General features: G+C 63.0%; 52 protein-coding genes and 2 tRNA genes (2 of these 54 running past the window's edge). 18 read left to right on the top strand and 36 right to left on the bottom strand.

The features are described 5' to 3' along the window. The 4 genes in view from siaA to siaD are tightly spaced (at most 29 nt apart) and all read left to right on the top strand, a layout consistent with a single transcriptional unit that may run on beyond the window. Window positions 1–1,102: the 3' portion of a biofilm regulation protein phosphatase SiaA gene (gene siaA / locus BLT16_RS06260; RefSeq protein WP_089657843.1), read on the top strand. 941 nt of this gene lie to the left of the window's left edge; the window shows 1,102 of its 2,043 coding nt (coding positions 942–2,043); its start codon lies off the left edge, out of view; its stop codon occupies window positions 1,100–1,102. A gap of 29 nt (window positions 1,103–1,131) precedes the next feature. After that, window positions 1,132–1,665 carry a biofilm regulation protein kinase SiaB gene (gene siaB / locus BLT16_RS06255; RefSeq protein WP_089657681.1) on the top strand — a complete coding sequence of 178 codons (534 nt, stop codon included), beginning with the start codon at window positions 1,132–1,134 and terminating at the stop codon, window positions 1,663–1,665. Between the two features lie 8 nt (window positions 1,666–1,673). Next, window positions 1,674–2,072, top strand: a complete 399-nt coding sequence (gene siaC / locus BLT16_RS06250) for a biofilm regulation phosphoprotein SiaC (RefSeq protein WP_281243292.1) — start codon at window positions 1,674–1,676, stop codon at window positions 2,070–2,072. Beyond that, window positions 2,069–2,851 (top strand): biofilm regulation diguanylate cyclase SiaD, encoded by a 783-nt coding sequence (gene siaD / locus BLT16_RS06245; RefSeq protein WP_089657680.1) that lies wholly within the window; start codon window positions 2,069–2,071, stop codon window positions 2,849–2,851. Before siaC ends, siaD begins: the two co-directional genes overlap by 4 nt. A 2-nt stretch (window positions 2,852–2,853) precedes the next feature. Here the strand turns inward: siaD and BLT16_RS06240 are convergent, their stop codons facing one another. The 11 genes from BLT16_RS06240 to sdhC form a co-directional block, all read right to left on the bottom strand. Further along, window positions 2,854–3,729, bottom strand: coding sequence for an urea carboxylase-associated family protein (locus BLT16_RS06240; protein ID WP_089657679.1), 876 nt, complete (start codon window positions 3,727–3,729; stop codon window positions 2,854–2,856). 29 nt (window positions 3,730–3,758) lie between these two features. Continuing rightward, a complete protein-coding gene (locus BLT16_RS06235; RefSeq protein WP_089657678.1) occupies window positions 3,759–5,369 on the bottom strand; it encodes a BCCT family transporter in 1,611 nt (536 codons plus the stop codon). Window positions 5,370–5,542: 173 nt separating this feature from the next. Next, a complete protein-coding gene (gene sucD, locus BLT16_RS06230; protein WP_089657677.1) occupies window positions 5,543–6,415 on the bottom strand; it encodes a succinate--CoA ligase subunit alpha in 873 nt (290 codons plus the stop codon). Next, entirely contained in the window at window positions 6,415–7,581 is a 1,167-nt protein-coding gene (gene sucC, locus BLT16_RS06225) for an ADP-forming succinate--CoA ligase subunit beta (protein WP_089657676.1), read from the bottom strand. Before sucC ends, sucD begins: the two co-directional genes overlap by 1 nt. A gap of 140 nt (window positions 7,582–7,721) precedes the next feature. After that, window positions 7,722–9,155: a dihydrolipoyl dehydrogenase gene (lpdA, locus tag BLT16_RS06220; protein WP_089657675.1), complete on the bottom strand. Its 1,434-nt coding sequence runs from the start codon at window positions 9,153–9,155 to the stop codon at window positions 7,722–7,724. A 46-nt stretch (window positions 9,156–9,201) separates the two neighbouring features. Then, window positions 9,202–10,752 (bottom strand): 2-oxoglutarate dehydrogenase complex dihydrolipoyllysine-residue succinyltransferase, encoded by a 1,551-nt coding sequence (gene odhB, locus BLT16_RS06215; protein ID WP_089657674.1) that lies wholly within the window; start codon window positions 10,750–10,752, stop codon window positions 9,202–9,204. A gap of 40 nt (window positions 10,753–10,792) precedes the next feature. Continuing rightward, the gene (locus BLT16_RS06210; protein ID WP_089657673.1) at window positions 10,793–13,627 is read right to left on the bottom strand and encodes a 2-oxoglutarate dehydrogenase E1 component; all 2,835 of its coding nucleotides are present in this window, start codon (window positions 13,625–13,627) and stop codon (window positions 10,793–10,795) included. Window positions 13,628–13,890: 263 nt separating this feature from the next. After that, window positions 13,891–14,601, bottom strand: a complete 711-nt coding sequence (locus tag BLT16_RS06205) for a succinate dehydrogenase iron-sulfur subunit (protein ID WP_089657672.1) — start codon at window positions 14,599–14,601, stop codon at window positions 13,891–13,893. Between the two features lie 10 nt (window positions 14,602–14,611). After that, window positions 14,612–16,384, bottom strand: coding sequence for a succinate dehydrogenase flavoprotein subunit (sdhA, locus tag BLT16_RS06200; protein WP_089657671.1), 1,773 nt, complete (start codon window positions 16,382–16,384; stop codon window positions 14,612–14,614). A gap of 3 nt (window positions 16,385–16,387) precedes the next feature. Further along, window positions 16,388–16,735, bottom strand: coding sequence for a succinate dehydrogenase, hydrophobic membrane anchor protein (sdhD, locus tag BLT16_RS06195; protein WP_089657670.1), 348 nt, complete (start codon window positions 16,733–16,735; stop codon window positions 16,388–16,390). Further along, window positions 16,729–17,106 (bottom strand): succinate dehydrogenase, cytochrome b556 subunit, encoded by a 378-nt coding sequence (gene sdhC / locus BLT16_RS06190; RefSeq protein WP_218124419.1) that lies wholly within the window; start codon window positions 17,104–17,106, stop codon window positions 16,729–16,731. Before sdhC ends, sdhD begins: the two co-directional genes overlap by 7 nt. 405 nt (window positions 17,107–17,511) lie before the next feature. On the opposite strand from sdhC, the gene gltA reads away from it, so the two are divergent. After that, complete coding sequence (gene gltA / locus BLT16_RS06185) at window positions 17,512–18,798, top strand: citrate synthase (RefSeq protein ID WP_089657668.1); 1,287 nt, start codon at window positions 17,512–17,514, stop codon at window positions 18,796–18,798. Window positions 18,799–19,400: 602 nt separating this feature from the next. Here gltA and BLT16_RS06180 read toward each other — a convergent pair. The 3 genes from BLT16_RS06180 to gltX all read right to left on the bottom strand — a co-directional run bounded on the left by BLT16_RS06180 (window position 19,401) and on the right by gltX (window position 21,113). Further along, window positions 19,401–19,476: transfer RNA gene (locus BLT16_RS06180), tRNA-Glu, on the bottom strand. Between the two features lie 14 nt (window positions 19,477–19,490). Then, window positions 19,491–19,566 (bottom strand) — tRNA-Ala (locus BLT16_RS06175). A gap of 68 nt (window positions 19,567–19,634) precedes the next feature. Then, window positions 19,635–21,113: a glutamate--tRNA ligase gene (gene gltX, locus BLT16_RS06170; RefSeq protein ID WP_089657667.1), complete on the bottom strand. Its 1,479-nt coding sequence runs from the start codon at window positions 21,111–21,113 to the stop codon at window positions 19,635–19,637. A 123-nt stretch (window positions 21,114–21,236) separates the two neighbouring features. On the opposite strand from gltX, the gene BLT16_RS06165 reads away from it, so the two are divergent. Further along, window positions 21,237–21,989, top strand: coding sequence for an SDR family NAD(P)-dependent oxidoreductase (locus tag BLT16_RS06165; RefSeq protein ID WP_089657666.1), 753 nt, complete (start codon window positions 21,237–21,239; stop codon window positions 21,987–21,989). A 7-nt stretch (window positions 21,990–21,996) separates the two neighbouring features. Here the strand turns inward: BLT16_RS06165 and BLT16_RS06160 are convergent, their stop codons facing one another. From BLT16_RS06160 to zwf, 4 genes are all read right to left on the bottom strand, one after another. Then, window positions 21,997–22,893, bottom strand: coding sequence for a LysR family transcriptional regulator (locus tag BLT16_RS06160; RefSeq protein ID WP_089657665.1), 897 nt, complete (start codon window positions 22,891–22,893; stop codon window positions 21,997–21,999). Between the two features lie 360 nt (window positions 22,894–23,253). Further along, window positions 23,254–23,916, bottom strand: a complete 663-nt coding sequence (locus BLT16_RS06155) for a bifunctional 4-hydroxy-2-oxoglutarate aldolase/2-dehydro-3-deoxy-phosphogluconate aldolase (protein WP_089657664.1) — start codon at window positions 23,914–23,916, stop codon at window positions 23,254–23,256. A 21-nt stretch (window positions 23,917–23,937) separates the two neighbouring features. Next, window positions 23,938–24,603, bottom strand: coding sequence for a 6-phosphogluconolactonase (gene pgl / locus BLT16_RS06150; RefSeq protein ID WP_089657663.1), 666 nt, complete (start codon window positions 24,601–24,603; stop codon window positions 23,938–23,940). 1 nt (window position 24,604) lies between these two features. After that, complete coding sequence (zwf, locus tag BLT16_RS06145; RefSeq protein ID WP_089657662.1) at window positions 24,605–26,098, bottom strand: glucose-6-phosphate dehydrogenase; 1,494 nt, start codon at window positions 26,096–26,098, stop codon at window positions 24,605–24,607. 246 nt (window positions 26,099–26,344) lie between these two features. Between zwf and BLT16_RS06140 the strand changes: the two genes are divergently transcribed. The 3 genes from BLT16_RS06140 (at window position 26,345) to BLT16_RS06130 (ending at window position 28,742) form a co-directional block, all read left to right on the top strand. Next, window positions 26,345–27,202 carry a MurR/RpiR family transcriptional regulator gene (locus BLT16_RS06140; RefSeq protein ID WP_089657661.1) on the top strand — a complete coding sequence of 286 codons (858 nt, stop codon included), beginning with the start codon at window positions 26,345–26,347 and terminating at the stop codon, window positions 27,200–27,202. A 78-nt stretch (window positions 27,203–27,280) separates the two neighbouring features. Continuing rightward, window positions 27,281–28,024 carry a LolA family protein gene (locus BLT16_RS06135; RefSeq protein ID WP_089657660.1) on the top strand — a complete coding sequence of 248 codons (744 nt, stop codon included), beginning with the start codon at window positions 27,281–27,283 and terminating at the stop codon, window positions 28,022–28,024. A gap of 85 nt (window positions 28,025–28,109) precedes the next feature. Further along, window positions 28,110–28,742, top strand: coding sequence for a hypothetical protein (locus BLT16_RS06130; protein ID WP_089657659.1), 633 nt, complete (start codon window positions 28,110–28,112; stop codon window positions 28,740–28,742). Here the strand turns inward: BLT16_RS06130 and BLT16_RS06125 are convergent. From BLT16_RS06125 to BLT16_RS06105, 5 genes are all read right to left on the bottom strand, one after another. Next, complete coding sequence (locus tag BLT16_RS06125) at window positions 28,739–29,104, bottom strand: RidA family protein (protein ID WP_089657658.1); 366 nt, start codon at window positions 29,102–29,104, stop codon at window positions 28,739–28,741. The two genes, BLT16_RS06130 and BLT16_RS06125, sit on opposite strands and share 4 nt — an antisense overlap. 50 nt (window positions 29,105–29,154) lie before the next feature. Further along, window positions 29,155–30,009, bottom strand: a complete 855-nt coding sequence (locus tag BLT16_RS06120; protein ID WP_089657657.1) for a universal stress protein — start codon at window positions 30,007–30,009, stop codon at window positions 29,155–29,157. Window positions 30,010–30,022: 13 nt separating this feature from the next. After that, entirely contained in the window at window positions 30,023–31,513 is a 1,491-nt protein-coding gene (locus tag BLT16_RS06115) for a SulP family inorganic anion transporter (RefSeq protein ID WP_089657656.1), read from the bottom strand. 563 nt (window positions 31,514–32,076) lie between these two features. Continuing rightward, window positions 32,077–32,868, bottom strand: coding sequence for a slipin family protein (locus BLT16_RS06110; RefSeq protein WP_089657655.1), 792 nt, complete (start codon window positions 32,866–32,868; stop codon window positions 32,077–32,079). Window positions 32,869–32,906: 38 nt separating this feature from the next. Continuing rightward, window positions 32,907–34,373, bottom strand: coding sequence for an NfeD family protein (locus BLT16_RS06105; RefSeq protein ID WP_089657654.1), 1,467 nt, complete (start codon window positions 34,371–34,373; stop codon window positions 32,907–32,909). 238 nt (window positions 34,374–34,611) lie between these two features. Here BLT16_RS06105 and BLT16_RS06100 point away from each other — a divergent pair, with 238 nt between their 5' ends. Genes BLT16_RS06100 through BLT16_RS06080 form a run of 5 tightly spaced genes read left to right on the top strand, consistent with a single transcriptional unit; the run spans window position 34,612 to window position 39,954 of the window. Then, window positions 34,612–35,289: a DUF3047 domain-containing protein gene (locus tag BLT16_RS06100; protein ID WP_089657653.1), complete on the top strand. Its 678-nt coding sequence runs from the start codon at window positions 34,612–34,614 to the stop codon at window positions 35,287–35,289. Further along, window positions 35,280–36,392, top strand: a complete 1,113-nt coding sequence (locus BLT16_RS06095) for an aminoglycoside phosphotransferase family protein (protein ID WP_089657652.1) — start codon at window positions 35,280–35,282, stop codon at window positions 36,390–36,392. The genes BLT16_RS06100 and BLT16_RS06095 overlap by 10 nt, the downstream gene beginning before the upstream one ends. Then, entirely contained in the window at window positions 36,392–37,618 is a 1,227-nt protein-coding gene (locus tag BLT16_RS06090; RefSeq protein WP_089657651.1) for an ABC transporter substrate-binding protein, read from the top strand. Before BLT16_RS06095 ends, BLT16_RS06090 begins: the two co-directional genes overlap by 1 nt. Before the next feature lie 15 nt (window positions 37,619–37,633). Beyond that, entirely contained in the window at window positions 37,634–39,328 is a 1,695-nt protein-coding gene (locus BLT16_RS06085; RefSeq protein WP_089657650.1) for an ABC transporter permease, read from the top strand. Continuing rightward, window positions 39,325–39,954, top strand: a complete 630-nt coding sequence (locus BLT16_RS06080) for an ATP-binding cassette domain-containing protein (protein ID WP_089657649.1) — start codon at window positions 39,325–39,327, stop codon at window positions 39,952–39,954. Before BLT16_RS06085 ends, BLT16_RS06080 begins: the two co-directional genes overlap by 4 nt. Here the strand turns inward: BLT16_RS06080 and BLT16_RS06075 are convergent. After that, entirely contained in the window at window positions 39,949–40,722 is a 774-nt protein-coding gene (locus BLT16_RS06075) for a YiiX/YebB-like N1pC/P60 family cysteine hydrolase (protein ID WP_245701512.1), read from the bottom strand. The genes BLT16_RS06080 and BLT16_RS06075 overlap by 6 nt on opposite strands. 184 nt (window positions 40,723–40,906) lie before the next feature. Then, entirely contained in the window at window positions 40,907–41,359 is a 453-nt protein-coding gene (locus BLT16_RS06070; protein WP_089657648.1) for a DoxX family protein, read from the bottom strand. Window positions 41,360–41,540: 181 nt separating this feature from the next. Here BLT16_RS06070 and BLT16_RS06065 point away from each other — a divergent pair, with 181 nt between their 5' ends. Then, complete coding sequence (locus BLT16_RS06065) at window positions 41,541–42,245, top strand: TIGR04283 family arsenosugar biosynthesis glycosyltransferase (RefSeq protein ID WP_089657647.1); 705 nt, start codon at window positions 41,541–41,543, stop codon at window positions 42,243–42,245. Further along, the gene (locus BLT16_RS06060) at window positions 42,235–42,873 is read left to right on the top strand and encodes a TIGR04282 family arsenosugar biosynthesis glycosyltransferase (RefSeq protein ID WP_089657646.1); all 639 of its coding nucleotides are present in this window, start codon (window positions 42,235–42,237) and stop codon (window positions 42,871–42,873) included. Before BLT16_RS06065 ends, BLT16_RS06060 begins: the two co-directional genes overlap by 11 nt. Before the next feature lie 121 nt (window positions 42,874–42,994). Here BLT16_RS06060 and BLT16_RS06055 read toward each other — a convergent pair whose 3' ends face one another. Both BLT16_RS06055 and BLT16_RS06050 read right to left on the bottom strand, forming a co-directional pair. Beyond that, window positions 42,995–43,363, bottom strand: coding sequence for a hypothetical protein (locus tag BLT16_RS06055; RefSeq protein ID WP_089657645.1), 369 nt, complete (start codon window positions 43,361–43,363; stop codon window positions 42,995–42,997). Between the two features lie 328 nt (window positions 43,364–43,691). Beyond that, on the bottom strand, window positions 43,692–44,048 hold the full coding sequence (locus BLT16_RS06050) for a hypothetical protein (protein WP_089657644.1): 357 nt from the start codon (window positions 44,046–44,048) through the stop codon (window positions 43,692–43,694). Window positions 44,049–44,297: 249 nt separating this feature from the next. Between BLT16_RS06050 and BLT16_RS06045 the strand changes: the two genes are divergently transcribed. Both BLT16_RS06045 and BLT16_RS06040 read left to right on the top strand, forming a co-directional pair. After that, window positions 44,298–44,912, top strand: coding sequence for a sigma-70 family RNA polymerase sigma factor (locus BLT16_RS06045; RefSeq protein WP_245701510.1), 615 nt, complete (start codon window positions 44,298–44,300; stop codon window positions 44,910–44,912). Beyond that, the gene (locus BLT16_RS06040) at window positions 44,909–45,145 is read left to right on the top strand and encodes a zf-HC2 domain-containing protein (protein WP_245701508.1); all 237 of its coding nucleotides are present in this window, start codon (window positions 44,909–44,911) and stop codon (window positions 45,143–45,145) included. The genes BLT16_RS06045 and BLT16_RS06040 overlap by 4 nt, the downstream gene beginning before the upstream one ends. 14 nt (window positions 45,146–45,159) lie before the next feature. Here BLT16_RS06040 and BLT16_RS06035 read toward each other — a convergent pair whose 3' ends face one another. The 9 genes from BLT16_RS06035 to BLT16_RS05990 all read right to left on the bottom strand — a co-directional run. Then, a complete protein-coding gene (locus tag BLT16_RS06035; RefSeq protein WP_245701506.1) occupies window positions 45,160–45,624 on the bottom strand; it encodes a DUF302 domain-containing protein in 465 nt (154 codons plus the stop codon). A 740-nt stretch (window positions 45,625–46,364) separates the two neighbouring features. Beyond that, a complete protein-coding gene (locus tag BLT16_RS06025; RefSeq protein WP_089657640.1) occupies window positions 46,365–47,417 on the bottom strand; it encodes a DUF3179 domain-containing protein in 1,053 nt (350 codons plus the stop codon). Beyond that, window positions 47,418–47,732, bottom strand: a complete 315-nt coding sequence (locus BLT16_RS06020; RefSeq protein ID WP_089657639.1) for an EthD family reductase — start codon at window positions 47,730–47,732, stop codon at window positions 47,418–47,420. Between the two features lie 293 nt (window positions 47,733–48,025). After that, window positions 48,026–48,694: a haloacid dehalogenase type II gene (locus tag BLT16_RS06015; RefSeq protein WP_089657638.1), complete on the bottom strand. Its 669-nt coding sequence runs from the start codon at window positions 48,692–48,694 to the stop codon at window positions 48,026–48,028. 421 nt (window positions 48,695–49,115) lie between these two features. Next, window positions 49,116–50,519 carry an aspartate aminotransferase family protein gene (locus BLT16_RS06010; RefSeq protein WP_089657637.1) on the bottom strand — a complete coding sequence of 468 codons (1,404 nt, stop codon included), beginning with the start codon at window positions 50,517–50,519 and terminating at the stop codon, window positions 49,116–49,118. A gap of 198 nt (window positions 50,520–50,717) precedes the next feature. Then, complete coding sequence (locus BLT16_RS06005; protein WP_089657636.1) at window positions 50,718–52,199, bottom strand: NAD-dependent succinate-semialdehyde dehydrogenase; 1,482 nt, start codon at window positions 52,197–52,199, stop codon at window positions 50,718–50,720. Between the two features lie 192 nt (window positions 52,200–52,391). Further along, complete coding sequence (locus tag BLT16_RS06000) at window positions 52,392–55,175, bottom strand: aminotransferase class I/II-fold pyridoxal phosphate-dependent enzyme (RefSeq protein WP_089657635.1); 2,784 nt, start codon at window positions 55,173–55,175, stop codon at window positions 52,392–52,394. Next, on the bottom strand, window positions 55,168–56,196 hold the full coding sequence (locus BLT16_RS05995; protein WP_089657634.1) for a C45 family autoproteolytic acyltransferase/hydrolase: 1,029 nt from the start codon (window positions 56,194–56,196) through the stop codon (window positions 55,168–55,170). The genes BLT16_RS06000 and BLT16_RS05995 overlap by 8 nt, the downstream gene beginning before the upstream one ends. Before the next feature lie 5 nt (window positions 56,197–56,201). Beyond that, window positions 56,202–56,538 carry the 3' portion of a biotin carboxylase gene (locus BLT16_RS05990; protein ID WP_089657633.1) on the bottom strand. The gene runs 1,130 nt beyond the window's last position, so only the last 337 of its 1,467 coding nucleotides appear in the window; the start codon falls outside the window, past its right edge — the gene reads right to left on this strand; its stop codon occupies window positions 56,202–56,204.

Genomic DNA, 56,538 nt, shown 5'->3' with positions numbered 1-56,538 from the left:
CTGGCCGCTGCTTGGCGCCCTTTTGCTGACCCTGGCCATCCTGACGGGGGCCTTCGCCTATGCAGCCCACCGTTTGATTCTATCCCCCTTGAAGCGCCTCACACTTTCGGCACAGGCTATCACCCACGGTGACTATAGCTTGCCGTTACCTGCAGAACGCCACGACGAGATTGGCGAACTGTCACAGGCCTTCTCGCACATGGCCCGCCAGGTGGAGGATCACACTCGCAATCTGGCGTCACAGGTTCGTGAACGCACCCACGAGCTGGAGACAGCTCATACTGCCATGGCGGTGGCGCACAAACAGCTCGGCGACTCCATCCAGTATGCCAGCATAATCCAGCGCGCGATCCTGCCCGACGCTCAGTTACGCCAACATCTGGGTGCCGACCATGCCATACTATGGAAGCCCCGCGACACCGTGGGCGGCGACTTCTACGTCTTCCGGGCAACTCCCAGCGGCTATCTGATCGGCGTGATTGATTGTGCCGGCCACGGTGTCCCCGGAGCGCTGATGACCATGCTGGCTCGCGCCATCATCGACAATGCCATCGCGCACGAGGGAGCCGACGACCCCGCTGCCATTCTCAACGAGATTGACCACCAGTCGCGGCAACTGCTGCCCGAAGCGCAACTGCCCTCCTCGATCGCCACCAACATGGATATCGGCTTGGCATGGGTCGAGCCCAACGCGGGACGCCTGACCTACGCTGGCGCCAAGCTCGACCTGTATGCCAGTGATGGGCATCACGTCGACTGCATCAAGGGCAGTAAGCGCGCGCTTGGCCATCGTCGCCCCATCCGCTATAGCAACCGGCATGTGCCGATCCACCCGGGATGGAGCTATTATCTGTGCAGTGACGGTTTCCTTGACCAGGCAGGTGGAGAGCATGGCTTCGGCTTCGGCAACCGGCGTTTCGAGAGATTACTGACAACCCTGGCGGCAGAGGCGCTAGACGACCAGATCAAGGCGTTCGGATCAGCGTTGGACGACTATCGCGGCGACCATCCTCAACGAGACGACATCACCTTGCTGATATTCTGTGTCACAAGCGCGGGTGACGAGCCGCCCTCTTCTCCCCTGTCACCCAGCCAGACCTAGGAACCTGCCATGCAAGCTGAGGAATCGCCATGGATCTATTGAGCATGCGGGAGAGTTATCAGCATGAGCGCATCATGCTGTGTTTCAATGGCCCCATATCACGCAGCCTGATCGAAGAGATCGGCAAGGCGCTACGCAACTACCTGGATACCCAGCAAGCTGCTCCATCTGCCGCGATGGATGTCTTCGCCGTGTACATCGAGATGACCCAGAACATCCGCCACTATGCGCGCCGCCAAGGCTACAGTGATGAGCTGGCTGCCGCCACGGTAGCAGTGGCGCGCAGTGACCAGGGACACTACCAGGTGAGTGCAGGCAACCTGGTCGAGCACGCCGATGGCAAGCGTCTGGTGGCCGCTGTAGACGCGCTCGCCCTGCTCGATAAGTCGGCGCTCAAGCAGGCCTACAAGCAGCAGCTAAGGCGGCCACGCGATGCCGAGGCACCCAGCGGAGCGGGCCTTGGCCTTCTCGATATGGCACGCAAGTCCAGCTTTCCGCTACAAGCATCTCTGCAGACGCTGCCCAATCACCGAAGTTTTTTCAGCCTAACCGCTACGATTTGACGCTTGCCATGACAAACATGATTTCTGACCTCGACATTCCCGGCAACCAGTCCTCGCCGGCCATCCAAAGCGACTGGCAGGCGGGGCGACTTGCCATGCAGGGTGACTCCTATCCGGAGAATTCCTATGAGCTTTTTGACCAGGTCATTCACTGGGTACGCCACTTCCTCTCTACCGAGCAGCGGCCGCTACACTTGGAACTCGCATTGGTCTATCTCAACACCAGCTCGGTGAAGGCCATGATGGACATCTTCGACCTGCTGGAGGAGGCCTTCGCCACCGGCCGGGAGGTATCGGTCGACTGGCACTACGATGCGCGTAATGAGCGTATCGCCGAACTGGCCGATGAGTTTCGCGAGGATTGCAGCTATCCTTTTGCGATCACCCCGGTCAAAGGCGAGCCATGAAAACGCGCGATGAAGAGGCACTATTGAGCCATATCGCCACCCTGCTCGGATCACCTGAGCATGCCGGCAACCCGCTTCGTGACGCTCTTCAGGACCTCTATCAACAGCATTGCGAGCAGCGTGAGCAGGTCCAGCGCCTGATCAACATCTCTGATCGTTATCAGTTGCTGGCCATGGAAGCCCGACAGGTGACCCAGGCGCGTTACGAAGACAGCCTGCGTCGCCAACGCAAACTCTCTCGCATTTCGGATGGCTATCAGGCGTTGATGCGTGATCGCAACCGAGCCCTGCACCAGGCCTCAACCCACGACCCACTGACCGATCTGCCAAACCGCCGAATGATCAGCGAGCGCCTTGAAGCGCTAGTCAACGAGCGGCGTGGCTTCACTCTGGCACTGTTGGATATCGACCATTTCAAGCTCATCAACGATTGCCATGGCCACGATGTCGGCGACCGCCTGCTGGTCGCCATCACCCGGACGCTGAGCACAACCCTGCGCGACTACGACTTATGCGCCAGGTGGGGCGGTGAGGAGTTCCTGCTACTACTGGCCAACACGGATTTGGACGAAGCTCAACCCATCGTGGAGCGCTTACGCGCCTGCCTTGCCGACGTCACGATCTGCACCGGCGACCAGAAGCTTTCCGTCACGATAAGTGCAGGGTTGAGTCAGCATCGTTTCGGCGAACCCCATCAAGCCACCATCAAACGAGCCGACCAGGCACTGCTGGATGCGAAAAGGGCGGGCCGCAACCGCTGCCTGAGCAATATCTCTTAACATCATCTGCCCCCTGGCGACCCGCGACGCTTTTCCTCCGCCCAGTCAACCGCTGGCCCGCGCATGCCATGACCGCCTCGATAGGGCGCGTAGCCTGGCGATTCCCAGCCCGACAGCCGCTCGGGCGACAAACGAAACACCTCGACCCCGATCGGCTGGCACGTAGACAGCGGATCCTGCGCGTCGGGCCCCCACAGGTCCATCGACAGATCGCCCCCGGGGCAGCACGACAGTGCGCAGAGCAGGTCGATCTCGGCGAAGAATTCGATATAGTCGCCTTCGCGAGCCGGGCAGGCCTTCATGAAGTACTGGTCATCATCGTTTAGCCCGGTGCACTGGAAGACATTAAGCACATCGTGGACATCGAACTCGGTAAGACCGAAGGGCGCCACTGCGCGCACCAGGTTCGAGTGGCAGTGATGATCGAAATCCTCGCCGGTGAGCAGCTTGTTGACGTAGGGGTCGCAGCGCGTGCCGAGCAGGTCGTGCACGCGACCGCCGTCGTCATCGACGCCGTAGCCCTCGAGGGTGTCGGCGATGATGGTCGCCATCGGCCGCAGATAAGGCAGCGTCGACCACAGCCGGTCGAAGGTCGAGACGTGGGCGCGCTGCAGCTGACGCGTCCGCGAGGCCCAGAAGCGTTCGCGGGGATTGTGCCGGTGCCAGAGGTTGAAATCGCCCACCTGAGGGCCGTGCAGCGTCGACAGCCGCAGCACGTGCCCCGCCGGCACCGACCAGGCCAGCCCGTCGCGCAGCGGTACCACATGCTGCGCGATGCGCTCACGGTCGGCGGGATCACGCAGCCGTGAATAGAAGTCGCGATCGACATCGAGCACTGACCCCTGGTTTGCCTGATAGGCGGCGGGCACCTTGGTCATCTACCTCTCTCCTCTGTGCGATGATGTGGCTACATCTGATCGGGGTGCGGAGGCGTGCCAACCTTGATCTTGCTGATGCGTTCGGCCGCGAGCCCACGGAACAGCGCGAAAATCATCGCGAAGACCATGATGAAGATCGGCAGACCGATCACCGTGATCACCTGCTGCAGCGCCTCGAGCCCCGCTTCGCCGGCGAGCACGATTAGCATGGCCGCCACCGCGCCTTCGGAAATCCCCCAGAAGACCCGCTGGCGAACCGGTCCCTGTCCCGCGTCGCCGGTACATAGCATATCGACCACCAGGGATGCCGAATCCGACGAGGTCGCAAAGAAGATCGCCACGATCACCACCGCCAGCCCCTGGATCAGGGTAGTGGCGGGAAAGTGCTCGAAGAAGGCGAACATCGCCAGCGGTACGCTCTCGGCCACCGCCGCCGACATCGTCCCGGCCTGATCGCCCAGCGCCTCACGAGCCACGCTGCCGATACCATCGATCTCCATTGCCGACCAGCCAAAGATTGCAAACCACACCAGCGTGAACAGCGACGGGGCGAACAGCACCCCCAGCACGAACTCGCGAATCGTGCGCCCTCGCGAGATACGCGCCACGAAGATGCCGATGAACGGTGACCAGGTTACCGTCCAGGCCCAGTAGAATACCGTCCAGTTACCCTGCCAGCCCCAGCTGCCGCCCTCTCGGGTATATTGCGCCAAGGTGTCGTTCCAGAATGCCATGGGTACGATGTTGGAGACGTAGATCCCCAGGGTCTCGACGATCCCGCGCAGCAGGAATACCGTCGAGCCGGTGATCAACACGAACAGCATCAGGCCGGTAGCCATGCCGATATTGATGTTGGAGAGCACCTTCACCCCCTTGTCGAGCCCCGCCACGATCGACGCCACGGCCACCGCGGTCAGCGCGAGGATGATCAACACCTTGACGGTGACGTTGTCGGGCACCCCCATCAGCTCGGACAGGCCGGCGTTGATCTGCGAGGTGCCAAGGCCAATCGACACCGCCACGCCAAACAGGGTGCCGAGCACCGCAAAGATATCGATGGTCTTGCCGATCGGCCCGTAGACCCGCTCCTTGAGCAGCGGGTAGAACACCGAGCTAACCCGCATCGGCAGACCATGGCGATGGATGAAGTAGGCGAAGGCCAGCCCCGGCAGGGTGAAGATGGTCCAGGTATGCAGGCCGAGGTGGTAGAGCGAGAAACCGATCGCCTCCTGGGAGGCCTCCACCGAATGTGGGTCGATATCGCCATGCGGGGGATTGGAGAAGTGGAAGATCGGCTCCGCCACACCCCAGAACATCAGCACCGTGCCGATCCCGCCGGCAAACAGCATGGTGAACCAGGAGACGTTGCCGTATTCGGGCTCTTCATCCTCGCGGCCGAGGCGAATCTGCCCATAGCGGCTGATCGCCACCCACAGCAGAAACAGCAGCCAGGCGTTGACCCCCATGATGAAGAACCAGCCGAGGTTGGTAACCACCCACTCGCGGCCGTCGGCGAATACGTCCCTGATCGTTTCCGGGGCGATCAGCAGCGTTAGAAGAAACGCCACCATCAAGCCTGCCGAGGTAAAGAAGATGGTCGGTTCGGTGCGCAACCCCAGTCGTCTGGCCAGTTCGTCCATGTCGCCCCCTGCTCCCTGCTGTAGCGGGATGACATGCATCCCGATGGCTTGTCGCTATTCAGCCTAGCAGTTCCTGAGCGTCTCGCAGTGGGTGAACATGGTGGGCCATCAACGGCCAACAAAAAAAGGCACCCGAAGGTGCCTTTTTTCATGCCGATGAGGCAGCAACTGATTTACCAGCCGGTTACCTGCTTCAGGGCATCGCCGATCTCGGCCAGCGAACGCACGGTCTTGACGCCGGCGTCCTCCAGGGCGGAGAACTTCTCGTCCGCGGTGCCCTTGCCACCTGAGATGATGGCGCCCGCATGGCCCATGCGCTTGCCCGGAGGGGCCGTCACGCCGGCGATGTAGGAGACCACCGGCTTGGAGACGTTGGCCTTGATATAGGCGGCCGCTTCTTCCTCGGCGGTGCCGCCGATCTCACCGATCATCACGATCGCTTCGGTCTGCGGATCCTTCTCGAACATCGCCAGGATGTCGATGAAGTTGGAGCCTGGGATCGGGTCGCCGCCGATGCCCACGCAGGTCGACTGGCCGAAGCCGTGGTCGGTGGTCTGCTTGACGGCTTCATAGGTCAGCGTGCCGGAGCGAGACACGATGCCCACCTTGCCCGGCTTGTGGATATGCCCCGGCATGATGCCGATCTTGCACTCGCCCGGGGTGATCACGCCGGGGCAGTTCGGGCCAATCAACCGCACGCCCAGCTCGTCGCACTTGACCTTGGCGTCGAGCATGTCGAGGGTCGCGATGCCCTCGGTGATGCACACGATCAGCTTGATGCCGGCGTTAGCGGCTTCGAGGATCGAGTCCTTGCAGAACGGAGCCGGCACGTAGATCACGCTGGCCTCGGCACCGGTCTCCTTGACCGCTTCCTTGACGGTATTGAACACCGGCAGGCCGAGGTGCTCCTGGCCGCCCTTGCCCGGGGTCACGCCGCCGACCATCTGGGTGCCGTAGGCGATCGCCTGTTCGGAGTGGAAGGTCCCCTGGCCGCCAGTGAAGCCCTGGCAGATGACCTTGGTGTTCTTGTCGATCAGGATGCTCATTACTTGCCCTCCGCCGCTTTGACGACCTGCTGAGCCGCGTCGGTCAGACTGGTAGCAGCGATGATGTTGAGACCGCTGGAGGCCAGCTTCTCGGCGCCCAGCTCGGCGTTGTTACCCTCGAGACGCACCACCACCGGTACGTTGACGCCGACCTGCTCGACCGCGCCGATGATGCCTTCGGCAATCATGTCGCAGCGCACGATGCCGCCGAAGATGTTGACCAGCACTGCCTTAACGTTGTCGTCGGAGAGGATGATCTTGAACGCTTCGGCCACGCGCTCCTTGGTGGCGCCACCGCCGACGTCCAGGAAGTTGGCCGGACTGCCGCCGTTGAGGTTGACGATGTCCATGGTGCCCATGGCCAGGCCGGCACCGTTGACCATGCAGCCAATGTTGCCGTCCAGCGCCACGTAGTTGAGCTCCCACTTGGCCGCGTCGGCCTCGCGCTCATCTTCCTGAGACGGATCGCGCATCGCCTGCAGGTCCGGATGGCGATAGAGGGCGTTGCTGTCCAGGCCGAGCTTGGCGTCGAGGCAGTGCAGATTGCCTTCGTCGGTGATCACCAGCGGGTTGATTTCGAGCAGCGCCAGATCCTTTTCATGGAACAGCTTGGAGAGGCCCAGGAAAATCTTGGTGAACTGCTTGATCTGGTCGCCCTTGAGCCCCAGCGCGAAGGCCAGCTCGCGGGCCTGGTACGGCTGCGCGCCGACCAGCGGGTCGATTTCGGCCTTGAGGATCTTCTCGGGCGTCTCCTCGGCGACCTTCTCGATCTCCACGCCGCCTTCGGTGGAGGCCATGAAGACCACGCGACGGGTAGTACGATCGACCACGGCGCCCAGGTAGAGCTCTGAGGCGATATCGGTGCAGTTCTCGACCAGGATCTTGGCGACCGGCTGGCCGTGCTCGTCGGTCTGGAAGGTGACCAGGTTCTTGCCCAGCCACTGCTCGGCGAAGGCCTTGGCCTCGGCCGGGTCCTTGATCAGCTTGACGCCGCCAGCCTTGCCGCGGCCACCGGCGTGAACCTGGGCCTTGACCACCCACATGTCGCCGCCGATCTTCTTGCAGGCTTCCACCGCCTCTTCGGGTGTGTCCACGGCGAAACCCTTGGACACCGGCAGACCATAGTCGGCAAACAGCTGCTTGCCTTGATACTCGTGAAGGTTCATCGATTCATGCCATTGGTTGCATGTGACTCGAACGATGACCGCGGACACTCAGACTAGTGGAGTGTGTTCCCGGGCCACCCCCGTCTGTTTCCGGTACGTCGCCGGAAACACTGCGCCGCCCGAAGGCGGCGCTTGTTGTCTTACTTGCGCTTGCGATTGGCCATATGGATGGCATGCCCTTCCACGGCGAGCGCCGCTTCGTGGACCGCTTCCGACATGGTCGGATGCGCATAGCAGGTCAGCGCCAGATCCTCGGCGCTGGAACCAAACTCCATGGCGATCACGCCCTGGGCGATAAGTTCGCCGGCGTGCTGGCCGACGATATGCATGCCCAAGATGCGATCAGTCTCGGCGTCGGTGATCACCTTGGCCATGCCCTCGGTGGCATTGTTGGCCATGGCGCGACCGCTGGCAGCGAACGGGAAGGCACCGGTCTTGACCTCGATGCCGGCCGCCTTGGCGTCCTGTTCGGTCATGCCGACCCAAGCCACCTCGGGGAAAGTGTAGATCACACTGGGAATGGCGTCGTAGTTCATCTCGGCCTTATGGCCGGCGATGATATCGGCCACCATGATGCCCTCTTCCGACGCCTTGTGCGCCAGCATCGGGCCACGCACGCAGTCGCCGATGGCATATACGCCCGGCACGCTGGTACGGCAATGGTCATCGACGAAGATGAAGCCGCGCTCATCGAGCTTGACGCCGGCGTCATCACCCAGCAGCCCCTGGGTGTAGGGGCGGCGACCGACGCAAACGATCAGCTTGTCGAACACCTGCTCCTGCTCGCCCTTGGCGTCGGTGTACTTGACGGTGACTTCCTTGCCGTTGGTCTCGGAGCCGGTGACGCGGGCCCCAAGCTTGATGTCCAGGCCCTGCTTCTTGAGCAGTTTCTGGGTCTCCTTGGCGATGGCCGAGTCGACCATCGGCAGGAAGGAGTCCATGGCCTCGAGCACGGTCACGTCGGAGCCCAGGCGACTCCATACGCTGCCCAGCTCCAGGCCGATGACGCCGGCGCCGATAACGCCGAGGCGCTTGGGCGTCTCATCGAATTCCAGCGCGCCGGTGGAGTCGACGATCAGGCCTTCGGTGAGCGGGGTCGGCGGGATCTCGACCGGCACCGAGCCGGAGGCGATGACGATGTTGTCGGCCTCATAGACAGCCTTGTCGCCATCCTTGCTGACCTCGACCTGCTTGCTGGAGAGCACCTTGCCAGCGCCTTCCAGGGCGGTCACACCGTTGGCCTTGAACAACCCGGCGATGCCGCCGGTGAGGTTCTTCACGATCTTATCCTTGCGGGCCATCATCTTGGTAACGTCCATCTTGACGTCACCGGTCTGGATGCCTATGTCATCGAAGTCGTGCTGCGCCTCGACGAACTTGTGAGAGGCCTCGAGCAGGGCCTTGGACGGGATACAACCCACGTTGAGGCAGGTGCCACCGTGCACGACATTGCCTTCCTTGCCGATCCACTTCTCGACACAGGCGGTCTTCAGGCCCAGCTGGGCGGCACGGATGGCGGCCACGTAGCCGCCGGGGCCCGCACCAATCACGATCACATCGAATTTATCGGCCATGAATACGTTTCCTGTATAAATTGCGCGTTAGTCGTTGGCAGTCGCGTTACACGTCCAGCAGCAGGCGTGCCGGATCCTCGAGCAGCTCCTTGATGGTCACCAGGAACTGCACCGCGTCCTTGCCATCGATCATGCGGTGGTCATAGGAGACCGCCAGATACATCATCGGGCGGATCTCGACCTTGCCGTTGACCGCCATGGGTCGTTCCTGGATCTTGTGCATGCCCAGGATGGCGGTCTGCGGCGGATTCAGAATCGGCGTCGACATCAGCGAGCCGAAGATGCCCCCGTTGGTAATCGTGAAGGTGCCGCCCTGCATCTCGTCGATGCCCAGCTTGCCGTCGCGGGCACGCTTGCCGAAGTCGACGATGGTCTTCTCGACGTCGGCGATCTTCATGCTGTCGGTGTCACGCAGCACCGGGACCACCAGGCCGCGGTCGGTGGATACCGCCACACCGATGTCCTGATAGCCGTGGTAGACGATATCAGTGCCGTCAATGGAGGCGTTGACGTCGGGGAAGCGCTTGAGCGCCTCGGAGGCCGCCTTGACGAAGAAGCCCATGAAGCCGAGCTTGGTGTCGTGGGCCTTGAGGAAGGTGTCCTTGTACTGGGCGCGCAGATCCATCACTGCGCCCATGTCCACCTCGTTGTAGGTGGTCAGCATGGCGGCGGTCTGCTGGGCCTGGACCAGGCGCTTGGCGATGGTCTGGCGCAGGCGGCTCATCGGCACGCGCTTCTCGGGGCGCTCGCCTTCGACGACCGGCGCGGCGGCAGCGGCTTGCTTGGGCGCGCTGGCCGGCTTGGAGGCCTGCTTCGCGGAGCCATCCTTGACCGCCTTCTGCACGTCCTCTTTGAGGATACGGCCGCCCTTACCGGTGCCCTCGATCTTGCTGACGTCGAGGTCGTGCTCGGCGACCAGCTTGCGCGCCGCCGGGGCGAGGATCTTGCCGCCGACCTTCTCGTCGCTGCCGTCCTCGGAGGCGGCAGTCTCTGCTGGCGCCGCCTCGCTGCTGCCGTTGTCGCCACCGGCGCCTTCGGCAAACACCGCCAGGACTTCCTCAGAGGCGACCTGACTGCCCTCTTCGGCCTTGATCTCGGTCAGCGCGCCGTCCGCGGGAGCCACCACTTCCAGCACCACCTTGTCGGTCTCGATCTCGGCCAGCACTTCATCGCGCTTGACCGCCTCGCCGACCTGCTTGTTCCAGCTCGCCACGGTGCCTTCCTGGATCGACTCGGGAAAAGTCGGCGCCTTGACGTCGTGCTGCTTGCCACCCGCGGCCGGCTTAGCGTCAGACGTGGGAGCCTCACCCTTGTTGTCATCGGCCTTTGCGGCTTTGTCAGACGCCTTGGCCTTGTCGCCGGCGGCACCGAGAATGCCCAGCACCTGCTCGGACTGCACGGTGTCGCCTTCTTCGGCGTTGATCTCGCTCAGGGTGCCGGCTTCCGGCGCCACTACTTCGAGCACCACCTTGTCGGTCTCGATTTCGACGATCAATTCGTCGCGCTCAACGCTGTCCCCGGGCTGCTTGTGCCAGGCCGCCACGCTGCCTTCGGCAACGGACTCTGGAAAGGTTGGCGCTTTGATCTCGGTAGCCATGTCGTTTCCTTGTGTGTTCTCTCTCGTCCGGCAGGACGCCTCATGCATTGAAGGCGTCGTCTACCAGTTGGCGCTGCTGTTCGACGTGTACGGACATGTAGCCCGCGGCGGGGGCGGCCGATGCCGGGCGGCCGGCGAACTTGAGCTCGCGACCGAGACCATTGTCCAGCATATCGGCGACGACCCGCATATGGTGTTGGCTCTGGTACCAGGCGCCCTGGTTGAGCGGCTCTTCCTGACACCACACCACCTGCTCGAGGTTGGTGTAGTCCTTGAGCGCTTCGAAGAGCTCCTCCTTGGGGAAGGGATAGAGCTGCTCAAGGCGCAGGATGGCGGTGTCATCACGCTCGTTCTCGGTACGGTAGGCCGCCAGGTCGTAGTAAACCTTGCCGGCGCACAATACCACCCGCTTGACCTTCTCGGCGTCGAGCTTGCCCTGGTCGGGCAGCACCATCTGGAACTTGCCATGGGCCAGCTCTTCCAGGGTCGAGGTGGCCTCCTTGTGACGCAACAGGCTCTTGGGCGACATCACCACCAGCGGCTTGCGCAGCGGCCGTATCACCTGGCGACGCAGCAGATGGAAGATCTGTGCCGGCGTGGTCGGCACGCAAACCTGCATATTGTGCTCGGCGCACAGCTGCAGGAAGCGCTCGAGACGCGCCGAGGAGTGCTCGGGGCCCTGACCTTCATAGCCGTGGGGCAGCAGCATGGTCAGGCCACACAGCCGGCCCCACTTGGTCTCGCCGGAGGAGATGAACTGGTCGACCACCACCTGGGCGCCGTTGAAGAAGTCGCCGAACTGCGCCTCCCAGACGATCAGCGCATTGGGCATGGTGGTCGCATAGCCGTACTCGAACGCCAGCACCGCCTCTTCCGAGAGGTAGGAGTCATGAATGGTGAAGCGCGGCTGCCCCTCCTTGATGTTCTCCAGTGGCACATAGGTGCTGCCATCTTTCTGGTTGTGCACCACTGCGTGGCGGTGGGAGAAGGTGCCGCGGCCCGAATCCTGGCCAGTGATACGTACCGGATGGCCCTGATCGAGGAGCGTGGCGTAGGCCAGGGTCTCGGCGAAGCCCCAGTTGAGCCCCATCCCGCCGGCCTGCATCTTGCGGCGGTCTTCGTAGATCTTGGCCACCTGACGCTGCACTTGAACGCCATCCGGCACCTCGCACATCTTGGCGGCCAACTGCTGCATGCGCTTCATGTCGAAGGTAGTATCGGCGTCGCCGGTCCACTCGTGGCCAAGATAGGGCCCCCAGTCGACGAACAGCTCGGTGTTGGGCTGCTTGACCAGGGCGTTGGCGACATGATTGCCGGCCATCAGGTCGTCGCGGTAAGTCTCGCCCATCGCCTTGGCGTCGTCCTCGGAGAGCACCCCTTCCTCGACCAGCCGCTTGGCATACAGCGCCCGCGCAGAGGGGTGGTTCTTGATCTTCGAGTACATCATCGGCTGGGTACCGGAGGGCTCGTCGGCCTCGTTATGGCCGCGGCGGCGATAGCACACCAGGTCGATGACCACGTCACGCTTGAACTGCTGGCGATAATCGATGGCCACCTGAGTGGCGTGCAGTACCGCATCCGGGTCGTCGCCGTTGACGTGAAAAATCGGCGCCTGGACCATCTTGGCGATGTCGGTACAGTACTCGGTAGAGCGGGTATCGTCGGGATGTGAGGTGGTGAAGCCGACCTGGTTGTTGATCACGATATGCACCGTGCCGCCGGTCTTGTAGGCACGGGTCTGGGACATCTGGAAGGTCTCCATGACCACGCCCTGACCGGCGAAAGCGGCATCGCCGTGAACGTTGATCGGCAACACTTTGTCACCCGCCGGGTCGTCGCGCCGATCCTGACGGGCGCGTACCGAGCCCTCCACTACCGGTGCCACGATCTCCAGGTGCGACGGATTGAAGGCCAGCGCCAGGTGGACTTCGCCTCCCGGGGTCATGACGTTGGAGCTGAAGCCCTGGTGGTACTTGACGTCGCCGGAGCCGCGCTCGATGACCTTCTTGCCGTCGAACTCCTCGATCAACTCCGAGGGGCTCTTGCCGAGGATATTGACCAGCAGGTTGAGGCGGCCGCGGTGGGCCATGCCAATCACGACTTCCTTGGTGCCGTAGCCACCGGCCCGCTGGATGATCTCATCCATCATCGGGACGAAGGTCTCACCGCCCTCCAGACCGAAGCGCTTGGTCCCCGGATACTTCGAGGCCAGGTAGTTCTCGAGCCCTTCCGCGGCGCTGAGCCGCTCCAGCACGTGCTTACGCACTTCAGGACTGAACTTGGGCTTAGAACGCACCGATTCGAAACGCTGCTGCAACCAGCGCTTCTCCTCAGTATCGACGATATGCATGATCTCGCAGCCGATCGACCGGCAGTAGGTCTCATCCAGCGCCTGGACGATCTCCTTGAGCGGTGCCTTGTCCTTGCCCAGGAAGAACGAGCCGGTCTGGAATTCGGTGTCCAGGTCGGCGTTGGTCAACTGGTGGAAGGAGAGGTCGAGGTCGGGAACCGGCACCGGGCTGCGCAGATCGAGCGGGTCGATATCGGCCTTCTGGTGCCCGCGGAAGCGGTAGGCGTTGATCAGCTGAAGCACCTTGACCTGTTTCTTGTTCTCGCCGCTGTCGGCGGCGCTGGCGGTCTGGGCGCGGCGGCGTGACTTGCCGAGCTGATAGAACTGATCGCGAATCGGGCTTAGCGGAACATCGTGGGAGGAACTGCCTTCGGGACGCGGCAACTGGTCGAAGTAGTTGCGCCACTCGTCGGGGACAGCATTGGGATCAACGAGGTACTGCTCGTAGAGCGCTTCCACATAGTGGGCGTTGCCGCCACTCACGTGAGAAGTGCGCCACATCAACTCCATTATGCCTTCTTGCATCTCTCGGTCACCCTGCACTGATGGGGTGTTGTCGGCGCCTGATACGACGTCGCCGCATCGGCGTTTCTGGTGCCCTGCCGGTGGGGCTATCCTGCTAATCCGGCATGCCTGGCAGGCAGCGTTGCCTTAGCCTCGGCCGTGCCAATGATCGTCGAAAGCCGGTGCTCGAGGCACCGGCTCTCTGCGATCAAGGCCGTGATGGGCTGCGACACTCGGCCACAGCGCAAAACCGGGCTACATGATAGCAAGCCTGCGGCCACGATTTAAGTGGCATTGGCCAGCAGCATCTCGCGAATCTTGCCAATCGCGCGAGTCGGGTTGAGCCCCTTTGGGCACACCGCTACGCAGTTCATGATGCCGCGGCAGCGGAATACGCTGAACGGGTCCTCCAGCTCGGCCAGACGCTCGCTGGTCGCCTCATCACGAGAATCGGCCAAGAAGCGGTAGGACTGCAGCAGGCCGGCAGGGCCGACGAACTTGTCCGGGTTCCACCAAAACGACGGGCACGAGGTCGAGCAGCAAGCGCACAGGATGCACTCGTAGAGTCCGTCGAGCTTGTCGCGGTCCTCCGGCGACTGCAGGCGCTCGATGGCCGGTGCCGGGGTGTCATTCTGCAGGTACGGCTGAATGCGCTCGTACTGCTTGTAGAAGATCCCCATGTCGACCACCAGGTCGCGGATCACTGGCAGACCAGGCAGCGGACGCAGCACCAGCTTGTTGTTCTTGACCACCTCGGAGAGCGGCGTGATACAGGCCAGGCCGTTCTTGCCGTTCATGTTCATGCCGTCGGAGCCACACACCCCTTCACGGCAGCTGCGCCGATACGCCATGGAGCTGTCCTGCTCCTTGGTCAGATGCAGCACATCGAGCACCATCAGGTCGCGCCCCTTGGTGTCGACCTGGAACTCCTGCATGTAGGGTGCGGAGTCGGTCTCCGGATTGTAGCGGTATACGGATACCTGAAGCGTGGACATCGTGACCCCCTTAATAAGTACGGACTTTCGGCTCGAAGGTATCGACGGTCTTCGGCGTGAAGTTGACGTCGCGCTTGCCCAGCACCTTCTCGGCCGGGAAGTACAGCGAATGCTTCAGCCAGTTGACGTCGTCACGATCCGGATAGTCGTAGCGGGAGTGCGCGCCGCGGCTCTCCTTGCGCTCCAGCGCCGAAATCGCGGTGGCCTCGGCCACTTCCATCAGGTTGTCGAGCTCCAGGGCTTCGACGCGCGCGGTGTTAAAGGCATTCGACTTGTCACCCAGATGGGCATTGGCGATCCGCTCACGCAGCTCAGCGAGCTTCTTGACGCCTTCCTGCATATTGTCTTCCTGGCGGAACACGCCGAAGGCATTCTGCATGATGTCCTGCAGCTCGGCCTTGAGATCCGGCACGCTCTCACCGCCATTCGACTCGTTCCAGCGGCTCATACGCTTCATTGCCGCATCGACGTCGGAGTCGGTGGCCTCAAGGTAGTCGATGCCTTCGTTCAACGCACCCTCGATGAACATGCCGGCGGCGCGGCCAAACACCACCAGGTCGAGCAGCGAGTTGCCACCCAGGCGGTTGGCGCCGTGCACCGAGACACAGGCCGCTTCGCCACAGGCGAACAGCCCGTTGACGATCTGGTCGTTGCCGTCGGCGTCCTGCATGACCGCCTGGCCGTGCACATTGGTCGGGATCCCGCCCATCATGTAGTGGCAGGTCGGCACCACCGGGATCGGCTCCTTGGCCGGATCGACATGGGCAAAGGTCTTGGAGAGCTCGACAATGCCCGGCAGGCGCTTGCCCAGCACTTCTTCGCCAAGGTGATCGAGCTTGAGGAAGACGTGGTCGGCCTTGTCGCCGCAGCCGCGTCCCTCGAGGATCTCCATGACCATCGAGCGCGCCACCACGTCGCGGCCGGCGAGGTCCTTGGCGTTGGGCGCATAGCGCTCCATGAACCGCTCACCGTCCTTGTTGACCAGGTAGCCACCCTCACCGCGGCAGCCCTCGGTGACCAGAGTCCCGGCGCCGTAGATGCCGGTGGGGTGGAACTGCCACATCTCCATGTCCTGCATCGGGAAGCCGGCGCGCAGCGCCATGCCGATACCGTCACCGGTGTTGATCAGGGCGTTGGTGGTGGAGGCATAGATGCGCCCGGCACCACCGGTGGCCAGCACCGTGGCCTTGGACTTGACGTGAACCACTTCGCCGGTCTCGATATCCAGCGCGATGCAGCCGACCACATCGCCGTTGGCATTCTTGACCAGATCCACCGCATACCACTCATTCAGGAAGGTGGTATTGTTCTTCAGGTTGTTCTGGTAAAGCGTGTGCAGCAGGGCGTGGCCGGTACGGTCGGCCGCGGCACAGGTACGCGCCGCCTGGCCGCCCTCGCCGAAGTTCTTGGACTGGCCGCCGAACGGGCGCTGATAGATGCGGCCGTTGTCGAAGCGCGAGAACGGCAGCCCCATGTGCTCGAGTTCGAAGACCGCCTTGGGGCCCTCGGAGCACATGTATTCGGCGGCGTCCTGGTCGGCGATATAGTCGCCGCCCTTGACGGTGTCGTACATGTGCCAGCGCCAGTCGTCGTTGGGATCCGCCGAGGCGATGGCACAGGTGATACCCCCCTGGGCCGAGACGGTGTGCGAGCGGGTGGGGAAGACCTTGGACAGCACCGCGGTCTTCTTGCCGGATTTGGCCAGCTCGAGCGCGGCACGCAGGCCGGAGCCACCCCCGCCGATGATGATGGCGTCAAAGGACAGGCTACGCATGTTGGACATGGATCAGGCTCCCCACAGAATTTGAATGCCCCAGACCAGGAACACGAAGATGGCCAGGATGATGGCGCTCTGCACCGCCAGACGGATACCGGTCGGCTTGAGATAGTCGGTGGTCACGGTCCACAGCCCGATCCACGCATGAGCAGCGATGGAGACGAACGCCAGCAGTGAGAAGATGCGCATCCAGGTCTGGGCGAACAGGCCGCTCCAGGTGGCATAGTCGAGGCCCGGGTTGAGCAACAGGTAGGCAACGATGAAGAGCGTATAGAGCGCCAGGATGACCGCCGAGAAGCGCTGGATCAGCCAGTCGGATAGGCCGCTGCGACCGAAGTTCGTAATATTGGTTACCATACCCAGACTCCTGCGAGAATCACCAGAACCGCACTGACCACTACCGTGATCTGTGCCTTGCGCACGCCGCTTTCGAGGGTCACGCCGATGTTGAGATCCATCAGCAGGTGCTTGATGCCAGCCACGAAGTGGAAGGCCAATGCCGACAGCAGCCCCCAAGCAACCAGCTTGGCCAGCAGGCTATTGGCCAGGGCGTCCTGCACCGCATAGAAGCCCGCCGGGGACGATAGCGACTTGTCCAGCGCCCAGAAGGCGAAAATCAGGCCAATGAACAGGATAATGCCGGTGATACGGTGAGTGATCGACGTCAGTGCGGGTAAGGGTAGCTTGATGGTGGAGATATCGAGATTAACGGGTCGTTTGCTATTCACGGCTCTATACACACTCTCTTGGCCCGCTCTGTGCTTCGGGCATAGCCCGAGCGGGCGGTGGTTTTGAGGAAGGGCTCGGCCGTCTGCCAAGTCGGCACGACCTCCAGTTCCTGCCAGTCGCGCGGAGAAGGATTATAGGGACTGGGGCTCACCATGACAAATTGTCGACGACCACGTGCCACCATGGTGTAGTTCTTGACCCACCGCCCCCAGCGCGGACAATGGTGCACAGCACCATTTATTATACAGGACCTGTATAAATATCGAAAGTTCGCATAACAGTGCGCCGCTATGGGCTAATTGACAATCCCCGGCACGCTTCTATAGTGGGCGGACCTTTTTCGCCGGCTTGGCAAGCGGGACAACGACTTATCGTCTGACGACAGAACTGTAGAGGAGGCCGACATGGCTGACAGAAAAGCACAATTGACCGTAGACGGGCTCGACAAGACGATCGAATTCCCGGTCTATTCTGGCAGCATGGGCCCGGACGTCATCGATGTCCGCACCCTGGGCGCCGAGGGACTGTTCACCCACGACCCCGGCTTCATGGCCACCTCCTCCACCGAATCGGCGATCACCTTCATCGACGGTGGCAAAGGGGTGCTGCTGCACCGCGGTTACCCGATCGGCCAGCTGGCCGAGCACTCCAATTTCGTTGAACTGAGCTACGCTCTGCTGTTCGGCGAGCTGCCCAGCGACGAAGAGTTCACCAAATTCGAGAGCACCATCCGCAATCACACCATGGTGCATGAACAGCTGGCCAATTTTTACAAGGGCTTCCGCCGTGACGCCCACCCCATGTCGATTCTCTGCGGCGTGGTCGGAGGCCTGGCAGCCTTCTATCACGACCATCTCGACATCACCCAGGAAGAGGATCGCACCATCAGCGCGATCCGCCTGATCGCCAAAATGCCGACCCTGGCGGCGATGTGCTACAAGTACAACATCGGCCAGCCGTTCAACTATCCGCGCAACGACTTGAGCTACGCCGAGAACTTCCTCTACATGATGTTCAGCAACCCCTGCGAGGAGTTCAAGGTCAACCCGGTGTTTGCCAAGGCCGTAGATCGCATTTTCATGCTCCACGCCGACCACGAGCAAAACGCCTCCACCTCCACGGTACGCCTGGCCGGCTCTACCGGTGCCAACCCCTTCGCCTGCATCAGCGCCGGCATCGCCGCGCTGTGGGGACCGGCTCACGGCGGTGCCAATGAAGCCGTGCTGAGTATGCTCGACGAGATCGGCGACGAGTCCGAGGAGAACATTCAGCGCTTCATCGACCGTGCCAAGGACAAGAACGATCCGTTCAAGCTGATGGGCTTCGGTCACCGCGTGTATCGCAACTTCGACCCCCGCGCCAAGGTGATGAAGGAGACCTGCGACGAGGTGCTAGCCGAGCTGGGCATGGCCGACGACCCGCAGCTCAAGATTGCCAAGCGTCTCGAGCAGATCGCACTGGAGGACGAGTACTTCATCGAGCGTAAGCTCTATCCCAACGTCGACTTCTACTCCGGCATCATCCTCAAGGCGATCGGTATTCCCACCAATATGTTCACCGTGGTCTTCGCCGTGTCACGCACCATTGGCTGGATTTCACACTGGAACGAAATGATCAGCGGCAACTACAAGATCAGCCGCCCGCGTCAGCTCTATACAGGCCATACCGAGCGCGACTACCCAACCAAGTAGCGCCTTCGGCACCACCACCCGGCGGACGTCTAGCGTTCGCCCCGCGGGCCACCTTTCGAGGTGGCCCGCTTGCGTTGCGCACTCACCTGAGCTTGGGCATGTATCTACGTGCACGACAGCTCTTGTATAGGCTTTTTTTCACCGGCACCGGCAGTCCACGATGCCGCATCACGCATTGCTGCACCACGGCGAACCCCGCCTGGACCTCGCCTCACGGAGGGTCGCCGAGGGTTTTCCACACAATCTGTGGATAACACTGTGCGCAACCTCAAGATAAGCCCCACAAGCCACCATGACAAGCGGGCTACACTTAGATTGCTCAAATTTTAAACAACTCTATCTCGTTGATTTTACTGGTTTAAACGTAGTTTTTTCGAAAAGGCCGGGGTTGTATGAGGGTTGTGCACAAGCCGTCAACCCATTGCCGCCGCCGTGGACAACTCAGGGGATATGTCAAGCCAAAGCGGGCGGTTTTTGACTTATATGGAAGGCTGCTACGGCAGAATCAGGGCGGGAGACACAAGCGGTTATCCGTGCGTCATATCGAAGCGCAGGCCTCGAGAAACAAAAAGACGCCACGAGGGCGTCTTTTTGAAATGAGGTGGCGTCCCATAGGGGGTTCGAACCCCTGTTACCGCCGTGAAAGGGCGGTGTCCTGGACCACTAGACGAATGGGACGCATCGTTCCGAGATGGTGGAGCCTAGCGGGATCGAACCGCTGACCTCAACACTGCCAGTGTTGCGCTCTCCCAGCTGAGCTAAGGCCCCGTCTCTCAAGAACGAGGCGTATACTACTGGCCACCTCGACGTTCGTCAATAGCTTTTTCGCACAGCGCTTAGAGTTCCCGATACTCCTTCTCGAAGCGCTTGGCCTGCTTCTTGGAGACCCCGCCGAGCACGTCAATAGCATGCCGCAGCCGCGCGCGGGTCATATCAGAGCCGAGGATCACCATGGCATCCATCACCGAGGTCGAGGTGGCCGAACCGGTCACGGCGATGAACACCGGTGCCAGCAGGACCTTCATCTTCAGCTCGAAGTGCTCGCCCAGCGTTTTGACCTCGTCGAGCAGCGTCTCCTTGTCCCAGCGCGATACGCCTTCCAGACGCCAGACCAGAAACTGCAACAGCTTGAGCAGCGTCTCGCGCTCGAGCTTGACGTCGGCGAAGCTTGCCTCGTCGATGGCCGGCAAGCCGGAAAAGAAGTGCCCGGCCAGCGGCGCGACCTGGGACAGGGTATCCACCCGTGGGCGCACCTGCGGCAGGATCTGGCTGACGTAGGCCTCGTTGAAGGCCCAGTCGCGCAGCGCCTGGAGGAGGGCCGCATCATCCAGGTCTTCGCGAATATAGACACCGTTGAGCCAGGTCAGCTTGTCCAGGTCGAACACCGGCCCGCCCAGCGACACCCGCTGAATATCGAAACTCGCCATCATCTCGTCGAGGGAGAACTTCTCGCGGTCGTCGGGCATCGACCAGCCCATACGGCCCAGATAGTTGGTCACCGCCTGGGGCAGGAAGCCCATGCGCCGATAGTAGTTGATCGAGGTCGGGTTCTTGCGCTTGGAGAGCTTGGACTTGTCCGGGTTGCGCAGCAGCGGCATATGGCAAAGCTCCGGCATCTGCCAGCCAAAGTACTCATACAGCAGCTGGTGCTTGGGTGCGGAGTTGATCCACTCCTCGCCGCGCAGCACATGGGTGATGCCCATCAGGTGGTCGTCGACCACGTTGGCCAGATGATAGGTGGGCATGCCGTCAGACTTGAGCAGGATCTGAGCATCGACCTGGGCCCAGTCGACCTCGATCGCGCCACGCAGCATGTCGTTGACCACGCAGGTACCGTCGCCGGGCACCTGCATGCGAACCACGTAGGGCCAGCCTTCACGTTCACGACGTGCCTGCTCGTCGGCAGACAGCGCCAAGTCGGCGGGCTTGAGGGCCATCTGCAGGCCGGCCGCCTTGCGCGACTCGCGCAGCTCATCGAGCTCCTCGCTGGTGCGATAGCACTTGAAGGCGTGGCCGGCGTCGAGCAGCCGCTGGGCATGCTCGGCGTAGATCTCGCCGCGCTCGCTCTGGCGATAGGGGCCATGCGGACCGCCAACGTCTGGCCCCTCGTCCCAGTCGAGGCCCAACCAGCGCAGCGAGTCGAGAATCATCTGTTCGGACTCCGCAGTGGAACGCACCCGGTCGGTATCCTCGATGCGCAGCACGAACTGGCCGCCGTGCTGGCGAGCGAAACACAGGTTGAACAGCGCGATATAGGCGGTGCCGACATGGGGGTCGCCGGTGGGCGATGGGGCGATGCGCGTACGTACGGTCATCTGCTGCAATCCTTGGGTCGAGAAGCTTGCCGGCATTATACGCACTCCCCCGCCGCCCATCAGCCGGGGAATCATTTGCCGGCCCGGGAGTCCATTGAGCGCCGTCAAATCAGGAGACACCTCATGTTCCCCACGCTCCCCGAGCGCATCAACGTACTGGTCACCGGCGCTTCGGGCGGCATCGGACAGGCACTGTGCCGGGCGCTGCGCGATGCCCCCCAGGTCGCTCGGCTGATCGCTGTCAGTCGCCACCCGCCGGCGCTGGCCGAGCGCGATCCGCGGGGTATTGCCGAGCACGTACAGGCCGACCTGACCAGCGCCGAGGGGCGTGCAACCCTGGCCGAGCACCTCGACGGCACGCCGCTGCACCTGACGATCAACACCCTGGGCATGCTTCACGATGCAAATGCCGGCATCACCCCGGAGAAGCGCCTCGAAGACCTCGACCCTGCCGCACTCAACCGCCTGTTCGAGGTCAACGCCGCGACCCCAGCACTGCTGCTGCAGGTACTGCTGCCATCGCTCAAGGGCAGGCACCCGACCTACTTCGCCAGCCTCTCGGCGCGGGTCGGCTCTCTCGGTGACAACCATCTCGGCGGCTGGTACGCCTATCGTGCCAGCAAGGCGGCCCACAATATGCTGCTCAGAACCGCCGCCGTGGAGCTCAAGCGCCTCAATCGCCAAGCCTGCGTACTCTGCCTGCACCCCGGCACCACCGATACGGCGCTCTCCCAACCGTTTCAGGCACGCGTCCCCGACGGCAAGCTGTTCACCCCGGCGTTCGTTGCCGAGCGCTTGCTCGACGTGATTGCCCAGCGCCGCCCGGAGGATAGCGGTAGTTTCTGGGACTGGGCGGGGGAGCCCATCCCGTGGTGAAACGTTCCTACAGCGCCAGGTGCTCGCGAAACCAATCGGTGATGAAGTCGAGGTAGGCGCGGGTCTTGTCGGGCAGGTACTTGCGTGAGCGAAACAGCACCAGCATGCTGCCGTGCTCGTTCCAGTAGGGCTGCAGCAACGGTTCCAGCAAGCCCTCGGCCACCGCCTGGCGGGCGGCAAAGGTCGGCAGATAGGCGAGCCCGAAGCCGGCCTTGGCGGCTTCCACCACCCCCAGCAGATTGTTGATCACCAGCCGTGAGCTCGGCTCGATATCCAGCGGCTGGCCATTGAGCGAAAAGCGCCAGTGGGCGCCGAGGTCATAGTTGCCGTAGAACACGCTATCGTGCTCACGGATGTCCCGGGGATGCTGAGGACGATTGACCCGTGCCAGGTACTCGGGTGCCGCATAGAGGCCGTAGACCACCTTGCACAGCGGACGCGATACCAGGCTCGAGGGCGGCAGCGGCCCCATCCGGATCGCCAGGTCAACGGCGTCGTCGATGGGTTCGAAGCGTTGATCCTCGAGGAGGATCTCGACGGCCACGTCGGGATAGCGACGCATGAACGCGGTCGTCGGCGCGGCCAGGTACATGAACCCAAAGCTGACCTGGGCGCTGACCTTGAGCTGACCCCGCGGTCGCGCGGTCACCGACTGCACCTGCGCCTCGGCGGAGGCCAGTTCCTCGCGGATGCGCAGGCCGTGCTCGTAATAGATCTGTCCTGACTCGGTGAGGCGCAGCGAGCGCGTCGAACGGTTGAGCAGACTCACCCCCAGCTCATCTTCCAAGGCCGCGACGCGTTTGGACGCCAGCGACTTGGAGATACCCAGGCGTCGAGCCGCCGCGGTGAAACTGCCACTGCGCACCACCTCGACGAAGACTTTCAAGGCATCCAGGGTCGCCATATCACGCCTCGCATCGGTTACATGATGGCTCAGGGTAAAGTTTCCATTTTGGAAACACTAGTTTTCGATTGTACCCACTTATTCCGCAAAGGCCGACTGCCTATACTGCTCGGGTCTTGCGGCGAACGGTTATGCCGAGCGCCAGTGAGACCAACGCCATCAGGCAACGGGCAATGTCGCCCACGCCTGGATGACGCCTTCAGTGCAACTCGCTTGTGCGCGGCCGGCTGTCTCTCGACGACCGGCGCGCTTTCTTTTGCCCGGCTTCTGCCTCACCTGACAGGTAAAAAAAGACCCGCTCGCGGGGAACGGGTCGAACAACAGCACGGGCTGTCGAGAGAGAACGTATACAGGGCTGCCTCAGTGGTGGAAGCGCTCCGCCGCCTGGCGCGCCAGCTCGCGGATGGCATCCCAGTCCTCGGCTTCAACCAGTGCCTTGGGGGTCAGCCAAGAGCCCCCCACGCACATCACATTGGGCAGCGCCAGGTACTCGTCGGCGTTGTCGACGCTGATCCCACCGGTAGGACAGAAGCGCGCCTCGGGAATCGGCGCACCGAAGGCCTTGATGGCCTTGGCGCCACCGCTTGATTCGGCGGGAAAGAACTTGAAGCGACGGTAGCCATACTGCCAACCGGTCATCAACTCGGAGATGGTCGATACGCCGGGCAGCATCGGCACCGGGCTCTCGACGCCGTAGCGGTAGAGCGCCTCGGTAGCCCCCGGCGTCACCACGAAATCGGCGCCGACCTCCTCGGCCTGACGGTACTGGGCCGGCGTGAGTACAGTGCCCACCCCGATACTCGCTCCCGGCAAGGCATCGCGCATGCGCTTGATCGCTTCCAGGGCGCAGTCGGTACGCAGGGTGACTTCGAGCACGGTCAAGCCGCCCTCGACCAAGGCACGCCCCATGGGCACCGCATCCTCGAGGCGTTCGATGGTGATCACCGGAATCACCTCGGCCTTGAGGCAGATACTGTCGAGTTCAGTGGTGCGCGTGGATGGCAGCTGCTTGTCGATGGTCATGTTCGGAGTCTCCAGAAATAATCAGGGCGCCCAGTAGATGGCCAGCGGGCAAGCCAGGAAAGCGCGAATCGGCAGGGCGCGCACGTCGTCGCCGCCCAGCGCCGCGGCCAATACGCTACGCTTGTCGTCGCCGTTGATATGCAGCATGTGGCGGCGCGCCTGGTGCAGACGGCCGGCACTGAAAGTGATGCGCGGCTGCGGCTGGCTGGGCGTTCGCACTGCCACCAGCGGTTCATCGCTGGACAGTGCCAGCTCAAGCTCGCGACTGTCGGGGAACAGCGAGGCGGTATGGCCATCACCGCCCATGCCGAGAATCACCACGCTAGCCGGCCAAGCCAGGCCCTCGACCCGCTCGGTCACCTCGGCGACACCCTGCTCGGGCGTCTCGGCAGCGCTGGTCAGCGGCACGAAGTGAGCCGCCGCCGCCGCTCCCTGCAGCAGATGCTCACGCACCAGACGGGCGTTGCTGTCGGCACTCTCGGCATCCACCCAGCGCTCGTCGGCAAGGGTCACGTCGATCCGCGACCACGGCAGCGCATAGCCGGCCAGGGCCTCGAAGAACGGCACCGGCGTCGAACCGCCGGACACCACCAGCAGGGCCCTCTGCTGCGTATCAAGATCAGCTCGCAGCGCCTCGGCGACGGCCTCGGCGAGCTGTATGGCGAGTTGTTGGCGAGCCTGGCTCATATCAGTAGTCCTCATACCAGCTGCGGCCATCCTGGGTGATCATGGCAATCGATGCTACCGGCCCCCAGGAGCCGGCCGGATAGCGCCGCGGCGGCATGTCGCGCGCCTCCCAGCCGGCGATCAGTTGATCGCACCAGCGCCAGGCGTGCTCGACCTCGTCGCGACGCACGAACAGGTACTGCTGGCCCTTCATCACCTCCAGCAACAGCCGCTCGTAGGCGTCGGGAATCCGCGACTTGGGGAAGGCGTTATTGAAATCCAGATGCAGCGGCCCGGGACGTAGACGCATGCCCTTGTCCAACCCGCTGTCCTTGGTCAGTACCTGCAGGGCGATGCCCTCCTCCGGCTGCAGGCGGATGATCAGCTTGTTGGCAGCCAGGCTGCGCTGATCCGGATCGAAGATATAGTGCGGCTGCTGGCGGAAGTGAATGACGATCTGCGACAGCTTCTCGGGCATGCGCTTGCCGGTGCGCAAATAGAACGGCACCCCCGCCCAGCGCCAGTTAGCGACCTCGGTCTTCATCGCCACGAAGGTTTCGGTATGGCTGTCGGTGTTGGCGCCCTCCTCCTCGAGGTAGCCAGGCACCGCGGCACCCTGGCTGGTACCGGCAGTGTACTGGCCGCGTACCACGTCACGCCCCAGGGCCTCGCCGACGAACGGCTTGAGTGCCTTGAGTACCTTGACTTTCTCGTCGCGGATGGCATCGGCATCGAGGTTGGACGGCGGATCCATGGCGATCAGGCACAGCAGCTGCAGCAGGTGATTCTGAACCATGTCGCGCAGCTGGCCGGCCTGGTCGAAGTAGCCCCAGCGGCCTTCGATGCCGACCTGCTCGGCGACGGTGATTTCCACGTGGGAGATATGGTTCTGATTCCACTGAGTGCCGAACAGCGGGTTGGCGAAGCGCAGCGCGATCAGGTTCTGCACCGTCTCCTTGCCCAGATAGTGATCGATGCGATAGATACGCGACTCGGGGAACACCTCACCGATCACATCATTGATCTCCTGCGAGGAGGCGAGGTCATAGCCAATCGGCTTCTCCACCACCACCCGGGTGCTGTCATCGAGGCTGCCACTGGCCTGGAGATTGCGACAGATGTCGCCGTAGATCCTGGCCGGCACCGAGAGATACACCACCATCGGACGCGGCGAGCCTTCGCGCCAGGCGCGCACTGCCTCGTAGCCCTCAACGCTCGAGAAATCCAGCTTGAGGTAATCGAGACGCGCCAGAAACCGCTTGAGACTGGTCTTGTCCTGCTCGTCGCTCTTGACCCGCTGCTGCAGGGCACCCGCGACCTGCTGGCGAAAGGCCTCACCGTCGAGGTCTTGACGCGCCAGACCGACAAGCCGCGTTCCCTCCGGCAGCAGCCCCTCGCGATCGAGGTGATAGAGCGCCGGAAACAACTTGCGCAGCGCCAGGTCGCCCAGCGCGCCGAACAGCGCCAGATCGATCTCGGTGTCGGTCACGCTCGGCATCGCGCTGTGCTGACTCATGCCTTGCCCCCTGAAATCTGGTTAACTTACCGATAAAATACGTGTTCGCCGTCAGATAAAGCAACATTTATCTGTAACTTTACTACCAAAGATGCAGCGCCGTCGAGACGCGTATGGCCATTCTGCCAGCCCCAGGCTAGGATGACCGTGAAAATGTAGTTAAATCACTACATCATCGGCCGCTACGCATCAAGGCCGTCGCCATACCAGGGCGATTATTGTCCGTTACCAAGAGTCTAGCCCCCCATGTCCAGCCATGACCTGATCGAACGCATTCGCACCCGACTGGACGAGCTCAACCGCTCCGAACGCAAGGTCGCCGACGTGATTCTCGCCGACCCCGCCTCGGCCACCGGCATGAGCATCGCCACCCTGGCCCAGGCCGCCTCGGTCAGCGAACCCACGGTCAATCGTTTCTGCCGCAACTTCGATGCCAAGGGCTATCCGGACTTCAAGATCAAGCTGGCTCAGAGTCTGGCCGGGGGCACTCCCTATGTGAGTCGCAGCGTAGAGCGCAATGACGACGCCGCCGGCTACGGCGACAAGATCTTCGGCGCCACCATCGCCGCCCTCGACGTGGCGCGCCGCGCACTCGACGCCAAGCGCGTCGAACGCGCCGTCGACTACTTGATCCAGGCCAAGCAGATACACTTCTTCGGCTTGGGTGCTTCGGGGCCGGTAGCCCAGGACGCCCAGCACAAGTTCTTCCGCTTCAACCTGCCGGTGATGGCCTACGAGGACGTGCTGATGCAGCGCATGGTCGCCGCTGCCTGCCATACCGGTGACGTGGTGGTGATCATCTCCTATACCGGGCGCACCCGTGAGCTGGTCGAAATCGCCCGCCTGGCGCGTGACAATGGCGCGGTGGTGCTCGGCATCACCGCCCCCGGTTCGCCGCTGGCCGGCGAGTGCACCGAAACCCTCGAGGTCACCGCACCGGAGGACACCGACGTCTATATGCCGATGACCTCGCGGATGATTCACCTGGCGCTGATCGACGTGCTGGCCACCGGCGTCACCCTGCGCCGCGGCGAGGATTTCCTGATTCATCTCAAGAAGATCAAGGACTCGCTTCAGGCGACACGCTTTCCGGCCGGGAGCTAGCAGAGAGGTTTTCGCCGGGAACCGATTGGCGCATCATGGGTCTCTGCTCACGCATCCCGTTTCTACGACGGAGTCCAAATGCCCTCCGAGTCATCGCCTCCCGTTCGCCAGTTGCTGGCTGTCCTGGCAGGCAGCGCCCTGCTGTGTTCCAACGCCCAGGCCCTTGAGCGCGAGGAACTGCAGCGCCAGTTAGCCGCTCCCGCTCAACTGCAGGGCAGCTTCGAACAGCGCCACTGGCTCGAGGACCAACAGTCGCGTCTGCATAGCGACGGCCAGTTCCTCTATCAGCGCGAGCGCCTGCTGGTGTGGCGCTTTGCCTCGCCGCGCGAGGCCACCCTGGCCTTCCCGAAACGCCTGCCCGGCCCCCTCGACGAAGTTCAGGAGGAGGGCCTGCCGGACCGAGAACTCCTCGACGAGCTGCTGCCCGGGCGAGCCGAGTTCGGCCGCCATCTGGTCGACCTGCTGGGCGGCAACTGGGGGCCACTCGAGGAGGACTACGCCATTGCCCTGGCCGGCGAAGCCGACAACTGGGAGGCCCGCTTCAGCCCGCGCGCGCCCCCCCTGGAACAGACGCTCGGTGAGCTGCTGCTGAGCGGCGATGCCAGCGGCTGGCAGCGGCTGGAGATACACGACGCCAACGGCGACGAACTGCAGATCGCGTTCTCCGAGATCAGTCCCATGATCGACGCATCGCTGAGCAGCTTCCTTGGCCACTGGCTGGACGTCGAGGCCGCGCCGCAAGACGAGGATGACGACGACCAGGACGATGGCGAGGTCATGGCCGAGGAAGTCGCTCCCGAGGAGATTGGCGAGGAGGACTGACCGCCTCAAGTTTGCCCCCGGCAGGCCGATACCACTGTCAGAAAACGCTTGGCGATGCACGCCAGGCGTCGACGGGAGCACACGGATGAACGTCAAGACTTCGCCGGGCGCGACGACGCTAGCACTGATCATCGTGGTGGCGTTGGGGCTAGCCGGCCTGGGCCTGTCGCTCAGCGAGCTGCGCCTGCCGCTGGGCCCTCACGAGTTGGTGGCACTGGCCGTGTACGGTCTGGCGGTAGCGGGACTGATCTGCTTGCTGGCGCTGGTGGCGAGCCTGGTCGGCGGCTTGCGTGCCCAGCAGACGGCACTCACCCAGAGCCTCGAGACCCAGAGTCGCCAGCTGCGCGCTGCCGAGGCCGCCCAGCTGATGGAGCGCTTCGTGCATCAGGCCGAGGCGCTACTCGACAAGGAGAGCCTCGACCCCAACAAGCGCAGCGTGCTGCGCTGCCTGGCCGTCGATGCGATGCGCGGCAACACTGGTCGCGGCGACCCCAATATTTCACGCCTGGGGCGGCTGTTTGAATGGCTGGCCGGTGAAGCCGAACAGGCCAGCGGCGACAGCGCCCGTCTGGGCCTGATCGACCCGGTGCTGCGCCAGTACGCCGAGATCGCCGAGCAGCTGTGCCAAGTGGGCGAGTGCGATGCGGAACGCATGGCCGTATTTCTCCGCCACCAACCACGGCGCCCGACCACCTCCAGTGATGAGCCCGCTGATTAGGCCGCGCCGGGCACCAGCGCCGTCACGGTTATCTCTACCTTGAGTTCATCGGCGGGCAGTGGCGCACAGACACAGGTGCGCGCCGGCGCGTGCCCCTCGGGCACCCAGGCATCCCAGACCGCATTCATCGCTGCCACATCCTGACCATCCTTGAGGTAGATCGTCGCCGACAGCAGGTGCTCACGGTCGGAGCCGATCTCGGCAAGCAGCGCATCGACCCGCGCCAGCATGCTCTCGGTCTGGACAGTGATATCGCCGTGGCGCGCCTCGGGTCCTGCCACCTGGCCACACAGCCAGGCCACGCCGTTGTGGATGACCGCGCGGCTCATGCGCGCCTTGGTATCGTGTCGGGTAATCGACATGCAGGTTTCTCCTTGCGTTCTCAAATTAACATCATCGGTGCCGGGGGAAATCAACGCAGCAGCAGCACCGGCACGCTGGCACGGCGTAGCATTGCGGTGGTGGTGCTACCCACCAGCAGGTGACGAATCCGCGAGTGGCCGTAGGCGCCCATCACCAGCAGGTCGATCCCCTGCTCTTCCTTGTAGTTACGCAGGGTCTCCTCGACCTCGCCCGCGCGTATCGCGCCCTCGGCTTCGTGGCCGGCCTCGCGCAGGGTCTTCAGCGCCCACTCCAGCTGCGAGCGGTTGTCACCGGTCTCGGCGCCAACGATCACCACGTGTACCGGGATGCCCTCGAACAGCGGGCTCTTGGCGATCATCTCGATGCCCTTGCGGGTTGTCTTGCTGCCGTCAAAGGCGATCAACACCTTACTGGGTGTCTCAAAGCTATCCGGCACCATCAGGATCGGTCGGTGCAGGGTGCGGACGACCCGCTCGAGGTTCGAGCCCAGGTGATCCACCGCCTGGTGCGCGGTCTCGCCGCGTTTGCCGATCACCAGCAAGCGGATGTCGTTCTCCAACTCGCTGAGGGTCTCGACCAGAGTGCCGTTGCGCTGGCGGCTGCCCGGTTCGCTGACGCCAGCCTCCGCCGCCCGGGTCTTGGCCGCGGCCAACATTACCCGGCCCTGCTCCTGGGCCAGCTTGGCGCGCTGCTCGTCGAGACTCGCCAGCTCCTCCAGCAGGTGCTCTCGCGAGCCCAGGCCGATATTACCGGAGAGGTCCGCCTCAGCGACCTGCGGGTGGTTGTCCACCACGTGCAGGAAGGTCAGCGGCGCCGCCAGCGCCTGGCTGGCCCAGGCGGCGTAGTCGCATACGCCTTCGGAGAACTGCGAGCCGTCGATGGCGGCCATTACCTGATCTGTCATCGTACTTCGCTCCTCAGTGGCCACCCATCAGCTTGTCGACGGCGGCAGGGTCATTGTGCACAGCATAGCGGTCAACGATAGTGGCGGTCGCTTCATTGAGGCCAACCAGCTCGACCTCGGTGCCTTCGCGGCGGAACTTGATCACCACCCGATCCAGGGACTGGACGGCGGTAATGTCCCAGAAGTGGGCGCGGGACAGGTCGATGGTGACCTTCTCCACGCTTTCCTTGAAGTCGAAGGATTCACCGAAGCGCTCGGAGGAGGCGAAGAACACCTGGCCGACGATACGGTAGATGCGGCGACGGCCCTCGTCGGCCTCTTCGGAGCCGATATACAGGATGTTGCCGACCTTGTTGGCGAAGAACATCGCCGCCAGCAGCACGCCGACGAATACCCCAATGGCCAGGTTATGCGTAAAGACGGTGACCGCCACGGTGGCCAGCATCACGATATTGGTGCTCATCGGATGCTTCTTCAGGTCACGAATCGAGGCCCAGCTGAAGGTACCGATGGAGACCATGATCATCACCGCCACCAGCGCGGCCATGGGAATCTGCGATACCCAGTCGGCGAGGAACACCACCATCAGCAGCAGCACTACGCCGGCGATCAGGGTCGACAGCCGGGTACGCCCACCGGACTTCACATTGATCACCGACTGGCCAATCATCGCGCAGCCGGCCATGCCGCCCATCAGGCCGGAACCGATATTGGCAATGCCCTGGCCCTTGCACTCGCGGTTCTTGTCGCTGGGGGTGTCGGTCAGATCGTCGACGATGGTGGCGGTCATCATCGACTCCAGCAGACCCACCACGGTGAGCATCAGCGCGTAGGGCAGGATGATCCACAGCGTCTCGAGGTTGAGCGGCACGTCCGGCCACAGGAATACCGGCAGGGTATCGGGTAGCTCGCCCATGTCGCCCACGCTGCGGATATCCATGCCGCTGATCATGTACACCGCAGTCAATACCACGATGCACACCAGCGGAGACGGGATCGACTTGCCGATCGCCGGCAGATAGGGGAAGCCGTAGATGATCGCCAGACCCGCCACCGTCATGGCATAGACATGCCAGGTCACACCGGTCAGCTCCGGCAGCTGGGCCATGAAGATCAGGATCGCCAGGGCGTTGACGAAGCCGGTGACCACCGAGCGCGACACGAAGCGCATCAGCTCGGCGAGCTTGAGATAGCCGGCGATAATCTGCAGCACCCCGGTGAGCAGGGTGGCGGCCAGCAGGTACTCGAGGCCGTGCTCACGCACCAGGGTCACCATCAGCAGCGCCATGGCACCGGTGGCGGCCGAGATCATGCCGGGACGCCCGCCGGTAAAGGCGATGATCACTGCGATGCAGAAGGACGCGTAGAGGCCGACCTTGGGGTCGACCCCGGCGATGATCGAGAAGGCGATAGCCTCGGGAATCAGCGCCAGTGCGACGACGATGCCGGCGAGGGTGTCGCCCTTGAGGTTGGAGAACCAGCTCTGCTTGATGGTTGCGAACATTCTGCGGTCCAGTCGATGTTGTGATGGCCATGCCCGTAGGGCGCCAGGGTGCTATCGTCACGGGTTCGTGCAGCACTGCGATCAGTCGGGGATGTCGGCCGTATGGCGAACAGGGGGCTGTCCAGGCACGGAAGTGCCTGGCGATGAGCGATGCAGCGCCGAGGAGAGGTAGTGCGCTAGGGCGGCGTGGCGCCGGCCTGGAGGGTGCTGCGGGTCGTCACGGTTGAGGGTCCGTTACTCGAATCGGGTGACGGGTCGCGCTGCTGATCTCAAGATAGTAGACCTTGGTCGTAGCGCTGACCCCATGCGAGCCGCGGATTCTACCAGAGCTCACGCTGTATTGCATCTAAGGGGCGGGGAAGACAGGGCTATCGCAGATTTAGGCAGCACCGCTCGGAACTGACCGTCGACAGGCCTGCGAGGAGGCGCTGTGAACCCATCCCTGGGCGCTACCTTGCGCCATCCATGGCGCAAACCTCCTCTTCGACCTGTCCCCGGCGCCCTTCGCTTAGAGGAAACTGCGATCACCTTACCAGGCTGACGGCAGGCCTATCAGGCGTGAATCAGCCCTCGGGATCGGCGGCCTTGGGGGGCGTCGGCGCGGTCGCCGAGCCGCTCATCTGCTTGAAGGCCTCCATGATATCCATGGGCAGCGGGAAGACGATGGTCGAGGCGTTCTTGTTGCTCATGTCGTTCATGGTCTGCAGGTAGCGCAGCTGCAGCGCAGCGGAGTTCTCGGCCATGACGTTGGCGGCCTCGACCAGCTTGCGCGAGGCCTGCAGCTCGCCCTCGGCGTGGATCACCTTGGCGCGACGTTCGCGCTCGGCCTCGGCCTGACGGGCGATGGCGCGAATCATGCTTTCATCGAGGTCGACGTGCTTGATCTCGACGTTGGCGACCTTGATGCCCCAGGCCTCGGTCTGGGCATCGATGATCTCCTGGATATCGTCGTTGAGCTTGTCGCGCTCGGAGAGCATCTCGTCGAGGTCGTGCTTACCGAGCACCGAACGCAGCGTGGTCTGGGCCAGCTGGCTGGTAGCCACGGTAAAGTTCTCGACCTGGATGATCGCCCTCTCGGGGTCGACGACCCGGAAGTAGAGCACCGCATTGACCTTGACGGTGACGTTGTCCTGGGAGATCACGTCCTGCTCCGGCACGTCCATGGTGATCACGCGCAGATCGACTACCTGCATCTTTTGGATGCCGGGGATGATGATGATCAGGCCCGGCCCCTTCACCGATTGAAAGCGGCCGAGGAAGAACACCACGCCACGTTTGTACTCTGGCAGGATACGAATGGATGCCGCCAGTATCATCACCACCAATACCAGCGGTACGAGATAGGAAATCATCATGGCTGTCTCTCCTTGCATGCGTTGATGGTAGCGAACAATCAGGGCGAATCGGCGACGCTCTCATCCTTAGGGGCCACCTCGACGGTCAAGCCGTCGAGTGCCGTGACCGTCAGTGTCTGACCCTGACTCACCGGCGTGGGGCTATAAGCCTTCCAGGACTCGCCGTGCAGCCTGACGCGCCCCGCTCCTTCGAAATCCTCCAGCGCCACGGCGCGTGCACCGATCAGTTCCTCCTGACCGGTGCGTACCCGGGTCTTACGCAGCCCCATGAAGCGGGTCATCGTCCACAGCATGAAGACGGCGGCGACCAGCGCTACACCGCCGATCAGTGGCAGGGATACCTGCAGGTTGTCTGCGTCCATCAGAATCACCGAGCCGATTACGAAAGCCACGATTCCGCCAATGCCGAGCACCCCGAAGCTCGGCATCAGCGCCTCTCCCACGATCAGCGCCAGGCCGGCAAGAATCAAGGCCAGACCGGCGTAGTTGATGGGCAACACCTGAAAGGCAAACAGCGCCAGCAGCAGCGAGATGATGCCGATGGTGCCCGGGACAAGGCTGCCGGGGCTGGAGAGCTCGAAGATCAGCCCGTAGAAGCCGATGATCATCAGGAAGTAGGCAACGTTGGGGTTGGTGATCACCGACAGCAGTTGAGTTCGCCAGTCGGGATCAAAGCGTTCGATGGCCAGGTTGGCGGTCTCCAGGGTGCGCTCGCCGCGCTCCATCACTACCTCGCGGCCGTCGATCTGCGCCAGCAGGTCGTCGATGTCACTGGCCACCACATCAATGACGTTCAACTCCAGCGCTTCAGGCGCTGTGAGATTGACCGCCTCGCGAACCGCCTCCTCGGCCCAGTCCGCATTGCGGCCGTGGCGCTCGGCGAGGCCGCGGATATAGGACACCGCATCCTCGAGAACCTTACGTTCCATGGCCGTTTCACCGCGACGTGGTCCAGGTTCCTCGGCTGCCTCACCGTTACCGTCGGCCGCATCATCATTGCCATTGGCCGCCTCATCGTCCTGGCTGCCGTTGACATCGTCATCGGCATCATCGCCACCGATACCAGGCAGTCCGCCTCCTCCCATCTGTACCGGCGTCGCCGAGCCGAGATGCGTCGCGGGCGCCATGGCCGCCACGTGACTGGCATAGGTGAGGTAGGTACCGGCACTCGCCGCGCGGGCACCGCTGGGCGAGACGTACATCGCCACCGGCACGTCGGCGGTGAGCATGGCACGGATCATGTCACGCATGGACGCATCGAGCCCGCCAGGCGTATCAAGCTGCACCACCACCAGCTCGGCGCCCTCCTCGCTAGCCTGACGCAGCCCGCGCTGGAAATAGTCGCTGGTGGCGGGGCCGATGGCGCCGTCAATGGTCATCACCAGCGCCGTGCGCTGCGACTCCTGGGCCTGAGAGTGCCAGGCCAGCAGCGCGCCGACCAGCAGGCTCAACAGACTGACCCACAGCAGCCAACGACGGCGGGAAAGGGGCTCGCTCGTCAACATGATCCCTGTGCCTCACGTTACCGTTACAGATGTGATGCCGAGGACACCAGTTCGTTCACTCGACTTCGGCTAGCCATTCACCGAGTCTACGACGACACTCCATGCCAGCATGATCGCTACCGCCCAGCGTTGAAAGTCGAGCATGGCACCCAAGGGCTGCACCAGGGTCAAGATAGGCTGTAAGGCTAGGTCGCTAGCTGCGACTGAGCCTGAGTCATTGCTATTACAAGGATCTCGTATGCACCCGGCATTGCCGCTCTCAGGCACGATTCTGGTTCTCGCCGTCAGCTGGCAAGTGCTGGCCAGCGCCGCCACCTCGCATCAGGAGCCCCGCTTCGAGGCGGCCGACATCATCGACTGGCCGACACGCTCCTTCGAAGGCGAGACCGAGTATCGGCTGGTCGACAAGGATGGCCACGAGGTGCTCCAGGCCCGCGCGCGCCAGCAGGCGTCGGCCAAGTACCTGGAAGGCGAATTCGACCTCGACGAGACCCCTTACCTGCACTGGTGCTGGCGGGTCGACGGCATCTACCCGGGGCTGGACGAAACCACCAAGGCCGGCGACGACTATCCCGCGCGGGTCTATGTGGCGCGCAAGACCGGCCTACTGCCGTGGCAGGTGCAGTCGGTCAACTATGTGTGGTCGTCGACCCAGGCGGCCGGCAGCAGTTGGCCCAACGCTTTTACCTCCCGCGCCCAGTTACTTGCCCTGCAGGGCGGCGAGGCGCGTGTCGGCGAGTGGGTCGCCGAGGTGCGCGACGTGCGGGGGGATTTCGAAACGCTATTCGGCGACCGCGTCGACAGCATCGACGGTCTGGCGCTGATGGTCGACGGCGATAACGCCGGGGTCGACGGTACCGCCTGGTTTACCCATCTCGGCCTCTCCTCCAGCGACGAGGCGCCGACATGTCCATGATCTGCCTCGACAGCGTGCATGGTGCCCTGGCCAACACGCCCTGGGCCAAGGAGCCACTGCTGCCGCTGGAGGACAGCGGCCTGGCCCATTGGCACCTACGCCTGGGCGACAGCGGCTGGCTGCTGCGCATCCCCAAGCAAAGCCAGATGGGGCTGGCGCCGGCCGCTCACCTGGCCTACGAAGCGCACTGCTTCTCCCGCGCTGCGCCCAGCGGCGTCACCCCACCGCTGGCCGAACGCCTGCAGCCGGACTCATCGCTGCCCCGCGGCGCGCTGGTGGTCAAGGCCATTGAGGGGCGCCACGCTGCGCTGCCCGGCGATCTGGCGGCACTGATGCGCAGCCTCGCGGCTATTCACCGCCTGCCGCTGCCCGACGCGACAGTGCGCGAGCCACTGCTGGCGCCCCAGGACCCACTGTCGGCGATGTATCACGAAGTACTCGACCAGGCAGGCTACCTGGCCGAGGCCGGCCTCGAGGCGTCAGCCGAGCGCGCCATTCGCGGTGAACTCGACCAGTTCGCCGCCGCCCTCGATTCGCCAGGCCGCCCCCCTCAGCGGCTGATCACCTTCGATGCCCACCCTGGCAACTTCCTGGTCGATCACCGCGGCCAGGCCTGGATGGTCGATCTGGAAAAGGCCCGCTACAGCTACCCGGGCTTCGACCTGGCCCATGCCACTCTCTATACCTCGACCACCTGGGACCTCAACAGTCAGGCGGTGCTCGACAGCGATGCTATCCTGGCCGCCTACGCCGCCTGGGAAGAGGCCATGGGTGCTGTGGGCCGCGCCCATCGTGCCTGGCACCTGCCCCTGCGCCGCGCCATGTGGCTGTGGTCGATCACCTGGTGCGCCCAGTGGCAGGTGACCTCGGGGGCGCCGCCGCTACGCGATGCCCGCGGCCAGGACTGGTCGCAACAGCACAACAGCGACACCCTCAACGCCCACGTGCAGGATCGCGTGGCACACTATCTTTCGGCACCGGTGGTCGAGGCCATGGTCGCGGAGTTTCGCACCCTCGCCGCCGCCTTCGGCGACGATGCGCAGCGCCCCTTATCCACCGCTCCCCACGTCAATCTCAGCCAGTCACAAGGAACCCAACGCTGATGTCACTGCCTCGTACATGTCACGCTCTCGCCGCCAGCCTGCCGCTCGCCGCGCTGCTCGCCAGCCCCACTACCCTGGCCGCCCCTGACCCCGGCGACTGGCAAGCGGTGGTCGAAGAGGCCCGCGGCCAGACCGTCTACTGGCACGCCTGGGGCGGCGATGGTCGCACCAACCGCTATCTCGAGTGGGTGGCCGAGCGCATGCAGGCCGAACACCAGGTCGAGGTCATCCACGTCAAGCTCGGCGATACCGCCGAGGCGGTGTCGCGGGTGCTGGCAGAAAGACAGGCCGGCAACGACGACGATGGCAGCGTCGACCTGGTCTGGATCAACGGCGAGAACTTTGCCGCCATGCGCGACAGCGACCTGCTGTTTGGCCCCTTTGCCGAGCAGCTGCCGCACTTCGCGCTGACGCACCCCGAGCATAACCCCGAAGTGGTCACCGACTTCACGCTGCCTACCGACGGCTTCGAATCGCCCTGGGGCAAGGCCCAGATCACTTTCTACTACGATAGCGATGAGCTCGACACGCCGCCGACCAGCGTCGCCGAGATCAAGGCCTGGGCCGAGGACAATCCGGGGCGCTTCAGCTACCCCCGCATCCCCGACTTCACTGGCAGCACCTTTCTCAAGCAGGCGCTGATCGAGCTCAGCGACGCCGACGAGGCGCTCTACGCCCCGGTCGAGGAGAGCGACTTCGAGGCCGTCAGCGCGCCGCTGTGGGACTACCTGGATGACCTGCACCCGCACCTGTGGCGCAGCGGCCGGCAATTTCCCGCCAGCGGGCCGGATATGCTGCGCCTGATGGGTGACGGCGAGCTGGCACTGGCGTTCACCTTCATTCCTTCCGAACCCGCTGCCGCCGTGGCCGACGGCGAGCTGGCGCCGAGCACCCGCAGCTACGTGCTCGACGGCGGCACTCTGGGTAACGTGCACTTCGTGGCGATCCCCTACAACTCACCGCACAAGGCCGCCGCCATGCTGCTCGCCGACTTCCTGCTGACACCCGAGGCACAGGCCCACAAGCAGGATCTCGCCGTATGGGGCGACCGCACCGTACTGGATGTCTCACGCCTCGACGACGACCAAGCGGCGCGCTTCGAGCTCGACCAGGACAATCCCGCCATGCTGGCGCCGGACGCACTGGAGCAGACACTGGCCGAGCCTCATCCGAGCTGGATGGATGCCTTGCAGGAGGCCTGGCAGGCCCGCTACGTTGGCCGCTGATCACCAGGCGTTGTAATGCTAAGACTTGCCCCTTGGCTGATTACCGCCCTGCTGGTGGGACCGATCCTGGCAGGGCTGGCCATGGCCGCCCTGCCTGCCTTCGGCTACCTGCCGGCCCTCGGCGGCGACAGCCTGAGCCTCGACCCCTGGCGCGACCTGTTCGCCCAGCCCGGCCTGGCGCGTTCGGTGGCTATCAGCTTCAGCAGCGGTATCGCCACCACGGCGGTGTCGCTGACGGTGGTAGTGCTGTTCCTGGCCGGCGCATCGGGCAACCGACTGGATCGCTGGATACGCCGTATGGTTTCGCCGCTGCTGTCGATCCCGCATGCTGCCGCCGCCTTCGGTCTGGCCTTTCTTATCGCCCCCTCAGGCCTGGTATCACGGGCCCTCTCGCCGACAGTGACCGGCTGGGAGCGACCGCCGGACCTGCTTATCGTCCAGGATCCCTGGGGGCTATCACTGATGGCCGGGCTGGTGGTCAAGGAGATCCCCTTCCTGCTGCTGATGAGCCTGGCCGCCCTGCACCAGATCGATGCCGAGCATCGCGTGGCCCTGGCCCGCTCGCTGGGCTATCGCCCCACCATCGCCTGGCTCAAGGTAGTGCTGCCTTCGCTCTATCCGCTGATTCGACTGCCGGTGTTCGCGGTCATCGCCTACGCCTCATCGGTGGTCGACGTGGCAATGATCCTCGGCCCGACCCTGCCGCCGACGCTGTCCGTCTCGCTTCTGACCTGGTTCAACGACCCGGACCTGTCACGCCGCTTCATGGCCTCGGCCGGCGCCCTGCTGCAGTTGGGCGTCACCCTGGCGGCACTGGCCAGCTGGTGGGGGCTGGAGTGCCTGGTGCGGCGGCTGGGCCGGGGCTGGATGGCGGGCGGCCAACGTCAGCGCGGCGAACGACGGCTGCGCATCGCTGGCAAGGCGCTGATCCTGCTCGCTGCGATCACCGCCCTGGTCGGCATCGCCGGCCTGGCGATCAACTCTCTGGCCGGTTTCTGGCGCTTCCCCGACGGCCTGCCCCAGACCGTTACGCTGCAGCACTGGCAGCGTGCCCTGCCATCACTGGGCGGGCCGGTGGCCGCCACGCTGATGATCGCCGGCACGGCGACGCTACTCGCCGTAGGGCTGGTACTCGCCGCCCTGGAGAACGAGCAGCGCAGCGGGCGCCAGCCGGCCCAGGGCCAGCTCACGTCGGCACTCACCCTGCTCTACCTGCCGCTGATCGTGCCGCAGATCGCCTTTCTGTTCGGCCTGGTGGTGGTCATGGAAGCCCTTGGCACACGCCCCACCCGTTGGCTGGTGATCTTCGGCCATCTGCTGTTCGTGCTGCCTTATGTGTTCCTATCGATGTCGGAAGCCTACCGGCGCTTCGATCCGCGCTGGTCGCGGGTTGCGCTGACCCTCGGCGCCACGCCCAACGACGCCTTCTGGCGGGTACGCCTGCCGATGCTGCTGGCGCCGCTGTTGACCGCCATGGCAGTAGGCCTGGCGGTCAGTATCGGCCAGTACCTGCCGACCCTGCTGCTGGGCGCCGGACGTGTGTCCACCGTCACTACCGAAGCCGTGGCCCTGGCCGCCGGAGGCAACCGCCGCCTGATCGGCGTCTGGGCGCTGGTTCAGGCCAGCCTGCCGCTGCTGGGTTTCATCATCGCCGTGGGTCTGCCGCGGCTACTCTGGTCCAACCGCCGCGGAATGCGAGGAACGCCATGACTGCTCCCAGCCTCGAGTTCAACCGGGTGCATATCGCCCTGCACGGTCGGACGCTACTCGAGCTCGATGCCCGCGTCGCCCCCGGCGAGGTGCTCACGGTGATGGGCCCCTCCGGCTCGGGAAAATCGACCCTGCTGGCCTACGCCGCCGGCTTTCTGGCCCCGGCCTTCCAGGCCTCGGGGCAGGTTCTCCTCGGCGGGCAGGACATCACCACACTGCCGGCGGAACGGCGTGGTATCGGCCTGCTGTTCCAGGACCCGCTGCTGTTTCCGCATCTCTCGGTGGCCGGCAACCTGCGCTTCGGCCTGCCACGAGCGACGCCCGACAAGGCCGCTAGGGTCGAGACTGCGCTGGCCGACATCGGCCTGGCCGGCTTCGGCGCCCGCGACCCGGCCACGCTGTCCGGCGGCCAGCAGTCGCGGGTGGCACTGATGCGCCTGCTGCTCTCGGCCCCCAAGGCGGTACTCCTCGACGAGCCCTTCTCCAAGCTCGACACGGCGCTTCGCCACGAGATGCGCCAGCTGGTATTCGGCCGACTGCGTGACGCCGACCTGCCCAGCCTGCTGGTCACTCACGACAGCGAGGATGCCAGGGACGCCGGTGGTCAGATGATCGAGCTGTCATGAGCCGCCGCTGAACGCTTCCGGCGTTTCGTGCCACACCAGGCGATGCGGATCGAAACCGCGCTGTAGCGCTGGCTTGATAATCTGAAAATAGGGCGAAAGATCAAAATCCCTGGGCGTGAACAAGGAGTGGTGGCGGCGACGCAACACCCCGCCCGGCGCGCCATTGGATGCTATTTGTGGGCACTCTTCGATGGGCAGTATGGGGTATTGCACCGACTGAAAGGTCTGTGCGATCAACGTCGAACAGATCGCCCGGGTGGGGTCGCCACTACCCAGTGAAAGCATCCGCCGACGCCAGGGCACCGGCACCGGCGGTAATGGCAGCAGGTAGCGAGCCAGGTCGATGATATTGCGCAGGTCGTAGCGGTGACCCACACGCTGGCAGGCGAAACATAGCAGTGACTCTATTTCCTCGGCCGCAAGGCCCACGGGGCGACACAGGCGTAGCGGCACGTCGATGAATTCATCCCGTCCCACCAGGCGTACGCCCTCGGCAAGATCGGCTTCCACGAAGCAGTCTCCCGGGCGCCCTCCGGCGCCCTCGGCCGCTTCACTACCGACGTACAGTGCCGCGTGGGACCATGAGGATTGCGTGAGATACTTGATGACCGTGCTCAGCCGAGAAGAGCCCTCCACCAGCAACACATCCCCCGGCTTTAGATAGTCCAATACCTCGGGCTCACTTTGCGATGAAGAGCGGTGCCAGGGACGTGGCTGCGCAAGCCAGCAGCTCAGTCGATAGCCGCAGCCTTCCAGCATTTTCGTCATCTACGCCTCCCCGGGCCGCTACCTGCCACTCGCAACGCTCCCCCTGATGAGTCTTGGTCGCCCTCCTGGCCAGTCGCTTACTAGAACCACGTAAAAGGGATGGCGACAGCCGCTGTCCGGTGTTGATGGAGGCAAGCCGCATCACATCGGCACTGTCGGAGCGGGCGATGAGGCGCCGCCATATTCACTGACCGCAGTCACGCCTGGCTTTCCAACTGACGGGAGCGGGCGCTTTCCTGGCATCCAGCGCCAGCTGATCCTGATCGGCAAACGCCATTACCACCAGGCTCCCGGCAAAGATGATCAGCGACGGGTAGAACAGCGCATTGGTTCCTTCCAGAAACCAGCCCCAGGGATCGATCACTGAGGCAATGACCGCCGCCAGCGATACGCCATTGAGCAGCAGCTGGATGGGATATACCCAGCGCCTGGCAAAGCCGGCGATAATCAACAACCCCACTGCCATCTGGACCACTCCGGCAACCGGTAACCAGGTCTCGGCCGCGAGCAATCCGAAATAGAAGTTTTCGGCAATCGCCATGCTGTGATCGATATTCACGACCTTGTTGACGCCCCACACCAGGAGCAACCCACCCAGCGACACCCGCAGCAACAATAAGCTCAACCTTTTGGCCATCTCGCCTCCCGACTATTCATCAACGTGATACCTGAACTTTCTTCGTTCGAAAGAGAACGGATTCTTAGTAAGCTAGAAGCCGAATTCCTTACAGCTCCCCGGCGCCTTAATCAATCGACATTTTCTTACCAGGCGTGTAAGTATCTCTTGGTGGCAACGACTCGGTGTGATGACAAAGCCAATGCCCCATCCCGCCCCCGCATCGCCCTCCTCGTCCATTGGCCTGGTGATGCCTGTTCTCGATGAAGCTCGCAGACTTGACCGGCAGCTAGCGGATCTGGTGAAGCGGGATATCGACGAGATCGTCGTCGTAGATGGCGGCAGTCGAGATGAAACCCTGACGCTCGCCCGCCGCTGGAGCGTCAAGACCATCAGCAGTCCCCCGGGGCGTGCGCGCCAGCTAAACCTGGGGGCCGAGCATGTCACCGCCGACTGCCTGCTGTTCCTGCATGCGGATACACGCTTGCCCGACGATGCCACGACGAGCATTCGTGAAGCGCTCGCTGCAGGGCACTGCTGGGGCCGCTTCGATGTATGCATCGAGGGGCGCCACCCACTGCTTCCGATCATCGCCACCGCCATGAACTGGCGCTCAAGGCTCACCCATATCGCCACCGGCGACCAGGCAATCTTCATGACCCATGCTGCTTTCAATCGCATCGGCGGCTTTCCCGATCAGCCGCTGATGGAGGATGTCGAGATCTCCCGGCGGCTAAGGCGCCTCGCTCCTCCCGCTTGCCTGGCGGCTCGAGTGACGACCAGTGGGCGGCGCTGGGAACAGCATGGCGTCTGGCGCACCATGAGCCTGATGTGGCGGCTGCGCTACCGGTATTGGCGCGGTGAGTCGCCGGCAAGCCTGGCGCGGGAGTACCGCCATGCCCGCTGACTTCCCGCTGGCCATCCTCGCCAAGGCCCCCGTACCCGGCTTGGCCAAGACCCGGTTGATCCCTGCACTCGGTGCCAAAGGGGCAGCAATGCTCCACGAGCGCCTTTTACGTCACACCTTGAAGGTCGCGCTGGCCGCTACCGACGCCAAGTCCATCACGCTGTGGACAGCGCTCGATCACTGCCACCCCGTTTTCCAGGAGCTTGCCGATCATCATGGCATCATATTGCGCCCTCAACCCGAGGGGGATCTTGGGGGGCGCATCCATCGAGCGTTGCACGCCATGTCGCAACCGGGGCTGCTGATCGGAACGGATTGTCCCGTCATCACCCCAAGCCTGCTGGCACATTGTTATCTGGCGCTAGGTCGAGCAGACGTGGTGATGCTCCCCGCCGAAGACGGTGGCTACGGCTTGATCGGTGTCCGGCATTGCGATCCGCGACTGTTCGACGCTATCACCTGGGGCACAGACGCGGTGATGGAGGAGACACGCAAGCGAATCACCATACTCGGCTGGCAACTCTCCTGCCCGCAGACCGTGTGGGATATTGACCGTCCTGAGGATCTGCAGAGACTTTCGGTGGCCTATCCAGCCCTGGCACGAGAGGCCGACCATCAATCGGCGTAGGGGGTGACGGTAGCCTGCCCGCCTATTCCGCTCATAAAAATGCACGGACCACCCGACTGGATGGCCCGTGCGTTACATGATGTCCCGAGCACTGCACAGCTGCGCCGAGCCCAACTGCGGTTCAACCGGTTGTCCCCTGCCTTGGGCTACCAACCCGTGGGCCAGCATACTCGGACTTCTGATCGGGCGCCTGGCGCTGCTCGACCTCGACCCGCTCACGATGGATCCCCTCACGGGTGCCACCCAGTGCCGGGCTACCCACCTCGAAGGCCATGCTGTAAAACGTTGTCGCTGGCCCTTCGACTGCCTGGTCTTCTTCCACTTCTGTGCGGACACGATATTCGTGCATGCCTTCACGAGTTCCACCGAGCGCCGGACTACCCACCTCGAAGCGCACTTGCGTCGACTCGGCGGCGGCCGCCTGTGAGGCCATGCCCAGTGTAAAGATACTGGCAATGAGGGTCGTGGTGATGAGGGCTTTACGTTTCATGATGCTTCTCCTTTATCTAGCTTGATATTGTCAGGATCACGTATCGTGCATCCATATTGATTAGTAGAGAAACCGCCGGTTTTATTACACTGACTTCTCTAGAAAAATATTCTTCTTTTAACCATCTATAGTTCAAAATATTCCTTTTCCATCTGTAATGCTTCAGCATAAAATCCGACTCATCACATCGTTTATAAAGACACCACGACCATATGATGTATAAGCGGAGATGCTATCCGCCATACCATGCAAACGGGCCACCCGACTGGGTGGCCCGTGCGCTGCATATTACCCGCTGATAATCAGTCGTACTGAATCCAGCGGGAATTCAGCCGGTCGTGCCTTGTCTTGGGCTGCCAACCCGAGGACCGGCATATTCTAGCTGGTTGTTCTGCTCCGGCACCTCCTGGCCCTGCTCGACCTCGACCCGCTCGCGATGGACTCCTTCGCGGGTGCCTCCCAGTGCAGGGCTACCCACCTCGAAGGCAGTACGGTATACGGCTTGGTCACGCTGTGGCTCAGCGCTTACGTTGAACTCGTGGGTGCCTTCACGGGTACCACCCAGCGCCGGGCTACCTACCTCGAAGCGCACTTGCGTCGACTCGGCGGCGGCCGCCTGTGAGGCCATGCCCAATGTAAAGATGCTGGCAATGAGAGTCGCGGTGATGAGGGTTGTACGTTGCATTATGTTTCTCCTATAACTTCTTTGTCATGGTCAAAGCACATATCGTGTGTGCTTGATAATTAGTAGCGATGACCGCCATTTCATTACGCAGCTCTTAAAAAAAACGCATAAGGATTTTCAACAAGACTGGTGAAAAAAAATCTTGTTGAGCCTGTAATGTTTTGACATTTCCCACGACGAAGGGTGGATAGCCATTCGGAAATTAACCAGCTCGCCATTCCACCCCACCGACCATGGAGCATGCATGATATGAGTGACGAGACGTCTTCATCGAATGATACTGCTGTGGCTAATCCTACCACCCGTATGCAGCGGCTAGCGGCGGTCAGGCCAAGGCTATTGTCCTTTGCCCGGCTGCAACTGAGAGATAATGCTCTTGCCGAGGATGCGGTCCAGGATGCCCTGATGGCCGCCATAGAAAAAGATACCAGCTTCGCCGGGCGATCCGGTTATGAAACCTGGGTCTTCGGCATTCTCAAGTACAAGATCCTGGATCTCATGCGCTACCAAAAGCGGCAGGGTCGCTTACAACCTTTCGACGACGACAGCGATGACGACGCCATCGATCGGCAGTTTCAGCACAATGGGCGTTGGCAGGAAAATGCTCGTCCAGCCAGTTGGGGGGAACCTGATCAGGTCTTCGAGAACGAGAATTTCTGGCACGTATTCGATGCCTGCATGATCACCCTACCGGACAATACGGCGCGAGTGTTTTCGCTACGCGAACTGATGGGCCTCACTACCGAGGAGATCTGCAGGGAACTCGATATCAAGGAAAACAACTGCTGGGTAATTCTGCACCGCGCTCGACTGAAGCTACGGGATTGCTTGCAGCAGGGCTGGCTGAAAGAGGGTTTGGCATGATGATGATGTGTAAAGAAGCAACTCGGCTGATGTCACTCAAGCAGGACCGTCGATTGACGTTCCAAGAGCGGCTCTCATTGCGGCTCCACCTCGCAATGTGCGGCGCCTGCCGTGAGTGCGACAGGCAATTCTCCCTACTCAACCAGGCCGGCCAGCGTTTCGAAGCCGACCTCGGTAAACGTCTCGCCAATGACGAGTCAGACACGACTGCCCCCGACGACCGCCAAGGCTAGTCGTGAAGGTTCATTCACTCGCCAAGCGCTTGAGCTGCAATTTCCGTTAGTACGCCAGCGACGTTGTCCAGCGGCAACTCGCAGTCGTCGAGGCCGTGGCGATCAGATAGATAGTGTGGGTCATTCCACTCAATATGCACCTGATCGCCGTCCTGGCGAATCACCATCTTTTGCGGTAGATCCAGTGCCGCGCTGCCTTGGCACTGCATCATCGGCGTACCGACTTCAGGGTTGCCGAACAGGAATAAACGCGTGTCGGGTAGCTCGAGGTCGACATTGGCGGCGTTGGCGGCGTGGTCCACTGTCTCGACCAGGGTCAGGTCGCGCTCGTCCAGCGCCTCCCGCAGGCGTGCCTCCACATCGTCAATATTGACGTTACCGCTAAGCCGTTCGATGCCATACGAGGGGGCATCGGCCTGAGTAGGGCCACTGACCAGCAATCCGACAGCCAGTGCTGCGACCAGGGGCGTGAAATTCATGCTCATACGTCACCTCCGTTGTAGTGTGAGCCCGGCCAGGAAAGCGCGGACGGCTATTGTCTGATGGCCGCATAGGAGGGAGGTTCAATTCACCGAGCCACCGTCGGTCAAGCTCAGTAGATCTCTCAGTGTCTCTTGTTCTTCGTCGTCAAGCAGATCAGAGAGGGCTGTTGAGGCCATTACTCCCTACCTGACCAGCTGTTGTAAGCTGTGCCAGAGCCCGACTGACAGCAGTAACAGTGCTCCAGGGACAAGGTAAGGCGCCATCCCCGCCAACGCACCCGCAATGGGCAGACCCAACCAGATGAGTATCAAGGGCGCGCAGCACGCGCCACCTGCTAGCAGTGCCGGCGGAAGCGCCAGCCAGCTCGTACCTGCCCCTCTCAAGCGGCACTGCCGCGGCCTGGTTCTGAGCCACCAGCCGGCGGCGATGTTGAGTCCCATCAGCAGCCCCATAGTCATGGCCAGCAGGGTATTGAGCGGACTGAAGGTCCATACCACTCCGCCAATAGACACCAGCCCCACTGGCTCGAATTGAAACGCCCCCCGCTGCTCAAAGACTCTCTCCCAGGCCGGGAAGGTAGCATGCCAACCTCCCAGCCCCCCACCGGCCATATCGCCTGTCAACCATAGGTAAAGCAGAGTGTACGAGACCATAATCCCGCTGATTAGCAGAAGGGTGGCTGGATGAGAGATCATCTTGACTATCATCTTGATGAGCCGTTTCATGAATACCCCGTCTACTCATGGAGATACGTGTCAGGGTAGAAAGCCGCCCAGGCAAACCACATCGCTTCAAAACCGTTGACTGGCTCCAGCAAGTCGATACCTGGGCCCGTTACACCCTCGGCAGTAAAGTCGAGTTCTGCTGCGTTGACGCTGATTTCCTCGGGATTGCTGAAGGCCCACCCGGTATCGAGTCCAGGGTCATGAATGACGGTGTAGTGGGATTCCCCTAGCGCAACGTCAATGACACTCTCGCTGCGTAGAGCCTCCTGTGTAATGGCCAAAGCGCCGTCGCGGGTGCGCAGACCGAAAACAACCCTCTTGGGTGGAAACGTATCGTCACGTTGCATCACCGGAAAGAGGCGTCGGCTGTCGGGCGCATAATAGCCACTGATGGGGTTGTAGCTGCCATAGGGGTCACGACGGTAGTTACGTACGAAGCCAGTCTCTTCGGTTAACACTTCCGTCTCTGGGTGGCGTGCCTGCCAGGCACCCCAGGTGGTCCAGAACACGCGAAACTCCTCAAGCCCTTCATTGGCGAGAGGGCCATCGATAGCCACACCAAGAATCTGTGGCCACTCACTGTCAGTTGCACGGTCATACATTACCAAGTTGCTGTTAACCAGTTTACCCGAGACGCCGAATTGAGTCTCACCACGCTTGAAGCCAAGCGCGGTTCCTGTCAGTGGGCAGTAAGTGATACTGAGCGCGTCTCCGCCGAGCTCGTCATTGACGATTTCGTGCCAGACCAGGATGCGCTGAGGATAGGCTCTAGCCTGGCCACGATGGTAAACGCCGATGACCTTGTCATCGGCACTCAACGCTGCTTGGTTAGCGCTTTGAAAACGAGGACGATCGATGGAGGGGATACCATCCTTGCCCGGCCCTCCGGAACGTATAGCATCACGGAACTCCTCGACGGAATACGCCAACGGCACCTGCGGTGCCTGGCTAGGGGGAGCCCCATGGGCAGAAAGCGCCGGCGCAATTCCCACGGCAACCAGCAGCGTTACATAGCGCAGTGACTTTAGTGACATGCCGACCTCCTGACCGATTTCAAACTGCATTCAAGACATCTTTCGTTCCCATACCACATTGCCAACTTGAATGACCGGCTCCACGTCGGTAAAGCGGGGAATATCTTCGAAAAACGTGCTGCCTATTTCATCTATTGCCGACTCAAATGTTTCAAGCGATGCCATTCCAAGATGGGTCACGGCATGAAAGGGAGATGCCGTGTCACTGCCGGTGCTGAGGCAAATATAATTAAGTCCATATGGCTGCAGCAAATGCGATAGCAGAGAGGCGTGTTCCTTCAAGTAATAGGTGTAATCGAATCGCATGCCATTACTATTTGAGTACATCAAGAGCACATCAATCATCACAACCTTCCTTTCGACCCTGAATTCAAATAATAAGCGCAGCACCTGCGGTGGCGACGGCTATCCACCTAAGGTCCATGAGTCTTTGTCGAAGGAAGGCTACTTTCATTACACCGACAGGGGGCCAATCCTTTATGTCGATTCACAACTCCGGAGATTTTTATACCAATAGAAAACACCAGGCAAAGGGCGCGGCGCCCTGCGCACGAAGCGTATTCATATCCATTTAGTCGCGGCGGACAGCGGCGCCTTACAGAGGCGGCAACATGCTGGCGCTGATGGAGGGTGTCGAGCTAGTTGAAGCGCTCGGCCAGGCTCAGCAAATCACTCACCGTCATATCCGGCTCGCCGCCCCAGGGGTCGAACGGCGCCTCGCTGCCGCGTCTCACCCATACCGCATGCAGGCCGGCGTGGCCGGCGCCGATCACATCGAAGGCGTTGCTGGAGACCAGCCAGGTATCCGCGGCGCTGGCCTCGAGCCGGGTGCGCAGATGGGAGTAGACCGCGGGATCGGGCTTGAAGCGCTTGATCTCGTCGACGCTGACGATATCGCTGAAATACTGGTCGATACCGGCCTGGTGCAGCAGACCGTCCAGCGCTTCGCGGGTGCCGTTGGAGAAAGCCACGCAAGTGATGCCGCGGCGGCTCAGCTGCGCCAGCGCTTCGGGCACTTCGGCGAACGCCGGCAGCCGGCCGTAGGCCGCCATCAGGTGTTCCTTGGCGGTATCCGAGAGGTGGGTGCCCAGCGCACGGTCGGTGTACTCGAGTGCCTCCTGGGTACATACCGAGAAATCGGCATAGGCACCCATCAAGCTGCGGCGAAAGCTGTACTCGAGCTGCTTGTCACGCCAGCGGCGTGAGAATTCTGCAGCGCCGTCGCCGAGCGTCGTCTCCAGTTCTGCGATAACGCCGTGAGTGTCGATCAGGGTGCCGTAGACGTCGAAGGCCAGTAGTGTTGCCATGCGGTGCATCTCCTTGCCAACCGGTAGGGAGTGGATGCTGTCAGCTTGGCTCAGCGCTGCCACTCGCTCAACTCGCTAGCGCATAAAACGCAGCGCCCCCGCCCTTGGTGAGGGCGGGGGCGCACGTCACGCCGGAGGCGTGGCTTAGGGATCACTGAACAAATCTCCGAACGAGATGAAGCGGCTAGGTTCGTTCCCGACGAACCAACGCACTTCCCACATCCCTGTAGGTCGCAAAGCGCACGAAGCACAGTACCGAGCGAAGCGACAAACATCCGGAGGATGGCCCCGAAGGGGTGAGAAACCGGAGGTTTCGAGTCAACCGGAGCATATGGGGTATAGGTGAGGATCCGCCGGTCCGACGCTTCGGCACCGCGTAACGCAGTGATTCGCTCGTGTAGGCATTTGTGCAGTGTTTCCCTTACTTGAGGTCTTCGTTATTGGCCAGGTCGTCCAGCACCCGGTCCACGGCGCGCCGGGCGCGGGCGACGATCTCGTCGACCTCGTCACGAGTCGTGGTCAGCGGCGGTGCAAAGCCGAGGATATCGCCCTGGGGCATGGCGCGGGCGATCAGGTTCTCATCCATGGCCGCCATGGCGATGCGCGGGCCAACCTTGAGACCGGGGTCGAACTGGGTGCGCTTGGCCGGATCCGGCGAGAATTCCAGCGCCGCCAGCATGCCCACGCCACGCACGTTGCCGACGATGGAGTGATCGCCGAACGCCTTGGCCATGGCCTGCTGCAGGTAGGCGCCGGTTTCGGCGGCGTTCTGGGTCAGCCCTTCGCGCTCGATGATCTCGAGGTTGGCGAGGCCGGCGGCACAGCCCAGGGCGTGGCCGGAGTAGGTCCAGCCGTGGCCGATGGGGCCGAACTCGCCGGTGCCCTGCTCCAGCACCTGCCACACGCGGTCGCCGACGATCACCCCGGAGAGCGGCTGGTAGGCGCTGGTCAGGCCCTTGGCGACGGTGATCAGGTCGGGCTTGATGCCATAGAAGTGGCTGCCGAAGTCGGTACCGATGCGCCCGAAGCCGCACACCACCTCGTCGGCGATCAGCAGCACGTCATACTTGGCCAGCACCGCCTGGATCGCCTCCCAGTAGCCTTCCGGCGGCGGCACGATACCGCCGGTGCCGAGCACCGGCTCGCCGATAAAGGCCGCCACCGTGTCCGGCCCCTCGGCGAGGATCATCTCCTCCAGCTTCTGGGCGCAGAACTGCGAGAACTCGCGCTCGCTCATGCCTGCCTGCTCAGCGCTGCGGTGGTAGTAGTACGGCGCCTCGGTGTGGCGAATGGTCTCGATGGGCAGGTCGAAGTGGTCGTGGAACGCCTTGAGCCCGGTCAGCGAGCCGGAGGCGATGCCCGAGCCGTGGTAGCCACGCATCCGCGAGATGACTTTCTTCTTCTCGGGGCGGCCCAGCACGTTGTTGTAGTAGCGCACGATCTTGAGCTGGGTTTCGTTGGCGTCACTGCCGGACATGCCGTAGTAGACCTTGGACATGCCAGGGCCGGCCAGTTCGAGAATCTTCTCGGAGAGCTGGATCTGCGGCTCGTTGGAGTGACCGACGTAGGTGTGGTAGTAGGACAGTTCGAGGGCCTGACGGTAGATCGCCTCGGCCACTTCGGTACGCCCGTAGCCGATATTGACGCAGTAGAGCCCGGCGAAGCCGTCGATGAACTCGCGGCCGTCCTTGTCGACGATATGAATGCCCTTGCCGCCGCTGATCACCCGGCCCGGTGCGTCGCCGTGGGCGAAGTCGCGCAGGTGGGTGGAGGCGTGGAAGGTGACCTTGCGGTCGCGGTCGATCAATTCCTTGTGCAGGCTCATGGCGTTCTCTCTTCTCTCAGGGCTCCCCGGGTCCCGCCGGGGAGGATGTTCATATCAATTGATGGCAACCACTAATCTTGAGAGCTCTGCGAGCGAAGGCCAGACAAGGCGGATCTTGATGAGAACAGCGGAGTTTACGTTCTGTAAATGAGCATGTTCGAATAAAGATCCAACGCAGTATGGCCGAGCGCAGCAAGCTCAACTACCGGAAACCGAGCCCAGGGCGCCCAGGCAGTAATACTTGGTTTCCAGATACTCATCGATACCGGTGATGCCGCCCTCACGGCCGAGGCCCGACTGTTTGACGCCGCCGAACGGCACCGGCGGGCCGGTCATCTTAACCGAGTTGACGCTGACCATGCCGAACTCCAGCGCCCGCAGCAGCTTCCAGATGCGGCGGATATCGTGGGTGTAGACGTAGGCGGCCAGGCCGTACTCGGTGTCGTTGGCCATCTCGATGACCTGGTCGTCGTCGGCGTAGGCGGTAATGCCTGCCACCGGCGCGAAGTTCTCCTCGCGCCACACCTGCATCTGCGGCGTGACCCCGGTGAGCAGCACCGGCATGAAGAAATTGGGCCCCGGCGCCTGGTTCTGGTCGCCGGCGACTAGGGTCGCACCGCGGGAGAGCGCGTCATCGACGATGCTGGCCGCCTTGTCCACCGCCTGGCGATGAATCAGCGGGCCGAGGTCGATCTCGCTCTCCAGGCCGTTACCCACGGTCAGTGCCGCCATGCGCTCGGCAAAGTGCTCGACAAAGGCATCGTGGATCGACTCGTGCACCAGGATACGGTTGGCCGCCAGGCAGTCCTGACCGGCGGTCTGGAACTTGGCCGCCACCGCGGCCAGCGCCGCCTCCTTGGGGTCCATATCGGGGCCGACGATAAAGGGCGCGTTGCCCCCCAGCTCCAGCGATACGCGCTTCACGGTGCCGGCGCACTGCTCGAGGAGCAGTCGACCGACCCGGGTCGAGCCGGTGAACGACAGCGCCTTGACGCGCTCCTCGGCGCACAGGATGCGCGACACCTCGGGCGGGTCGCCGAGCACCACGTTGAAGACCCCGGCGGGGATCCCGGCGCGCTCGGCGAGCTCGGCCAGCGCCAGCGCCGTGAACGGCGTCTCATTGGCCGGCTTGACGATCACCGTGCAGCCGGCGGCCAGCGCCGCCGCGGCCTTGCGGGTGATCATCGCCAGCGGGAAGTTCCACGGCGTGATCAGCGCGGCAATGCCCACCGGCTCCTTGAGGGTGCCGAGCGCGGCGTTGGGAATATGGCTGGGAATGGTCTCGCCGAAGGTGCGTTTGCCCTCCTCGGCGAACCAGCGTACGAAGCTGGCGCCGTACTCCACTTCGCCGCGGGCATCCGGCATCGGCTTGCCCTGCTCCAGGGTCATGATGGTCGCCAGGTCCTCGCGGTGCGCCTGAAGCAGGTCGTACCAGGCCAGCAGCCGCTCGCAGCGCTCGTCGGCACGCAGTGCGCGCCATTGCACGAAGGCCGTCTCGGCGGCATCCACCGCACCGCGGATCTGCTCGGCCTCGAGAAGCGGGATATGCCCCAGCACCTCGCCGGTGGCCGGGTCGGTCACCGCCTCGTCGCGGCCACCGTCACCGTAGGTCCACTTGCTATCGATATAGGCATGCTGACGAAACAGGCGTGGATCTTCGAGCTTGATGGACTGGGTCATGGGACACCTCCCCCTGTCGCGCCGGCGCGCTCTGGCTGCGCATCCGGCATTGGCAAAACGTGGCGCGAGCGGCCGGGGCCGCTCGCTGTATGCCCACAGGATAACGCTGGAGCGGCGGCGAGACTTTTCGTTCGCCGCCGCGGGGGAGTGTGGTTTTTTTTGTCTCAGCCCGGCTAACGCCAGAATTTTCTGTCAGTCGGCGCCCTGTTCGGTGGCTTCGAGGGCCTCCTCGGTGAATACGATCAAGCCCAGCTCGGGGCGATAGCCGTGGATCTCCTTGACGTCGAGGGCCTGCAGGAAGCGCAGGATCTCGGCGCTGATCACCTGCCCCGGTACCAGCACCGGAAAGCCCGGCGGGTAGGGAATCACGAAGCTCGCCGAGACCACGTCGCGGCCGGCCTGCATCTCGGCCTGCAGCGCGCCGTTGTCGAAGCGCAGGTACTCGGTGTTCTCCTCGTCGTAGCTAAGGAAGTAGGCGCGGCGGATGTCCCCCTCGGGGCTTTCGGTCAGTGGCCGGAAGGCGTCGTGGAAGCGGCTGAAGTCGGGCAGCGGCGGCAGATCCTGGGTCAGCGACTTGATCTGGTGCTCGATGATCTTGCGCTCGGGGCGGCTGCTGTCCTCCCAGCGCCGGTCGAAGGACTTGGCCAGCTTGATCAGCACGTCGAGCAGGTAGGCAATGGAGCCACGGGTGGTACCGATATTGGTCATGAACAGCACGGTGTTGCGCGAGGTCTTGTTGATCTGGATGCCGAACTTGTTCATCAGGTATTCATTCTTGAACGCATCGCCATCGATCCCGGTCTTGCCGATCGCCATGGTAATGCGGCTGGGGTCGACCACGAACTCATCGTGGGCCCAGGCCTCCTCCATCTTGTTCCAGCCGGTGCTGGGGTCGTAGAAGGTATCGACGCCGGACTGGCGGTACTCCAGCGGGATCATGTCGCTGTTCTTGAGCACCTCGAAGTACTTCAGCAGCAGCGGGTTGGTATACAGCTGCTCGCGCAGCGACAGCGCAGCCTCGACCTGGGCGTGCACCAGCTCGAACCCCTCCATCTCAGCCTGCATCCGCCCCACGTCCAGGGAGGCCACGATCTGATAGTTGGGCGAGGTCGAGGTATGGGTCATATAGGCCTCGTGGAACGGCCCCTCGACCTTGTGCCGGAAGTCCTGGTCGTGGACATGAATCATCGAGCCCTGGCGCAGCGAGGTCAGCGTCTTGTGGGTCGAGTGGGTGGCATAGGCGCGCACCCTTACCAAGTCGGGATCGGGCAGCAGCCGCTGCTCGAGCCAGGTGGCATCGTCATCCGGGTCGCACTGGTCGAACTCGGCCTTCCAGGCGGCGTACTCTTCGCGGTAGGCGTCGCTGCGATAGCGGTCGAGCAGGGTGCGCGCCGCGTGCATGGCGGTACGCGGCCGGTAGGTGGGGTTGAAGGTGGCGAAAGCGAACCACGCCTCGTCCCACAGGAACACCAGGTCGGGCTTGATCGCCAGGCACTCTTCCATCACCCGGCGCACGTTGTAGACCACGCCATCGAAGGTGCAGTTGGTCAGCAGCAGCATCTTGACCTTGTGCAGCTGGCCGGAGCGCTTGAGCGCCAGCAGCGTCTTCTTGATCTCCTTGAGCGGTACTGCGCCGTACATCGAGTAGTCATTGAGCGGATAGGAGTCGAGGTAGGCGACGTGGGCGCCGGCCAGCACCATGCCGTAGTGGTGCGACTTGTGGCAGTCGCGGTCGATCAGCACGATGTCGCGGGGCTTGACCAGCGCCTGGACCACGATCTTGTTGGCGGTAGAGGTGCCATTGGTGACGAAGAAGCTCTGCCGCGAGCCGAAGGCCCGGGCGGCATACTCCTGGGCCTTCTTGATCGGCCCGTAGGGCTGCAGCAGCGAGTCGAGCCCCCCGGAGGTCGCCGAGGTCTCGGCGAGGAAGATATTGATGCCGTAGAAGTCGATCATGTGCCCCGCCCAGTGCGAGCGGGTCACCGACTTGCCGCGCGAAATGGGCATGGCGTGGAAGACCCCAGTGGGCTTCTTGCTGTACTCGCGCAGGGCATCGAAGAACGGCGTACGGTAGCGGTCATCGATGGCACGCAGGATGGTGTGATGCTGCTCGATGTAGTCGGTCTCGCGATAGAAGATCCGGTTGAAGTGGCGGATATCCTGGCTGGCGGTGGCCTCGACGTCGCCGCTGGTGACCAGGAACTGGTCGATCTCCGGACGGATCTCGCGAATCATCGAGCTGAGCAGGATGCTGCGCTCGGCTTCGGACTTGCTCTCCAGCTCTATCTCCGAGAGCCCCTCCAGGTAGTTTCTCAAGGCGCTGAGGTTGTACTTCGACTTGTAAGGAAACTCGTAGCGGATCAGGCAGGCCTGGATGTTGGGGTTGACCAGGATTGCGATCAACGCGTCCTCGAAGCTACGCACCGTCACCACATCATAGACGAAGCGGTCCTCGGGACGGCGCAGGTTGTGGAAGGCCTCGCGCACCACCTCCTCTTCCTGGGTCGACATGGCATCGACGATCAGCAGCTCGAAATAGGGCTGCGATGAGCTATTGGAGGCCGGGTGGCCGCGGCGCAGCTGGGCCAACGCATCCAATGCCTCGAGGTCCTCGGCGTCGGCATCGGTCTCGCTGAGATCGACGTGGCGGCGGCGGTAGGACTCGCTGATCAGCGCCCGCACCAGGCGCTTGACCACTTTCTCGAGCAGCGCGTACTCCTCGCGGTCGAACAGCGACCAGAGGTGACGAAAATCCTCCTTGGAGGGAAAGGCGTGATAGTCCTCGATGATCTCCAGGCGGGTCAGCTTGACGTCGACCGCCTTGACCAGATTGCGCGCCTGGGCCTCGTCGCGCAGCCGCACCAGTTTGCCCAGGTCGCGTTTGAGAGCATTCCAGGTGTCGGCGCGCAGCTGCGAGATCTTGTGATAGAAGCCCAGCGCCGTGTACGGCGTATCCGACTCGGTCATCTCACTCATGATGGTGTCCCGTCCTGTTGCTCTCAGCCGTGCTCGTCGCCCGGCTGCCATAGTGGATCGTCAACTGCTGCTCTCTCGGCTCGGCAAACGACATCGTCAGGCTGGCGCCGGGCCAGAAGAAGCTGGCACGCCCCTCCTTCGGGTGGTAGACAGCAGTGTAAATAGTGCCCAAGCCGCGTCGGTAGTCACGGCGAAACAGCGGTGGCGCGAAAAAGGCCGACACCAAGCGCTGCTCGGTAGTGGCTTCGTCGGCGACCAGGATCGATAGCTGGCGCTCACGAATCAGCGTCTCCGAGGCCAGCGCATGGGCATACCACTCGATCTTCTTCTGGTGGTTGGTGGCCACCGGCACGCGGCGTATCGAGGCCGGACGATCCGGCGAGATCATCGCCGTGACATAGCGGCCGCGGGCGTCGCTGACGGTGATGTTGTAGGCCATGTGCGTGGGTACCCTGGCCAACACCTCAACCGCCTCGGGGGTGGTGGTACAGAACTCGAGGATATAGCGCAGGATGATCGGCGCACCGAAGCCGTCGCCGACCGTGGTGCGACCGCCGAAGGCCAGCGACACCGTCAGGCCCTGCTCGTTGATGCCGTCGAGCACGCCCCACAAGCAGTCGCTCATGGCGATCACCCGGCGACCGTTCCAGCAGCTGCTGAGGATGGTGCCCTCGCACAGCTCCGGCGGGTAGTCGTAGTTGCGCACCAGCAGGTTGGCATGGGCGTTGGCTAACACCGCCTGGGAGCAGCCGGTGATGTAGGCCGGCGGGCGATACAGGCTCAGCATCCGCGCAGCCAGATCCCCACCGCCAGCCAGCTCGCACAGCCGCTCGTAGGTCGGCAACAGTTCCGGCATGTGCCGGCTCAACGCGTTATAGCAGGCCAGGTAGCCGGGCCGCTCACGCTCTGATTCCGACAGATACCAGCCCTCATAAGCCGGCCAGTGGAGCTCGAACAGCGCCTGCCACTTGGCACCGGGCTGCGCTTCCGCAACGCTGCGAAATTCCAGCTGCTTGTTCATGGCACCTACAGAATTTTGAAGTTACCGCCGCCGATGGCATGACTGACGGCGACCTCTTCGACCACAGGATCCTGCAGCGCCTGGCCAGCAAACTGGCCGCGAATGGCCTCGATCCAGGCCTTGGCGCGCTCGTTGAGCTGGAAATCATCGTCCATCAGCCGGCCTCGGGTGATCAGAATGCCCAGGTCGGCGCCCTCGTAGCGGAAGTCACCGACGCCGCTGATGCGCACGAAGAAGGCCTCCTGTTCGCTCTCTGCGGCATGCGGGTGATAGCTGTAGTGGTCGTAATCGATACTGCCGTCGGCGGCCATCTTCCACACCCCGGACTGGGGCGCCTGGGTG

The sequence above is a fragment of the Franzmannia pantelleriensis genome, from assembly GCF_900102875.1.
In the GTDB taxonomy this organism is placed as follows: domain Bacteria; phylum Pseudomonadota; class Gammaproteobacteria; order Pseudomonadales; family Halomonadaceae; genus Franzmannia; species Franzmannia pantelleriensis.
This window is presented reverse-complemented; position numbering and strand designations above follow the sequence as displayed.

What these genes read in the sequence shown, in the direction of transcription:
- siaC (WP_281243292.1), top strand. Translation starts at nt 1,674, where the DNA reads ATGACAAACATGATTTCTGACCTCGACATTCCCGGCAACCAGTCCTCG.
- BLT16_RS06100 (WP_089657653.1), top strand. Translation starts at nt 34,612, where the DNA reads ATGCACCCGGCATTGCCGCTCTCAGGCACGATTCTGGTTCTCGCCGTC.
- lpdA (WP_089657675.1), bottom strand. Translation starts at nt 9,155, where the DNA reads ATGGCCGATAAATTCGATGTGATCGTGATTGGTGCGGGCCCCGGCGGC.
- BLT16_RS06010 (WP_089657637.1), bottom strand. Translation starts at nt 50,519, where the DNA reads ATGAGCCTGCACAAGGAATTGATCGACCGCGACCGCAAGGTCACCTTC.
- BLT16_RS06165 (WP_089657666.1), top strand. Translation starts at nt 21,237, where the DNA reads ATGTTCCCCACGCTCCCCGAGCGCATCAACGTACTGGTCACCGGCGCT.
- gltX (WP_089657667.1), bottom strand. Translation starts at nt 21,113, where the DNA reads ATGACCGTACGTACGCGCATCGCCCCATCGCCCACCGGCGACCCCCAT.
- BLT16_RS06015 (WP_089657638.1), bottom strand. Translation starts at nt 48,694, where the DNA reads ATGGCAACACTACTGGCCTTCGACGTCTACGGCACCCTGATCGACACT.
- sucC (WP_089657676.1), bottom strand. Translation starts at nt 7,581, where the DNA reads ATGAACCTTCACGAGTATCAAGGCAAGCAGCTGTTTGCCGACTATGGT.
- sdhD (WP_089657670.1), bottom strand. Translation starts at nt 16,735, where the DNA reads ATGGTAACCAATATTACGAACTTCGGTCGCAGCGGCCTATCCGACTGG.
- BLT16_RS06070 (WP_089657648.1), bottom strand. Translation starts at nt 41,359, where the DNA reads ATGGCCAAAAGGTTGAGCTTATTGTTGCTGCGGGTGTCGCTGGGTGGG.
- BLT16_RS06125 (WP_089657658.1), bottom strand. Translation starts at nt 29,104, where the DNA reads ATGTCGATTACCCGACACGATACCAAGGCGCGCATGAGCCGCGCGGTC.
- BLT16_RS06020 (WP_089657639.1), bottom strand. Translation starts at nt 47,732, where the DNA reads ATGATTGATGTGCTCTTGATGTACTCAAATAGTAATGGCATGCGATTC.
- BLT16_RS05995 (WP_089657634.1), bottom strand. Translation starts at nt 56,196, where the DNA reads ATGAACAAGCAGCTGGAATTTCGCAGCGTTGCGGAAGCGCAGCCCGGT.
- BLT16_RS06205 (WP_089657672.1), bottom strand. Translation starts at nt 14,601, where the DNA reads ATGTCCACGCTTCAGGTATCCGTATACCGCTACAATCCGGAGACCGAC.
- BLT16_RS06045 (WP_245701510.1), top strand. Translation starts at nt 44,298, where the DNA reads ATGAGTGACGAGACGTCTTCATCGAATGATACTGCTGTGGCTAATCCT.
- BLT16_RS06210 (WP_089657673.1), bottom strand. Translation starts at nt 13,627, where the DNA reads ATGCAAGAAGGCATAATGGAGTTGATGTGGCGCACTTCTCACGTGAGT.
- siaB (WP_089657681.1), top strand. Translation starts at nt 1,132, where the DNA reads ATGGATCTATTGAGCATGCGGGAGAGTTATCAGCATGAGCGCATCATG.
- BLT16_RS06055 (WP_089657645.1), bottom strand. Translation starts at nt 43,363, where the DNA reads ATGAAACGTAAAGCCCTCATCACCACGACCCTCATTGCCAGTATCTTT.
- BLT16_RS06060 (WP_089657646.1), top strand. Translation starts at nt 42,235, where the DNA reads ATGCCCGCTGACTTCCCGCTGGCCATCCTCGCCAAGGCCCCCGTACCC.
- BLT16_RS06135 (WP_089657660.1), top strand. Translation starts at nt 27,281, where the DNA reads ATGCCCTCCGAGTCATCGCCTCCCGTTCGCCAGTTGCTGGCTGTCCTG.
- gltA (WP_089657668.1), top strand. Translation starts at nt 17,512, where the DNA reads ATGGCTGACAGAAAAGCACAATTGACCGTAGACGGGCTCGACAAGACG.
- zwf (WP_089657662.1), bottom strand. Translation starts at nt 26,098, where the DNA reads ATGAGTCAGCACAGCGCGATGCCGAGCGTGACCGACACCGAGATCGAT.
- BLT16_RS06085 (WP_089657650.1), top strand. Translation starts at nt 37,634, where the DNA reads ATGCTAAGACTTGCCCCTTGGCTGATTACCGCCCTGCTGGTGGGACCG.
- BLT16_RS06000 (WP_089657635.1), bottom strand. Translation starts at nt 55,175, where the DNA reads ATGAGTGAGATGACCGAGTCGGATACGCCGTACACGGCGCTGGGCTTC.
- BLT16_RS06040 (WP_245701508.1), top strand. Translation starts at nt 44,909, where the DNA reads ATGATGATGATGTGTAAAGAAGCAACTCGGCTGATGTCACTCAAGCAG.
- sdhA (WP_089657671.1), bottom strand. Translation starts at nt 16,384, where the DNA reads ATGTCCAACATGCGTAGCCTGTCCTTTGACGCCATCATCATCGGCGGG.
- BLT16_RS06065 (WP_089657647.1), top strand. Translation starts at nt 41,541, where the DNA reads ATGCCCCATCCCGCCCCCGCATCGCCCTCCTCGTCCATTGGCCTGGTG.
- BLT16_RS06130 (WP_089657659.1), top strand. Translation starts at nt 28,110, where the DNA reads ATGAACGTCAAGACTTCGCCGGGCGCGACGACGCTAGCACTGATCATC.
- BLT16_RS06050 (WP_089657644.1), bottom strand. Translation starts at nt 44,048, where the DNA reads ATGCAACGTACAACCCTCATCACCGCGACTCTCATTGCCAGCATCTTT.
- BLT16_RS06005 (WP_089657636.1), bottom strand. Translation starts at nt 52,199, where the DNA reads ATGACCCAGTCCATCAAGCTCGAAGATCCACGCCTGTTTCGTCAGCAT.
- BLT16_RS06095 (WP_089657652.1), top strand. Translation starts at nt 35,280, where the DNA reads ATGTCCATGATCTGCCTCGACAGCGTGCATGGTGCCCTGGCCAACACG.
- BLT16_RS06035 (WP_245701506.1), bottom strand. Translation starts at nt 45,624, where the DNA reads ATGAATTTCACGCCCCTGGTCGCAGCACTGGCTGTCGGATTGCTGGTC.
- BLT16_RS06080 (WP_089657649.1), top strand. Translation starts at nt 39,325, where the DNA reads ATGACTGCTCCCAGCCTCGAGTTCAACCGGGTGCATATCGCCCTGCAC.
- BLT16_RS06235 (WP_089657678.1), bottom strand. Translation starts at nt 5,369, where the DNA reads ATGGACGAACTGGCCAGACGACTGGGGTTGCGCACCGAACCGACCATC.
- BLT16_RS06115 (WP_089657656.1), bottom strand. Translation starts at nt 31,513, where the DNA reads ATGTTCGCAACCATCAAGCAGAGCTGGTTCTCCAACCTCAAGGGCGAC.
- BLT16_RS06110 (WP_089657655.1), bottom strand. Translation starts at nt 32,868, where the DNA reads ATGATGATTTCCTATCTCGTACCGCTGGTATTGGTGGTGATGATACTG.
- siaD (WP_089657680.1), top strand. Translation starts at nt 2,069, where the DNA reads ATGAAAACGCGCGATGAAGAGGCACTATTGAGCCATATCGCCACCCTG.
- BLT16_RS06160 (WP_089657665.1), bottom strand. Translation starts at nt 22,893, where the DNA reads ATGGCGACCCTGGATGCCTTGAAAGTCTTCGTCGAGGTGGTGCGCAGT.
- BLT16_RS06120 (WP_089657657.1), bottom strand. Translation starts at nt 30,009, where the DNA reads ATGACAGATCAGGTAATGGCCGCCATCGACGGCTCGCAGTTCTCCGAA.
- BLT16_RS06090 (WP_089657651.1), top strand. Translation starts at nt 36,392, where the DNA reads ATGTCACTGCCTCGTACATGTCACGCTCTCGCCGCCAGCCTGCCGCTC.
- sucD (WP_089657677.1), bottom strand. Translation starts at nt 6,415, where the DNA reads ATGAGCATCCTGATCGACAAGAACACCAAGGTCATCTGCCAGGGCTTC.
- BLT16_RS06025 (WP_089657640.1), bottom strand. Translation starts at nt 47,417, where the DNA reads ATGCAGTTTGAAATCGGTCAGGAGGTCGGCATGTCACTAAAGTCACTG.
- pgl (WP_089657663.1), bottom strand. Translation starts at nt 24,603, where the DNA reads ATGAGCCAGGCTCGCCAACAACTCGCCATACAGCTCGCCGAGGCCGTC.
- odhB (WP_089657674.1), bottom strand. Translation starts at nt 10,752, where the DNA reads ATGGCTACCGAGATCAAAGCGCCAACCTTTCCAGAGTCCGTTGCCGAA.
- BLT16_RS06075 (WP_245701512.1), bottom strand. Translation starts at nt 40,722, where the DNA reads ATGACGAAAATGCTGGAAGGCTGCGGCTATCGACTGAGCTGCTGGCTT.
- BLT16_RS06240 (WP_089657679.1), bottom strand. Translation starts at nt 3,729, where the DNA reads ATGACCAAGGTGCCCGCCGCCTATCAGGCAAACCAGGGGTCAGTGCTC.
- BLT16_RS06140 (WP_089657661.1), top strand. Translation starts at nt 26,345, where the DNA reads ATGTCCAGCCATGACCTGATCGAACGCATTCGCACCCGACTGGACGAG.
- BLT16_RS06155 (WP_089657664.1), bottom strand. Translation starts at nt 23,916, where the DNA reads ATGACCATCGACAAGCAGCTGCCATCCACGCGCACCACTGAACTCGAC.
- BLT16_RS06105 (WP_089657654.1), bottom strand. Translation starts at nt 34,373, where the DNA reads ATGTTGACGAGCGAGCCCCTTTCCCGCCGTCGTTGGCTGCTGTGGGTC.